This window comes from Herbaspirillum lusitanum, from assembly GCF_026127345.1.
Classification (GTDB): domain Bacteria; phylum Pseudomonadota; class Gammaproteobacteria; order Burkholderiales; family Burkholderiaceae_D; genus Herbaspirillum; species Herbaspirillum lusitanum.
In genome coordinates this window covers 1-56,841 of record NZ_QXFG01000011.1, presented here as the reverse complement: position 1 = coordinate 56,841, position 56,841 = coordinate 1, and the positions used below count along the sequence as shown (strand labels likewise).

Sequence of the window (56,841 nt, the reverse complement as noted above, 5' to 3'; positions counted from 1 at the left end):
ATATAACGCGGACATCGGTCGCACCATCCTGTTCGCGCTGATCGTCGGTATTCCGACGGCCATCATTGCCGGTCCGATCTTCGGCAAGCTGATGTCGAAAGTGGTGATCCCCAATCCGGATAATCCCCTGATCGGCCAGTTTGTCGACCAGGGCGCAAATGGTGGGACCAAGCGCGAACTGCCGGGTTTCGGCATCACGCTGTTCACCATCCTGTTGCCGGTGGCGCTGATGCTGATCGGCAGCTGGGCCGACCTGTTCTTTACGCCCAAGACCTTCGCCAACGATTTCCTGCGCCTGATCGGCAATTCGGTGATCGCGCTGTTGATCGCCACGCTGGTCAGTTTCTACACCTTCGGCAAGCTGCGCGGTTTCAATCGCGAAGCGATCCTCAAATTCACCAATGAATGCCTGGGCCCGATCGCCAGCATTACTCTGGTGGTGGGCGCCGGAGCCGGTTTCGGCCGCATCCTGATGGACGGCGGCGTGTCCAAGGCCATCGTCGGCATCGCGACCGACGCGCATCTGTCGCCGTTGCTGCTGGGCTGGTTCGTGGCGGCGCTGATTCGCGTCGCGACCGGTTCGGCAACGGTGGCGATGACCACCGCTTGCGGTATCGTGGCGCCCATCGTGATGTCGGTCGGCGGCACCCGCCCGGAACTGATGGTGCTGGCCACCGGCGCCGGTTCGCTGATCCTGTCGCACGTCAACGACGGCGGTTTCTGGCTGGTCAAGGAGTACTTCAACATGACCGTGCCGCAAACCTTCAAGACCTGGACCGTCTGCGAAACGCTGATCTCGGTGTTGGCCTTGTTGTTCACCCTGGCCCTGTCGACTGTGATCTGAGTTGTCTGACGCCAAATAAAAAACCGCTTTTTCAAGCGGTTTTTTTATGTCCGGGCTGGAACATGAACGATCAGAAGCGCATGCGGCTGTCGTCATAACGCGGATCGGGACCATTCTCGACTTTGCGGACGATGCCGTTGTCATCGAAGTAGACCGTCATCTGCGAGTTCCAGACGCCGCTTTCCTTGAATCCGTAGTTCCACGCTTCGTACGGGATGCGGGCATATCGCATTACCTCGGTCGGTCGGCCGACGATACGCAATACATCGTTCTTGGTGGCCTGGTCGATTTTGATCGACTGGAATTTCTGGATCGTCCACACTTGCTCGTAGGAAAGCAGACGTCCGTCCGGACCGATGCGCGCCATGTACGCGTACTGTCCGAAAGGACCCGGCGCGTATTCGAGCAGCCGGGTGTTGCCATCCGGATAGACGGCGGTCGGCGGCCCCAGGCGAGTGACGACCTGCTCTTCGGAGTCGCCGGCAGCCACCGGCGGCGCGAGCAGGCTGGCGCAGCCGCTCAGCGACAGGGCTGCAGCCGCCAGCAATGGGGCAAGGAAGGGCAGACGATGCAAGGAAATGAGGCGTCTCATGATCAATTTTGTGAAAAAGCAAACAGGAAAGACTCCGATTCTACGCTGATCCCGTAAGTATTTGAATCTGCTGGTCTTTTGCTATATACTTGCGCCTCTGGTCATTTCGGCCAGTTTTTATTTTGTTCACGGTATGCAGGGTAGCCACTCCGCACACCGCTTGTGAAAGGTATAGCAATGTCGATCGAAAAAACAGCCAAGGCTGCCATTATTACTGATAACGCCCGTGGTCAAAACGACACCGGCTCCCCGGAAGTTCAAGTTGCGCTGCTGACAGCACGCATCAACGACCTGAACGGTCACTTCAAAGAACACAGCAAGGATCACCACTCCCGTCGTGGTCTGATCAAGATGGTTAACCGTCGTAAAAGCCTGTTGTCCTACCTCAAGGGCAAGGATGCCGACCGTTACCGCGCACTGATCGAAAAACTCGGTCTGCGTAAGTAATTTTGTTCCCTCGTACCATTCAGGTTCAGGGTTCATAGCCAAAATGCCTGCGTCAGTTTCTGACGCGGGCATTTTGTTTTTTGCGATTCCGCTTTGTATGGTTGTCGATGTTTTCCCGGTTCGCAAAAACTTCTTTGCAGTACTGCGATCCCATCCAATGATCGTGATTCGTAAGATGCATGCCCCGGTTGCTGTTTCTCCGGTGGCGGGCATCCGTGGTGAGGTGAACGACAGCGCCTGAAAATCTGTCGGCAAAAAAGAATCTCCGCCAAGCAAGGCAACGCGGGGGTTCAATATAGAAAGGAAATACCGTGTTCAATAAAGTTACTAAAACCTTCCAGTATGGACAACATCAGGTCACTCTGGAAACCGGCGAAATCGCTCGCCAGGCTTCCGGTGCAGTCGTCGTTTCGATTGAAGACACTGTTGTGCTGGCAACGGTTGTGGCCCGCAAGGATGCCAAGCCAGGTCAGGACTTTTTCCCATTAACCGTCGATTACATCGAGAAGACTTACGCTGCGGGTCGCATCCCCGGCGGCTTCTTCAAACGTGAAGGCAAGCCTTCCGAAAAGGAAACACTGACATCGCGCCTGATCGATCGCCCGATTCGTCCGCTGTTCCCAGAAGGCTACCTGAACGAAGTGCAGGTCATCATCCACGTTCTGTCCGTGAACCCTGAAATCGATCCGGACATCGCTGCGATGATCGGTGCGTCGGCTGCTCTGTCGATCGCCGGCATTCCATTCAACGGCCCGGTCGGCGCCGCACGCGTCGGTTACATCGACGGTCAGTACGTCCTGAACCCAACCGCAACGCAACTGAAGACTTCGCAACTGGATCTGGTTGTCGCCGGCACCGAAACAGCCGTGCTGATGGTCGAATCGGAAGCCAAGCAATTGTCCGAAGAAATCATGCTGGGCGCGGTCGTGTTCGGTCACGATCAATCGAAGGCTGTCATCAACGCGATCCACGAACTGGTGCGCGACGGCGGCAAGCCTGAAGTGCAATGGACTGCGCCGGCCAAGAATGAGCCGCTGATCGCACGCGTCACCGCACTGGCCGACGACAAGCTGCGCGCTGCGTACCAAACCAAGGACAAGCAAGCCCGTACCGAAAAGCTGAAGACCGTCACTTCCGAAGTCAACGCAGCGCTGGCGGCAGATGCTGCAGCGGCCGGTACTTCGGCAGCTGACTCTGCAGAAGTCGGCGGCATCCTGTTCGATCTGGAAGCCAAGATCGTCCGTTCGCAGATCCTCGATGGCGAGCCACGCATCGACGGCCGCGACACCCGCACCGTGCGTCCGATCAGCATCCGCACCGGCGTGCTGCCACGCACCCACGGTTCGGCATTGTTCACCCGCGGTGAAACGCAGGCGCTGGTCATCGCGACCTTGGGCACTGCACGCGACGAACAAAAGATCGACGCGCTGATGGGCGAGTACACCGACCGCTTCATGCTTCACTACAACATGCCTCCGTTCGCTACCGGCGAAACCGGCCGCGTTGGTACGCCAAAGCGCCGCGAAATCGGTCACGGCCGTCTGGCCAAGCGCGCGCTGATCGCTGCACTGCCGCCAGCTGAAGAGTTCAGCTACTCGGTGCGCCTGGTATCGGAAATCACTGAGTCCAACGGCTCCTCGTCGATGGCTTCGGTCTGCGGCGGCTGCCTGGCATTGATGGACGCCGGCGTGCCGATGCAAGCGCACGTGGCGGGTATCGCCATGGGCCTGATCAAGGAAGGCAGCAAGTTCGCCGTCCTGACCGACATCCTGGGCGACGAAGATCACCTCGGCGACATGGACTTCAAGGTGGCGGGTACTGCCAACGGCATCACCGCACTGCAAATGGACATCAAAATCCAGGGCATCACCAAGGAAATCATGCAGGTCGCGCTGGAACAAGCCAAGGAAGGCCGCGTGCACATCCTCGGCAAGATGCAGGAAGCCGTTCCGGCCGGCGCCGGCGAACTGTCCGACTTCGCTCCACGCCTGATCACCATCAAGATCAATCCGGAAAAAATCCGTGACGTGATCGGCAAGGGCGGCGCAGTCATCCGCGCGCTGACCGAAGAAACCGGCACCCAGATCGACATCAGCGACGAAGGCGTGGTCACCATCGCTTCCGTTGACGCCGGTGCAGGCCAGGAAGCCAAGCGCCGTATCGAAGAACTGACCGCTTCCGTCGAAGTCGGCAAGGTCTACGAAGGCACCGTCCTGAAGCTGCTGGACTTCGGCGCGATCGTTCAGGTTCTGCCAGGCAAAGACGGCTTGCTGCACATCAGCCAGATCGCCAACGAGCGCGTCAACGCCGTTGCCGATTACCTGAAGGAAGGCCAGCAAGTCCGCGTCAAGGTTCTGGAAACCGACGACCGCGGCCGTCTGAAACTGTCGATGAAGGCAGCGCAAGAAGGCACGGAAGCGCCTGCTTCGCAAGACGCGCAGTAATCGCCTTATCGCCGTATTGGCATGGCGGATGCAGGCATTGCCTCATTCGCCAACTGCAGTCAGGTAGTATCGAATCCCTCAGGGCGAAAGTCCTGGGGGATTTTTGTTTTTGGCCTGTCTTGCCTGCCCGGTTTGTCGGAAAGCGCCGCATGCAGTTGTCGGACGTGCGCCGATTCGCGTCTGTACAGCTTGCCCATGCCGGCAACTGGCATTACCCTCTGAGTGGTCGTTTGAGACAATGCAGGCGCAAACTATTCAGGACAATTGGGGAGCATCATTTCATTTGAATCTGAAAGGAGTTCCATGCCTCACGTGATCATCGTCGGTTGCGGTTTCGGCGGTCTTGCCGCGGCACGCGCACTGGCCGACGCCAAGGTCGACATCACCATCATCGACCGCAGCAATCATCACCTGTTCCAGCCGCTGCTGTACCAGGTCGCCACCGCCGGCTTGTCGGCGCCCGCCATCAGCGCGCCGATCCGCAGCATCCTCGCGGAGCAGCGCAATATCACCAGTCTCATGGCCGCCGTCGGCGACATCGATGTGACGCGCAAGACGGTCGCGCTGGAGGACGGCAGTGAAATCGCCTATGACTATCTGATCGTCGCGGCGGGTTCCACGCACAGCTATTTCGGCCGCGACGAATGGGCTACCCTGGCGCCCGGACTGAAGACGCTGGAAGACGCCTTCGATATCCGCCGCCGCATCCTGATGGCGTTCGAATACGCCGAACGCGAAGACGACCCCGTGCGCCGCGCCGAATGGCTGACCTTCACCGTGATCGGCGCCGGCGCCACCGGCGTCGAGATGGCCGGCACCCTGATCGAAATCGCCCGCCATACCCTGAGCGGCGAATTCCGCCGCATTGATCCACGTCAGGCCAAGGTGGTGCTGCTGGAAGGCTCCGACCGCGTGCTGGCGGCGTATCCTCCGGACCTGTCGGAAAAGGCGCGCACGCAGCTGGTCAAGCTCGGCGTCGACGTGCGCACCGGTAGCCGCGTCACCGACATCGACGAAGAATGCGTGCGCTACACCGGCAAGGACGGCGAGCAGCGATTGGCGTCGCGCACCGTGATCTGGTCGGCCGGCGTGGCGGCATCGTCGCTGGGAAAGGCGCTCAACGTGCCGTTGGATCGCGCCGGCAGGGTGCCGGTGGGCGGCGAGCTGTCGATTCCCGGGCATCCGGAAGTATTTGTCATCGGCGATCTTGCCGCTGCGACTTCGGACGGTAAACCGGTGCCTGGCGTATCGCCGGCGGCGAAGCAGATGGGACGCGTTGCTGCGCGCAATGTACTGGCCCACATGGCAGGCAAGGCGCCGGAAAATTTTGTCTACAAGGATTATGGATCGCTGGCCACGATCGGTCGCAAGGCCGCCGTGGCGATGGTCGGCAAGCTGAAGTTTTCAGGCTATCCGGCATGGCTGTTCTGGTTGTTCGTCCACGTCTATTTCCTGATCGGTTTCCGCAATCGCCTGATGGTGATGACGGATTGGGCGTGGGCTTACCTGACCTTCAAGCGCAGCGCACGTGTGATTTCGAGTGCGATCAACACGCCGCGGGCCAAGCCGCGCGATGAAGCGCCGACGCAGTAATGCAGTAGAGCGATTCGCCAATTGAGAAGGCCGGCATATTGATGCCGGCCTTTTCCGTTTGCAGTTCGTCCCGCCGCGTCAGTCTTCCAACGCCAGCAGTGCAAAGCTGGCAAGCCAGTGGCCGCCGCTGTAATGGCTGCCGACGACGTGGTCGACGCTGGCTTTGAGGTGGCGTTCGATTGCGCCCGACAATGCAGGTTGCGCCGCATGAGCGGCTGGCAGATGCCGCGCGATGTGTTTCATGCACCAGGCGCGGCTCAGGTTGAGGCCATCGAGGTGGGCGATCTTGGGATCGGTGCGATCGCTGACTTGCGCCGGCTGCATCAATCGTTCGATCTTGTCGATCTGCGGCAGGAAGGTATCGAACCATGCCGGGAATGCCCTTGCATCCAGTACCTTGCTCATCAGCAGCGCTTCCGTCAGTGCTGCAGAGATATATTCATCGCCGCCCGGTTCGTAATGCGCCGGATAGTCGGCGTCCTTGCCGTAGTAGCCCTGCGAAGCCTGGACGATGGCGCTTTCAAGCGCGCCATCGTTTGCTGCGCGCGCATAGTCAAGCGCCAATGCCAGTGCGAATGCGGTGTTGTAATGTGTGCCGACGCGAATCGGGTAAGTCAGCTTGCCCAGGTATTCAAGCAGGCGCTTGCGGATTTCCAGTGTCAGGGGTTGCATCGCAGCGTGCCAGGCGGCTGCGCGCGAATGCGAAGATGCAGCAAGCTCCTGCGCCAGTCCGAGGATCCAGCCGAAACCATAAGGACGCTCGAAGGAAGCACGGCCGCCGACCTGGAAGTAGGCGGTTTCCTGCGCCATCAATGCCGGCGTGAAGTGCTCGTCGAAGATCGCGGTAATCTTGTCTTGCGTCGGCAGCGCCGGATACAGCTTCGCGCAGCGCAACAGCAACCAATAGCCATGGACGGCCGAGTGCCAGTCGTAGCAGCCGTAGAACACCGGATGCATGGCGCGCGGCGACAACACGTCGTCGGCGCTGTGGAGCACGTGCATGATGTGATTGGGATACTCCTGGCGGAGATAGGTCAGCGGCATCTCGGTGTATGCGGCGGCCAGTTCGATAGTGAGTTGCATGAGAATTTTCCGATTTTCAGATCAGCGTTGTTGCCCGTTGTTTCAGCGTGCTTGCGGCCGGTGCAGAAGCAACGGCCGCAGCATGCATCAGTGGAACAATCAACGGAACACGATGAAATACATCAGCAGGATATTGGCTGCCAGCAGCGCGATGCCCGTAGGGATTTGCACCTTGATGACCTGGTACTTGTCCTTGAGCTCCAACAGCGCCGCCGGCACGATGTTGTAGTTGGCGGCCATCGGCGTCATCAGCGTGCCGCAATAACCGGCCAGCATGCCGATGGTGACCAGCGGCGCCGGATCGGCGTGCTGTCCGACGATGATGAAGGGCAAGGCGATACCGGCGGTCATGACGGGGAAGGCCGCGAAGGCGTTACCCATGATCATGGTGAAGAGCGCCATGCCGACGCAGTAGATCACGATCAGCATGAAGCGGTTTTCAGGATTGACGAACAGGCCGACAACCTGCTGCACCGATTTGCCGGTTTGCGCTGCGACGAAAACGCCGCCCAGCATCGCCAGCATCTGCGGCAACACCGCAGCCCAGCCGATGGCGTCGAGCAGCCGGCGCGATTCACGCACGGCATGCAGCGGCGTGCCGCCGGTCAGTTTCCAGCCCGCCAGGATGGCGCAGATACAGCCGACGCACAATGCCGCCAGGGTCAGTTGCTTCTGGTCGAGGATATACACGCCGCCAATGGCCACGCCCTTGAGCAGGATGGTGCACAACACGGTCACCACCGGAATCAGGATGGCCGGAACGAAGATCCAGTTGCCGTACTGATTGGCCGACGCCTGGCGTTGCTCGGCGCTGCGTTGCTTGTAAGTGCCGAGCGACAGCAGGCCGAAACCGGCAATCAGTGAAATCAGGATGACTACGACGCCGATGATGCGGTACGCCAGCGGTTTGCCCAGCGAGGACACCAGCAAGTCGCTGAACAGGAACACCGCGCCGAACAGGAACCAGAACAGCGCGGTAGTCAGGCGTTTGGGATTGCCTTTGTCGCGCAATGTCATGCCGACCAGCAGCATGACGATGACGCCGATGAGATAGTAGATTTCGTTGATCGTGATGAGGGTATTCATGCTGCCACCTCTTTTCCTTCGGATTTTTTCCAGGCGTTGACGTCGCGCTGAATCCCGGCATCGAGACGCACCAGACGGAACATGTGAATGGCCAATGCCGCAATCGCGGTTGGAATGGCCCACAAGCCGAGATGCAGGGGCTCGACGTTGGTGATGCCGTTTTCCTTGAGGAAGGCGTCGATCAACAACACCGCGCCGAAGGCGAGGAAAATGTCTTCGCCGAAAAACACGGCGATATTGTCACAGGCTGCGGAGTGCGCGCGCAGTTTGTCGCGGATGTGTTGCGGCAAGTCGCCATGGCGCGCCGTCGCAGCGCCCTCGACCATGGGGGCCAGCAAGGGGCGCACGGTTTGCGCCTGACCGCCGATATAGGTCAGGCCGAGCGCGCCAAACACCTGGCGCAGGACGAAGTACAACATCAGAATGCGTGCGGACGTCGCGCTGGCCATGCTCGAAATCCAGTCTTGCGCGCGTTCCTTGAGACCATAGCTTTCCAGCAGACCGATGATCGGCAGGATCAGTACATACACGGCCAGCGAACGGCTGTTGATGAACTTCTCGCCGAAGGTTTCCAGCAGCATGCCGAAATCCATGCCGACGGCGAGGCCGGTGGCAAGGCCGGCGACGGTAACGACCAACAGCGGATTGAAGCGGAATGCAAAGCCTGCAACGACGATCGGAATCCCGATCAACGGTAGCAAAATCGAGCTATCCATGGACTATCTCCCAAGTAGGAATGGTTATTGTGAATTGACTGCTGACGACGAAAAATCAAAAAGAACGGGGACGACAAAATAAACTCAGGACGGCGCACGAACCCCGATGTGCTCGTTGCTCAGGCGCGTGCGGATCTGGCGCGCAAATTCCAATGCATGCGCGCCGTCGCCATGCAGGCAGACGGTCTGCGCGTTGACCTTGACGACGCTGCCGTCAATGGCGGTGACCTGCTTGTCCTTGACGAATGAAATCGTCTGCGCGATGGCTTGCGCTTCATCCTCGATCATCGCGCCGGGCAGCGTGCGGCTGACCAGGCTGCCATCGGCGTTATAGGCGCGATCGGCGAAGACTTCCTCGACTGCAGTCAGGCCCGCCTGTTTTGCCGCACCGATCAGCTCGCTGCCTGCCAGGCCGAACAGCGCCAGTTCCGGATTGAAGGTGCGGATTGCCGAGCAAATGGCGTGCGCCAGTACGGCGTCCTTGGCGGCCTGGTTATACAGCGCGCCGTGCGGCTTGACGTGCACCATGCGGCCGCCTTCGGCGCGCACGATGGCGTCGAGTGCACCCAATTGATACAGCATGCCGCTGATGATTTCTTCAGGTGGTAAATTCATGGCGCTGCGGCCGAAATTTTCACGGTCGGGAAAACTCGGATGCGCACCGATGGCGACATGGTTCCGGATTGCCCAGCGCACGCTCTGGCGCATGGTGTTGGCGTCGCCGGCATGCCAGCCGCAGGCGATATTGGCCGAGCTGACCAGCGTCAACAGCTGTTCGTCGTTATCGCAGCCTTCGCCGAGATCGGCATTGAGATCGATGTGCATGAGCAGTCCTTATTTCCGGTATTGCGTGGCGCGCGACCAGCCGAGGGCGGCGATGGTCTGTTCGACATGGGCGAGATAGCGCTGCTGTTCTTCCCATGCATGCAAGGCTTGTTCCAGATCGCAGAGTTGCAGTTGCAGCAAGCCGTTGAGCGGCGCCTGCGCCAGCTTCCACATGTCCGCCGCGATGACCACCCCGATCTTGGGATAACCGCCGGTGGTCTGCGCATCGCCCATCAGGATGATCGGCTGGCCGGAGGGCGGCACCTGGATCACGCCCGGCACCACGCCGTGCGACAGCAGGTCGCGGCTCTGCTTGCGCTTGAGTTCGGAGCCTTCCAGGCGGTAGCCCATGCGATTGCTGTTGGGCGTGATGCGCCACTTGTCCTGCCACAGCGTATTGCGGGCGGCGACCGTGAATTGTTCGAATTCGGGGCCGGGCAGCACGCGCAGCGTGGTCAGTTTGCTACTGTCGTTGGCTTGTGCGCTGAGGCCGCTCCATTGCGGCGAACGCACCCCGAAGGCCGGTCCGGTCGCCTTGACGCCAGCGTCGCCCAGCGGCAGACGGTCGCCTTTGCGCAGGGCACGGCCTTGATGGCCGCCGAAGCCGGCTTTGAGGTCGGTGCTGCGTGAGCCGAGGATGATTGGCACATCAATGCCGCCTGCGATGGCAAGACAGGTGCGCATGCCTTGCGCACCGCCACGGCCGACGTGTGCCAGACGCAATGTCTGGCCGGCGCGTACCGGCGTACTCCAGTAAGGCGCCAGGAATTTGTCGTCGAGCCTTGCGTCGAAATCGTCGCCGCCGAGCGCGATGCGCGTGTCGGTGGTGAAGCGCAGTTCGCAGGCGCCCATGGTGATTTCAAGGCCGGCTGCGCTGACGTCGTTGCCGACCAGCAGGTTGGCGGTGCTGAGCGCCAGTGGATTGAGCGCACCGCCGGGATTGATGCCGAGCCGGCGATGGCCGGGGCGGCCGAGGTCCTGCACTGAAGTCAGCAGTCCGGGTTGGATAATGTCGATCATTTGACGATACGCTCCACGGTAAAGCGGACGCGGTCGCCCGGGCGCAGCAGGGTGGGCGGATTTTGCGTCGGATCGAACAGCGGCAGCGCAGTGCGGCCAAGCAGTTGCCAGCCGCCCGGCGAGGCCAGCGGATAGATGCCGGTCTGTTCGCCGCCGATGCCGACCGAGCCTGCGGGAATCGACAGGCGCGGCTCATCCTGGCGCGGTGTCGCGAGTTGCGGATCGAGGCCGCCCATGTAGGCGAAGCCGGGCATGAAGCCGATGAAGTAGACCACGTATTCGCCTTCGCTGTGACGGCGGATGACTTCCGCTGTCGAGAGGCCGGTATGGCGCGCAATGGCGTCGAGGTCAGGGCCGCCGGCGCCGCCGTACACGACCGGGATATCGATGTCGCGGCCGCTAAGCTGGCCGATGTCGAGATGTTTCCAGCTGCCGAGGATGCGCTTCGAGACGGCGTCCATGTCGGCGACGGGGCAGCGCAGGATCAGGGTCAGGTTGTTCATGCCGGGAACGACTTCGGCGACTTCGGGCCAGTCTGCGGCGGCGTCGGCCAGGCTCCAGATGCGCTGCTGATGCGACAGGGTTGCCGGTGGCGGCAGATTGCACAACAGTGCGCCGTCGCCGAGGAAGTGGAGTTGAGGTTGAATCATTGTCATCCGGATCTGGCTGGAAGGCTTGCGCCCGTTAATCCCGAGGGATCATACATTTCGGACAAGGTATAGACAATATATAGATAAATTATTTATTTAAGATTGCTATATAGTGTCGTAGTTGTACGAACATTTTCACGATAGAAAAAGCTTATGAGCGACAAATCCTTGCAAAACACGCCGGAACAGGCCGTGACACAAAAATCTCCGACCAAAATCGTCTCCTCCAATCATCTCGTTTCCGAGCGCAGCGCCGAGCTGTCGGAGCTGGAATATGCCCTGATCATGGCAGGCAATGCATTCAATCGTTGGATGATGCGTTGCATGATGGCCGCGGGCGCCAAGGATATGACGGCAATCGAGGTCTCTTTGTTGCATCACGTGAACCACCGCGAACGAAAAAAGAAACTCGCGGACATTTGCTTTGTCCTGAACATTGAGGATACGCACGTTGTGACATACGCGCTCAAGAAACTGGTCAAGGCGGGTTACGTGAAGAGCGAGAAGGCCGGGAAGGAATTGCTGTTCTCCACCACCGACGAAGGCCAGCAATTGTGCATGCGCTACAAGGAAGTGCGTGAGCGCTGCCTGATTGAAGTGCAGGTCGACAGCGGCATCCAGAACCAGGCCATCGGCGAGGCCGCGCAATTGTTGCGCAGCGCCTCCGGTTTGTACGATACCGCCGCGCGCGCGGCCGCATCGCTGTAAGCAACCGGTCGGCCATCGACCGCGCCTCCCTCTTGAGGCGCAGAGGAAAAGTCATGCGAGCAATTGAAATTACCGAATTCGGCGGACCCGACGTGCTGCAGTTGCGCGAACGGCCGCTGCCGCAGCTGAAAAGCGGCGAGATCCTGATCAAGGTCCATGCTGCCGGCGTTAACCGTCCGGACGTATTCCAGCGTCAGGGCAATTATCCGGTGCCACCGGGCGCCTCGGATCTGCCGGGGCTGGAAGTGGCCGGCGAAATCGTTGATGGCGACCTCGGCGGTAGCGCCTTCAAGAAGGGCGATCTGGTATGCGCGCTGGTGCAGGGCGGCGGTTACGCTGAATACTGTGCAGCGCCGCTGGCGCAGTGCCTGCCCGTGCCGCAAGGCCTGAATGCGCTGCAGGCTGCGGCGCTGCCCGAGAATTTCTTCACCGTCTGGAGCAACGTGTTCGAGCGGGCGCGTCTTGTGCCCGGCGAAACCCTGCTGGTGCAGGGCGGTTCGTCGGGCATCGGCGTGACTGCGATCCAGATTGCGGCGGCGCTGGGGCATCGCGTCTTTGCGACAGCCGGTTCGGACGACAAATGCCGCGCCTGCGAAGAGCTGGGCGCGGAGCTGGCCATCAATTACCGTACTGAAGATTTCGAAGAAGTTCTCAAGACCGCCACCGAAGGCCGCGGCGTCGACGTCATCCTCGATATGGTCGGCGGCGACTACCTGCCGCGCGAAATCAAGACCTTGGCCGATGATGGCCGGCTGGTCATCATCGCCTTGCTCGGCGGCGCCAAGGGGCAACTGGACATGAGTCAGATCCTGCGTCGTCGCCTGACGGTGACGGGGTCGACTTTGCGCCCGCGTCCGGTGGAGTTCAAGGCTTTCATCGCCCGGCAGTTGCAGGAGCGCGTCTGGCCGCTGCTGGCCAGCGGCAAGGTCAAGCCGGTGATTTACCAGACTTTCCCGCTGGCGCAGGCGGCACAGGCGCATGCACTCATGGAATCGAGTGCGCATGTCGGCAAGATCATGCTGACGCTTGATTGAATAAAGTGAAGCAAGCTCCAGATACCGGGGGTTTGGTTTGACCGGGTTTGCCGCGGCGCGATAGAATGCGGGGTTATTCAGAATTCTCTCCCTTAATTCGCCCTTTGGCTCTCCCTTTTATGCGTCGTAAATTAGTTGCCGGTAACTGGAAAATGAATGGCGGCCTCGCCGCCAACGCCGCTCTGGTCGCCGATGTCAAAGCCGGTCTGGCTGCCGTCGGCGCCAATGCCGATGTTGCTGTTTGCGTACCGGCGCCTTACCTGGCGCAGGTGCAGGCCGCGGTGGCCGGCTCCGCACTGGCGTTGGGTTCGCAGGACGTTTCCGCGCATGCCAGCGGCGCCTATACCGGCGAAGTGTCGGCCGTCATGCTGGCTGAGTTCGGCTGTAAATACGCCATCGTCGGCCATTCCGAGCGTCGCGCCTATCACGGCGAAAACGACGCGGCGGTTGCTGCAAAGACAGCGGCGGCGCTGAAGGCCGGGCTGACGCCTATCGTCTGCGTCGGCGAAACATTGGCAGAGCGCGAAGCAGGGCGCACCAATGCCGTTGTCGGCGGTCAGCTCGATGTGGTGCTGGCGGCGCTGGATGCTTCCGACGTGCAAAAGATTGTGGTGGCGTACGAGCCGGTCTGGGCCATCGGCACAGGCAAGACGGCGACGCCCGACATGGCGCAGGATGTACACGCGATGTTGCGCGCGCGCCTGGCTGCAAAAAATGCTGACGCCGCCGTCAGGGTGCAAATCCTCTACGGTGGTAGCATGAAACCCGATAACGCCAAGGAACTGCTGGCCATGTCGGATATCGATGGTGGTCTGATTGGTGGCGCGGCTCTGAAAGCGGCGGATTTCCTGGCGATTGTCCAGGCTGCCCAGGGCAACTGACTGTTTGTTGTTTTAATTTAAGATGGCTATATGAATACTTTATTTACTGTTATTGTTGTGGTTCAGGTGCTCGCGGCGCTGACCATCATCGGTCTGGTTCTGCTGCAGCACGGCAAAGGGGCGGATATGGGGGCTGCGTTCGGTTCGGGCGCGTCGGGCAGCTTGTTCGGCGCCACGGGTTCTTCCAACTTCTTGTCGAAGTCGACCGGCATCGCCGCCGCGATCTTTTTTGCGGCCACTCTTGCGCTGGCATTCGTCGGCAATCATCATGTTTCGCAATCCGGCGGCGTCATGGATAATCTGCCTGCTCCGGCAACTGCAATTCCGGCAACTCCCGCCGCATCGGGCGCTCCCGCAGCTGCTCCTGCGAATCCTGCAGATCAATCGAATCAGATTCCGAAATAGTCTTTTGCGCAGAGTGTAATAATGCGCAAAACTTAAAGCAGTTTATGAAGTTTTAGTGTGATTGTGCATTGAACAAGAGCATCAAAACGGGTTACAATTGCAGTCTCAAGCCGACGTGGTGAAATTGGTAGACACGCTATCTTGAGGGGGTAGTGGCGAAAGCTGTACGAGTTCGAGTCTCGTCGTCGGCACCATGAAATACCGAGAAAAGCCAGCAAAGGACTAAGTCCCGAGCTGGCTTTTTGTCGAGGAAAAAGCTGTTTGATATTGAGAATCATTCCGCTAATTATCAACAAACCTACGCCAAATCGTGAACCTCGAAAATTACTTTCCAGTTCTGTTGTTTATCCTAGTTGGCATCGGTGTCGGTGTCGCTCCTCAGTTACTCGGTCGTTTGCTCGGGCCTCACCGTCCTGATGCGCAAAAGACCTCTCCTTACGAATGCGGCTTCGAAGCTTTTGAAGATGCCCGCATGAAGTTCGATGTGCGGTATTACCTCGTCGCCATCCTGTTCATTCTGTTCGATCTCGAAACTGCATTTTTCTTCCCGTGGGGCGTCTCCATGCGCGACCTGGGCTGGTCTGGCTACATCACGATGATGGTGTTCATCGCTGAATTTGTTGTCGGTTTTTGGTACATCTGGAAAAAGGGTGCCCTGGATTGGGAGTGAGCCATGTCAATTGAAGGCGTATTAAACGAAGGGTTTGTTACCACCTCGCTGGATAAGGTAATCAACTGGACCCGTACCGGCTCCATGTGGCCGATGACCTTTGGTCTGGCGTGCTGTGCGGTTGAAATGATGCACGTCGGCGCCTCGCGTTACGACCTGGATCGCTTCGGCATCATGTTCCGTCCATCGCCGCGTCAGTCCGATGTCATGATCGTTGCCGGCACGCTGTGCAACAAGATGGCGCCGGCGCTGCGCAAGGTGTACGACCAGATGGCCGAGCCGCGCTGGGTGATCTCGATGGGATCCTGTGCCAACGGCGGCGGCTACTATCACTATTCGTATTCCGTCGTGCGCGGTTGCGACCGCATCGTGCCGGTCGACGTGTATGTTCCAGGCTGCCCGCCGACAGCCGAAGCGCTGCTGTATGGCGTGATCCAGCTGCAAAATAAGATCAAGCGCACCAATACCATTGCGCGCTAAGAGAGTGGAAGGGTCAGTATGACGACAAAATTGGAAACTCTCGAAGCTGCCTTGCGCAATGCGCTTGGAGGGTATCTTCAGAATTTGACAGTATCTTTGGGCGAGATCACTGTAGTGGTCAAGTCCGCCGATTATCTCTCGGCGATGCGCGTTCTGCGCGATCACGCCGATACCCGTTTCGAAGAATTGATGGACCTGTGCGGCGTCGACTACTCGACGTACGGCGACGGCGTCTGGGATGGCCCGCGTTTCGCGGTGGTCTCGCATCTGCTGTCGCTGACGCATAACTGGCGCGTTCGCGTGCGCGTTTTTGCTCCCGACGACGAGCTGCCGCTGGTGGCTTCGGTCATGAACATCTGGTCCGCCGCCAACTGGTACGAGCGCGAGACTTTCGACTTCTACGGCATCCTGTTCGACGGCCATGACGACTTGCGCCGCATCCTCACCGACTACGGCTTCATCGGTCACCCGTTCCGCAAGGACTTCCCGGTGTCCGGCTATGTCGAAATGCGTTACGACGCCGAACAGAAACGTGTGATTTATCAACCCGTAACGATTGAGCCGCGTGAAATCACGCCGCGTGTCATTCGTGAAGAAAACTACGGGATTAAATAATGGCTGAAATCAAGAATTACACGCTGAACTTTGGTCCACAGCATCCGGCCGCGCACGGTGTGCTGCGCCTGGTGCTGGAGTTGGACGGCGAAGTCATTCAGCGCGCCGACCCGCATATCGGCCTGCTGCATCGCGGCACCGAAAAGCTGGCCGAGCAAAAAACCTATCTGCAGTCGGTTCCGTACATGGACCGCCTCGATTACGTGTCGATGATGTGCAACGAGCACGCCTACGTCATGGCCATCGAGAAGCTGCTCGGCATCGAAGTGCCGCTGCGCGCCCAGTACATCCGCGTCATGTTCGACGAGATCACCCGTCTGCTGAACCACCTGATGTGGATCGGCGCGCACGGTCTGGACGTCGGCGCCATGGGCGTGCTGCTGTATGCGTTCCGCGAACGCGAAGACCTGATGGATTGCTACGAAGCCGTTTCCGGCGCGCGCATGCATGCTGCCTATTATCGTCCGGGCGGCGTCTATCGCGACCTGCCGGAAACAATGCCGCAGTACAAGGCATCGATCATCCGCAACGACAAGGCCATCAAGCAACTCAATGAAAACCGCCAGGGCTCGATGCTGGACTTCATTGAAGACTTCACCAACCGTTTCCCGAAATACGTCGACGAGTACGAAACACTGCTGACCGACAACCGCATCTGGAAGCAGCGTCTGGTCGGGGTTGGCGTGGTTTCGCCGGAACGCGCGATGGCAATGGGCTTTTCCGGGCCGATGCTGCGCGGTTCGGGCATCGAATGGGATCTGCGCAAGAAGCAACCGTACGAAGTCTACGACCTGCTCGATTTCGACATCCCGGTCGGCAAGAACGGCGACTGCTACGACCGCTACCTGGTGCGCGTGGAAGAAATGCGCCAGTCGAACCGCATCATCAGGCAATGCGTCGAGTGGCTGCGCAACAACCCGGGTCCGGTCATCATCGACAATCACAAGATTGCACCGCCGCCACGGGTGGACATGAAGTCCAACATGGAAGACCTGATTCACCACTTCAAACTGTTCACCGAAGGCTTCCACGTGCCGCCGGGCGAGACATATGCAGCGGTTGAACATCCGAAGGGCGAGTTCGGCATCTACCTTGTGTCGGACGGCGCCAACAAGCCTTACCGTATGAAGATCCGCGCGCCGGGCTATGCGCATTTGCAGAGTCTCAATGAGATGGCCAAGGGCCACATGATTGCCGATGCCGTAACCATCATCGGTACGCAAGACATTGTGTTTGGTGAAATCGACCGGTAACCCGGTCACTGGATGTTTTTGAAAACCCATTAGGTTCTGGGGAATATCCGATAAACCCGCGCGGGTTCTCAAAGAACCATGCGCACGGATGGCCAACGATATGCTGTTAAGTCAAGACGCTCTAAAGAAAATCGATCGCGAACTCGCGAAATACCCGGCGGATCAACGCCAGTCGGCAGTCATGTCCGCGCTGCGCATTGCGCAGGTCGAACACGGCTGGCTGCCTGCCGAGCTGCAACAGGAAATTGCCGACTACATCGGCATGCCTGCGGTGGCCGTGCAGGAAGTCGCCACGTTCTACAACATGTTCAATACCAGCCAGCAGGGCAAGCACAAGATCACCGTCTGTACGAATCTGCCATGCCTGCTGTCGGGCGGCGACCGTGCGGCGCATCACCTGAAGCACACGCTCGGTGTCGGCTACAAGGAAACCACCGCTGACGGTCAGTTCACGATCGTCGAAGGCGAATGCATGGGCGCTTGCGGCGACGCACCTGTCATGCTGGTCAATAACCACCGCATGTGCAGCTGGATGTCGAACGACAAGATCGACGCGCTGCTGGAGGAACTGAAGAAATGACTTGTCTGCACGATCGTCATATCAAGCCGCTGATTCTGGCGGATCTGGATGGCCAGAACTGGCACCTGGCGGATTACGTCAAGCGTGGCGGCTATGAGTCGCTCAAGCGCATCCTGACTGAAAACATCACTCCTGAACAAGTCATCGCAGAACTCAAGTCCTCGGGCTTGCGCGGTCGCGGCGGCGCGGGTTTCCCGACCGGCCTGAAGTGGAGCTTCATGCCGCGCCAGTTCCCAGGGCAAAAGTACCTGGTCTGCAACAGCGACGAAGGCGAACCGGGCACATTCAAGGATCGCGACATCATTCGCTACAACCCGCACTCGCTGATCGAAGGCATGATCATCGGCGGCTACGCAATGGGCATCACGGTCGGCTACAACTACATCCACGGCGAAATCTTCGACGCGTATCTGCGTTTTGAAGAAGCGCTGGAAGAAGCACGCGCTGCGGGCTTTTTGGGCGACAACATTCTCGGTACCGGTTTCAACTTCCAGTTGCATGGCCACCATGGTTACGGCGCCTATATCTGCGGCGAAGAAACTGCGCTGCTGGAGTCGCTCGAAGGCAAGAAGGGCCAGCCGCGCTTCAAGCCGCCGTTCCCGGCCAGCTTCGGCCTGTACGGCAAGCCGACCACGATCAACAACACCGAAACTTTCGCTGCTGTTCCGTTCATCTTCAAGATCGGCGCACAAGCGTACGCCGACATCGGCAAGCCGAACAACGGCGGCACCAAGATCTTCTCGATCTCGGGCGACGTCGAACGTCCGGGCAACTACGAAATCCCTCTCGGCACACCGTTCTCGACTTTGCTGGAACTGGCCGGCGGCATGCGCGGCGGCAAGAAGCTCAAGGCGGTCATCCCAGGCGGCTCGTCCGCTCCGGTGATTCGCGGCGACGTCATGATGGAAACCACCATGGATTACGACGCCATTGCCAAGGCCGGCTCGATGCTGGGTTCAGGCGCGGTCATCGTGATGGACGAAACACGCTGCATGGTCAAATCTCTGTTGCGCCTGGCATATTTCTACTACGAAGAATCCTGCGGTCAATGTACGCCGTGCCGCGAAGGCACCGGTTGGATGTACCGCATGGTGGAGCGTATCGAAAACGGCCACGGCAAGCTGGAAGACCTCGATGTGCTCAATTCGGTTGCCGACAACATCCAGGGCCGCACCATCTGCGCGCTGGGCGATGCGGCGGCAATGCCGGTGCGTGCTTTCATCAAGAACTTCCGCGAAGAATTTGAGTACCACATCGAGCACAAGCATTGCTCGGTGCCAGCTTATATTTAACGCATAGCGTAACGAATAGCGTTAGGCAGCACGGCAAGACATGCAATCGGCGACAAGGCCGAGCGCATGTCTTCAAGGTCAAAAGAATACTTAGCTTGGGCAAAAAGCCATGGTTGAAATCGAAATAGACGGCAAAAAAGTTGAAGTGCAAGAAGGCAGCATGGTTATGGATGCTGCCAACAAGGTCGGCACTTACATTCCTCATTTTTGCTATCACAAAAAATTATCCATTGCGGCCAACTGCCGCATGTGTCTGGTCGACGTTGAAAAAGCGCCGAAGCCTCTGCCTGCCTGTGCGACTCCGGTCACGGCCGGCATGATCGTGCGCACCGCCAGCGACAAGGCGGTCAAGGCGCAAAAAGGCGTCATGGAATTCCTGCTGATCAATCATCCGCTGGATTGCCCGATCTGCGATCAGGGCGGCGAATGTCAGCTGCAGGATCTGGCCGTCGGTTACGGTAGCTCTTCTTCGCGCTACGAAGAAGAAAAGCGTGTCGTGCCGCCGAAGGATGTCGGCCCGCTGATCTCCATGAAGGAAATGAATCGTTGCATCCACTGCACACGTTGCGTGCGTTTCGGCCAGGAAGTCGCCGGCGTCATGGAACTGGGCATGCTGGGTCGCGGCGAGCACTCCGAAATCACCACATTCGTCGGCAATACCGTCAACTCCGAACTGTCCGGCAACATGATCGATCTGTGCCCGGTCGGCGCGCTGACGTCGAAGCCGTTCCGCTATGCCGCGCGTACCTGGGAATTGTCGCGCCGCAAATCGGTCAGCCCGCACGACAGCCTCGGCGCCAACCTGATCGTTCAGGTCAAGGGCGGCAAGGTCATGCGCGTGCTGCCGCTGGAAAACGAAGACATCAACGAATGCTGGATTTCCGACAAGGACCGTTTCGCCTACGAAGCACTGGACAGCGAAGAGCGTCTGACCAAGCCGATGCTGAAGCAGGACGGCAAGTGGCAGGAAGTCGAATGGCAAGTTGCGCTGGAATACGTCGCACACGGCCTGCGCAACATCCGTCACGAACACGGCGCCAGCGCCATCGCTGCATTGGGTACACCGTACTCGACGCTGGAAGAACTGACATTGCTGCAAAAAGTCGTGCGCGGCCTGGGTTCCGAAAACATCGATTTCCGCCTGCGTCAATCCGACTTCGCGCTGGACCACCAGGTCAATCCATGGCTGGGCATGTCCATCGTTGAGTTCTCCGAACTGAACCGCGCCCTGATCATCGGCTCGTTCCTGCGCAAGGATCATCCGCTGCTGACCGCGCGTCTGCGCCAGGCAGTCAAGAGCGGCGCCAAGATCAGCGTCCTGCACGCTGCCGACGACGACCTGCTGATGCCGGTCGCCAACAAGATCATCGCAGCACCGTCCGCATGGCTGGCGGCGCTGAGCGGCATCGTTGCCGCCGTGGCGCAAGCCAAGGGCGTCGCAGCACCGGCCGGTTTCGAAAACATCGAAATCTCGCCGGAAGCCAAGCAGACCGCAGCCAGCCTGTTGTCGGGTGCATCCAAGGCGGTCTTGCTGGGCAACGCCGCTGCGCAACATCCGCAAGCATCGCAACTGCACGCCGCCGCACAATGGATCGCCGAACAGACCGGCGCCAAGCTGGGTTACCTGACTGAAGGCGGCAACGCCGTCGGCGGTTACCTCGCCAACGCGATTCCCGGCAAGGACGGCGCCAACGCGCTGCAAGCTTTCGCACAACCGCGCAAGGCTTACCTGCTGCTGAACGCCGAACCGGAACTCGACAGCCACGACTCGCAGGCTGCCACCGCGGCGCTGAAACAAGCTGAAATGGTCGTCGTGATGTCGGCATTCAAACACGGCGCCGATTACGCCGACGTGTTGCTGCCGATCGCGCCATTCACTGAAACAGCCGGTACCTTCGTCAATGCCGAAGGCCGCGCACAAAGCTTCAACGGCACCGTCAAGCCGCTGGGCGACGCTCGTCCGGCATGGAAGGTGTTGCGCGTCCTGGGCAATCTGCTCGGTCTGCCAAATTTCGACTACGAAACCTCGGAATCGATTCGCACCGAAATCATCGGCGCTGAAACCGATCTGTCCGCTCGCCTGAACAACATCGCCAAGCTGGCGCCGCAAGTCGGTAACATTTCCGCCAACGGCGCGCTGGAACGCCTGGCCGACGTGCCTATCCATTTTGCCGATGCCATCGCACGCCGTTCGCCGGCGCTGCTGCAAACGCAAGACGGCCAGGCGCCGAAGGCATGGCTGTCGGCAGCCTTGTCGCAGAAACTCGGCATCGCCGCAGGCGATCGCGTAAGCGTCAAGCAAGGGCAGGGCAGCGCGTTGCTGACTGCAGGCATCGACAAGAACTTGCCGGAAAATGTCGTACGTGTGGCGGCCGCCCATGCAAGCACCGCTGATCTGGGCAGCATGTTCGGCGCAATCGTTGTGGAGAAAGCGTAATGGATCAACTGATTGCCAACATCAACGCAGTCGGCCCCACGTATCTGGGTACGGCATGGCCGTATGTCTGGACCTTTGTCTGGAGCCTGCTGAAGATTCTGGTCGTGATGGTGCCGTTGCTGGGCTGCGTCGCTTACCTGACGCTGTGGGAACGCAAGCTGATCGGCTGGATGCACGTTCGTCTCGGCCCTAATCGTGTCGGTCCGCTGGGTCTGCTGCAACCGATCGCCGATGCGCTGAAACTGATCTTCAAGGAAGTGACCACGCCGGCGCGCGCCAGCAAGGTGCTGTTCTTCATCGCACCGATCATGACCATCATGCCGGCGCTGGCCGCCTGGGCGGTGATCCCGTTCGGACCTGAAGCGGTCATTGCCAACGTCAATGCCGGCCTGCTGTTCGTCATGGCGATTACCTCGATGGAAGTCTACGGCGTGATCATCGCCGGTTGGGCGTCCAACTCGAAGTACGCGTTCCTTGGCGCCATGCGCGCTTCGGCGCAGATGGTGTCGTACGAAATCTCGATGGGCTTCTGCCTGGTCATCGTGCTGATGGTGTCCGGCAGCCTGAACCTGATCGACATCGTCACCAGCCAGGGCAAGGGTTACTTCGCCGACCACGGCGTCGGTTTCCTGTCGTGGAACTGGCTGTCGCTGCTGCCGATTTTCGTGATCTACATCGTCTCGGGCATCGCTGAAACCAACCGCCATCCGTTCGACGTGGTCGAAGGCGAATCCGAAATCGTGGCCGGTCACATGATCGAATACTCGGGCATGTCCTTCGCGATGTTCTTCCTGGCCGAATACGCCAACATGTGGCTGATTTCGATCCTGACCGCGCTGCTGTTCCTGGGCGGCTGGGCATCGCCGCTGAGCGTGCTGGACTTCATTCCGGGCTGGATCTGGCTGGGCATCAAGACCTTCTTCGTTGTGTCGCTGTTTATCTGGGTGCGCGCATCGTTCCCGCGTTACCGCTATGACCAGATCATGCGTCTGGGCTGGAAAGTGTTCATTCCTCTGACATTGGTGTATCTGGTGATCGTTGCGACCTGGATGCAGACCTCGTGGAATATTTGGAAGTAATGTAAAGGCTGAGGTGAGAAGCATGGAAGCTATTAAGGATTTTTTCGGCAGCCTGATGTTGCGGGAGCTGTTCAAGGGCCTGGCCCTGACCGGCCGTTACCTGTTCGCGCGCAAGATCACGATTCAGTTCCCGGAAGAGAAAACGCCGCAGTCGCCGCGTTTCCGCGGCCTGCACGCCTTGCGTCGCTATCCGAACGGTGAAGAGCGTTGCATCGCCTGCAAGCTGTGCGAAGCGGTTTGCCCGGCGATGGCGATCACGATCGAATCGGAACAGCGTGACGACGGCTCGCGCCGCACCACGCGTTACGACATCGATCTGACCAAGTGCATTTTCTGCGGCTTCTGCGAAGAGTCGTGCCCGGTTGACTCGATCGTTGAAACGCACATCTTGGAATACCACGGTGAAAAGCGCGGCGATCTGTACTACACCAAGGAAATGCTGCTGGCCGTTGGTGATCGTTACGAAAATGAAATTGCCGCTGCACGTACCGCAGACGCTGCATATCGTTGATTGAGTTCGGGACGGCATGACGGTTCGCCGTTTGTCGCTTACCGCTGAGATGATCGGATCTGAAGCTTGTTGGGTAGCCCGATCGATGGATCGGGCGATCGAATGATCTGATGCTGGTTTAGCCAACTTTTTGGTTGATTATGGAATTTAAAACTGTCTTGTTCTATGCGTTTTCGGTGGTCCTCGTGCTCGCCGCATTACGCGTCATTACGGCCCGCAACCCGGTGCATGCGGCCCTGTTCCTCGTGCTGGCCTTCTTTTCGGCGGCCGGCATCTGGATGTTGCTGAAGGCGGAATTCCTCGCCATCGTGCTGGTGCTTGTCTATGTCGGGGCGGTGATGGTGCTGTTCCTGTTCGTGGTGATGATGCTGGACATCAATCTCGACAAGATGCGAGAGGGCTTCTGGGGATACTTCCCGCTTGCCGCGACCATCGGCGTGATCATCGTGCTGGAGATGGCTGCGGTCCTGTTGCGCAGCTTCTGGGCGCCGGAAGCGCAAGTGCCTGCAGCATCGAACACCATCGGCACCACCAAGGCGCTGGGCATGCTGATCTACACCGAATACGTCTACGCCTTTGAAGTTGCTGCCGTGATCCTGCTGGTCGCCATCGTGGCCGCCGTGGCACTGACGCTGCGTCGCCGCAAGGACAGCAAGTACTTCTCGCCGGCCGAAGCGGTCAAGGTCAAGAGCACCGATCGCGTTCGCCTGGTCAAGATGAAGTCCGAATCCACCCGTAATAACGGCAACACCGGCGACGATGCTCAGGCATCGGGCGCGGAAAAACAATCATAAGGGGCGCGCAATCATGACTCTTTCGCTCTCGCATTACCTGATTCTCGGCGCGATCCTGTTCGCGATCTCGATCGTGGGCATTTTCCTCAACCGCAAGAACGTCATCGTGTTGCTCATGGCAATCGAACTGATGCTGCTGGCGGTGAACATGAACTTCATTGCCTTCTCGCATTATCTCGGCGATGCGGCAGGACAGATCTTCGTGTTCTTCATCCTGACAGTCGCCGCTGCGGAGTCCGCAATCGGCCTGGCCATTCTGGTGGTGCTGTTCCGCAACCTGGACACCATCAACGTGGAAGACCTGGACACGCTCAAGGGATAAACACGTTTGAGCTGTAGTGCGCATTGAAACGTTCGCAGTGCATGTAGATTGAATTTAAATTTCATTTAAAGATGGGCGTTCTCCGAGAGTCTTCCCGATTCGAGGAGAACCCAAATAGCGATAAGGTTCATCATGGCGGGGCAACTTAACCCACATCTTCTTTTAGCCGTTCCACTGGCGCCGTTGGCCGGTTCTGCGATCGCAGGCCTGCTCGGGACGAAGTTCTTCGGCAATGTAGTCGGCCGCAAGGTTTCGCACACGGCGACCATCCTCGGCGTGTTGATCGCACTGATCATTTCCGTCCAGACCTTGCTGGCGGTAGTCGATGGTGCGACCTACAACGGCACGCTGTACACCTGGATGACCGTGGCCGGCCTGAAGCTGGAAGTCGGCTTCCTGGTCGACAGCCTGACCGCGATGATGATGTGCGTGGTGACTTTCGTGTCCCTGATGGTGCACGTCTACACCATCGGCTACATGAAGGACGATGACGGCTACAACCGCTTCTTCTCGTACATCTCGCTGTTCACGTTCTCGATGCTGATGCTCGTCATGAGCAACAACTTCCTGCAATTGTTCTTCGGCTGGGAAGCAGTGGGCCTGGTTTCCTACCTGCTGATCGGTTTCTGGTACACCCGTCCGACCGCGATCAAGGCCAACATGAAGGCCTTCCTGGTCAACCGCGTCGGCGACTTCGGCTTCATCCTGGGCATCGGCCTGTTGCTGGCCTATGCCGGTTCCATGAACTACGGCGAAGTGTTCGCCAAGCGCGGCGAGCTGGCCCAGCTGACGCTGCCGGGAACCGACTGGATGCTGCTGACCGTGGCATGTATCTGCCTGTTTGTCGGCGCGATGGGTAAATCTGCCCAGTTCCCGCTGCACGTCTGGCTGCCTGATTCGATGGAAGGCCCGACCCCGATTTCCGCACTGATCCACGCGGCGACGATGGTGACCGCCGGCATCTTCATGGTGACCCGCATGTCGCCGCTGTTCGAATTGTCCGACACCGCCTTGTCCGTGATCCTCGTGATCGGCGCGATCACCGCGTTGTTCATGGGCTTCCTCGGCACCATGCAGACCGACATCAAGCGCGTGGTGGCATATTCGACACTGTCGCAGCTCGGTTACATGACGGTCGCGCTGGGCGCCTCGGCCTATTCGGTCGCCGTGTTCCATCTGATGACCCACGCGTTCTTCAAGGCGTTGCTGTTCCTCGGTGCGGGTTCCGTGATCATCGGCATGCACCATGACCAGGACATGCGCAACATGGGCGGCCTGCGCAAGTACATGCCGATCACCTGGATCACATCGCTGCTGGGTTCGCTGGCGCTGATCGGTACACCGTTCTTCTCCGGTTTCTATTCGAAGGACAGCATCATCGAAGCAGCCGCCGAATCGCATCTGGCGGGTTCCGGTTTTGCCTACTTCGCCGTGCTGGCCAGCGTGTTCGTGACCGCGTTCTATTCGTTCCGCATGTACTTCATGGTGTTTCATGGCGAAGAGCGTTTCGGCAAGGCCGATGCACATGGCCACGATGACCATCACGCTCCTGCAGCTGCAGCTGTTGCACACGGTGCGCATGACGACCATGCTCATGGTGCACACGATGCCCACGACGATCACGAGCATCACGGCCTGGCCCCGGGGCAGAAACCGCACGAGTCGCCGCTGGTGGTGACGCTGCCGCTGATCTTGCTGGCGATTCCATCGGTCATCATCGGTTTCTTCGCGATCTCGCCCCTGGTCTTCGGCGATTTCTTCAAGAACGTGATCTTTGTCGGTGAAAACCACAAGGCGCTCGAAGAGCTGGCGCATGAGTTCCACGGTCCGATCGCGATGGCGGTGCATTCGCTGACGTCGGCGCCGCTGTGGCTGGCGATTGCCGGGGTGGCGACTGCGTACTACTTCTACATGGTCAATCCGCGCGTCCCGGCCTGGTTCAAGGACAAGTTCAGCGCGATCTACACCTTGCTCGACAACAAGTACTACATGGACAAGTTCAATGATGTCGTGTTTGCCGGCGGTGCGCGCATGCTGGGCACCGGCCTGTGGACAGTGGGCGACAAGGGCCTGATCGACGGCCTGGTCGTCAACGGCAGCGCCAAGGTCGTCAACTGGTTCTCGAAAGTCACGCGCCTGTGGCAATCCGGTTACATCTACCATTACGCGTTCGTGATGATTATCGGGGTGCTGGGTTTCCTGGTTTGGTTCATGCCGTTTCCGTTTGGCAAATAAGCTGTAAGAAGATAACAACCATGATGCAGTCAACTTTTCCTCTCCTTAGCCTTGCGATCTGGTGTCCGGTCGCGTTTGGCATACTCGTCCTGGCCGTGGGTCGCGACGACAATCCATCCGTCGCGCGCTGGCTGGCGCTGCTCGGCGCCGTCGTCAGCCTGCTGGTAACCATCCCGCTGGTACTGCATTTCGATGCCGCCGCGCACGGTTACCAGTTTGTCGAGAAGACGCCCTGGATCGATCGTTTCAACATCAGCTATTTCCTCGGCATTGACGGCCTGTCGCTGTGGTTCATCCCGCTGACGGCCTTCATCACCGTGATCGTGGTGCTGGCCGGCTGGGAAGTCATCCAGAAGCGCGTCGGCCAATACATGGGCGCGTTCCTGATCCTGTCGGGCCTGATGATCGGCGTGTTCTCCGCACTCGACGGCATGCTGTTCTACGTGTTCTTCGAAGCGACCCTGATCCCGATGTTCATCATCGTGGGTGTGTGGGGCGGCGCCAACCGCGTGTACGCAGCGTTCAAGTTCTTCCTGTACACCTTGCTCGGCTCGCTGCTGATGCTGATCGCGCTGATCTACCTGTACATCGTGTCCGGCGGCAGCTTCGAAATCCCGACATGGCATCAGCTGCCGCTGTCGATGATCGAGCAAAAACTGCTGTTCTTCGCATTCCTGATGGCGTTCGCGGTCAAGGTGCCGATGTGGCCGGTGCATACCTGGCTGCCTGACGCCCACGTGGAAGCGCCTACCGGCGGCTCCATCGTGCTGGCTGCGATCATGCTCAAGCTCGGTGCTTACGGTTTCCTGCGTTTCTCGCTGCCGATCGCTCCTGACGCCAGCCACGCGCTGTCCGGTTTCATGATCACGCTGTCGCTGGTTGCCGTGATCTACATCGGCCTGGTCGCACTGGTGCAGCAGGACATGAAGAAACTGGTGGCGTACTCGTCGATCGCCCACATGGGCTTCGTCACGCTGGGCTTCTTCATGTTCAACGACATGGCGGTGCAGGGCGGTATCGCACAGATGATTTCCCACGGCTTCGTGTCGGGCGCGATGTTCATGTGTATCGGCGTGCTGTACGACCGCATGCATACCCGTGAAATCGCCCAGTACGGCGGTGTGGTCAACAAGATGCCGCGCTTCGCCGCTTTCTTCATCCTGTTCTCGCTGGCCAACTGCGGTCTGCCTGCGACCTCCGGTTTCGTCGGTGAATTCATGGTGATCCTGGGCGCGGTCAAGTTCAACTTCTGGATCGGCCTGCTGTCGGCAACTGCCTTGATCCTGGGGGCGGCTTACTCGCTGTGGCTGACCAAGCGCGTGATCTTCGGCGCGGTAACCAATCACCACGTGGAAGAACTGACCGACGTCAACAAACGCGAATTCTTCATCCTCGGCCTGCTGGCGATCGCGGTGCTGGTGATGGGTCTGTACCCGGCGCCGGTGACGGACACGATGCAGACTTCGGTCAGCGATCTGTTGAAACACGTGTCGGTCTCCAAGATCGGCAATTGATCAGTAACTAAAGTAACAAGGCATCGGTGCTGCTGCAGTGTGCAGCGCCGACGCCGGCAAGCAATTCGATACGACGTTTCGAAACAGGCAGGGCAGGCGAAGTGCGGGCCCGGCTGAAAACGGCGGCAACGGTAAGCGGACAAAATACGCGGACGAAACTAAGCGGTAACTAAATGAACAACATGAATCTGATCCCTGTCTATCCGGAAATATTTCTGCTGATTGCGACCTCCGTAATCCTGCTGATCGATATGTTTTTGCCGGATGCAAAGCGCGTCATTACTTACGTGCTGTCCTTGCTGGCGCTGGTAGTCTGCGCAGTGCTGACCTTCACCAACTATGCAAGCGGCGAAACGGTCTACACCTTCAGCAACATGTTCGTCTCGGATCCGCTCTCGAGCCTGCTGAAACTGTTCTCCTACCTGGCTATCGGCCTGACGCTGATTTACGGTCGTCAATACAACTCCGATCGCGGCATCGTCGGCGGCGGCCACCTCGGCGGCGAGTTCTACGCGCTGGCGCTGTTTGCGCTGCTGGGCCAGATGGTCATGATCTCGGGCAACAGCTTCCTGTCCATCTACCTCGGCCTGGAACTGATGTCGCTGTCGCTGTACGCGCTGGTCGCCCTGCGCCGCGACAACGTCGGTTCGACCGAAGCGGCGATGAAGTACTTCATCCTCGGCGCGCTGGCTTCCGGCTTCCTGCTGTACGGCATCTCGATGCTCTACGGCGCCACCGGATCGCTGGAACTGAACGACGTCTTCCGCGCCATTGTCTCGGGCACCGTCGACCGCAACGTGCTGGTATTCGGCATCGTGTTCGTGGTGGCAGGCCTGGCGTTCAAGCTGGGAGCCGTGCCGTTCCACATGTGGGTGCCTGACGTCTACCATGGCGCACCGACGCCGATGACGCTGCTGATCGGCGGCGCGCCGAAGCTGGCTGCGTTCGCCATGGTGTTCCGCATTCTGGTCGAAGGCCTGTTGCCGCTGGCGATCGACTGGCAACAAATGCTGATGGTGCTGGCCGTGCTGTCGATCATCGTCGGTAACGTGACGGCGATTGCGCAGACCAACATCAAGCGCATGCTGGCGTACTCGACCATCTCGCACATGGGCTTCATGTTGCTGGGCATGATGTCGGGCGTAGTCGACGGCAACCTGTTCCAGGCCGTCAACGCCTACAGCTCGTCGCTGTTCTATGCGATTACTTATGTGCTGACCACGCTGGGCACCTTCGGCGTGATCCTGCTGATGGCGCGCTCCGGTTTCGAAGCCGACACGCTCGACGATTTCAAGGGGCTGAATCAACGCAGCCCATGGTTCGCCGGCATCATGCTGGTGCTGATGTTCTCGCTGGCGGGTATTCCGCCGATGGTCGGCTTCTACGCCAAGCTGTCGGTGCTGCAAGCGGTGCTGGGTACCGGCCAGATCTGGCTGGCAGTGCTGGCAGTGGTGTTCTCGCTGGTTGGCGCGTTCTACTACCTGCGCGTGATCAAGAACATGTACTTCGATGATCCTGCCGACAGCGGCAAGATCACCGCCAGCTTCGACGTGCGCATTGCATTGAGCCTGAACGGTATCGCAGCGCTGGGCCTCGGTCTGTGGCCCGGCCACCTGATGGATGCCTGCACCAACGCCATCGTCACCACGCTGGCGACATTCCTCAGCAAAGTCATCGCAACATAAAGCGAAGCCGCCGGTGAACGTCTCCCTACTGAGCTGGTGTGTCATCGTGTTGGCGGTCCTGGCCGCCAACCTGCCTTTCTTCAATCAGCAGCTGTTCGCGCTGATCCCCCTGAGCAAGTCGCCCGATTACCGCAAGCCGGTATGGGTGCGCTTGCTTGAATTGGTGGCCCTGTATTTCATCGTCGGCGCGATCGCGCATTTGTTCGAAGCCAATATCGGCAACGCCTTTGCCCAGCGCTGGGAATTTTATGCCGTCACCGGCTGTCTGTTCCTGGTGTTGGCGTATCCGGGCTACGTCGTGCGCTACCTGCGCAAGAGCCACGCCTGAGCTGCGCGATCCTGTGGCATGCATGCATGCGGCGGCCACAAGCTTTTCTTCTTCCATCCACGCTTATTGATTGCCTGATCTCCCATGGACAAACATCCAGACGCACATCTCAATGAAATCAAGGTAGACGGTGAACTGGTCTACGAAGGACACTTCCTCAAGGTTCAGCGCGATACGATTCGCCTGCCGGACGGCAAGCAGTCGGTACGTGAACACATTCGTCATCCCGGCGCCGTGGTGATCCTGCCCTTGTTCGACGACGGCTCGGTGCTGCTGGAGCGTCAGTTCCGCTATCCGCTCGACCAGGTCTTCATCGAATTCCCGGCCGGGAAGATCGACGCCGGCGAAGATCATCTGGCCTGCGCCAAGCGCGAGCTGCAGGAAGAAACCGGCTACACCGCCACCGACTGGCAATTCGTCTGCACCATCCACAATGCGATTGCCTACTCCGACGAGCACCTGGACATCTATCTGGCGCGCGGCTTGACGGCAGGTGAGCGCAAGCTCGACGACGGCGAATTCCTCGACATCTACAAGGCGCCGCTGTCGGAGTTGCTGGAGCAAGTCCGACTGGGCAAGGTAACCGACGTCAAGACGGTCATCGGCGCCTTCTGGCTGGAAAAAATCATCAACGGACAATGGACCTTGCCAAGCGCCTGATCTTTTGTTCGCGCATGTCGCAAAAACAAAAGGCTTCGATATCGATCGAAGCCTTTTTTGCATTTGGAATGCAGCGGGACTTAGCGTGACGGCAGCGCTTTCAGAAAGTCGCCGACTTGCCGTGCATAGAATTTTGAAAAACTGGTCGTTCCATGCCCCCGCGTTTCCGCACTCGCCGGAATCAGATACAGCTCCGCGTTCTTCAGTTGCTTCAGCGCCGCCGTCATCGTGCCGGTTTCGGGCGGATTGCGCTCGTCGTCAGCTGCATTGATCGCCAGCAGAGGCGCCTGGATGCGCGTCAAATTCGGCATGGCATTGAAGTCAGCCGACGATCCCCATTGATAGATGAAATCGTTGGCATCGGCCGTCACGGGGGCAGCGAGCCGGTCATCCACGATCTTGTCGGCCTGCGCGCGCGTCGGCGCCAGCGCCTGATAGGCAAGGGTGCCGCCGGCAGTGGCGATGCCGAACATGGTGTTGGCCAGGCGTAGCGACGGCGGCTGCGTAGTGTAGTTGCCGCCGTTCCAGGCCGGATCCTGTTTGATCGATTCGACCAGCATGCGTCGCATCATCCAGTTGCGGCTCGCCATCTCGATCGGTTGCGATGCCATCGGCACCAGCCCATCCATCATCGCCGGATAGGTTTCTCCCCACATCCAGGTCTGCATGCCGCCCATGGAATTGCCCATCACCAGGCGCAGATGCTTGACGCCGAGGCCCTCGGTCACCAGCCGGTATTGCGCCAGCACCATGTCGGCATAATTGTATTGCGGGAATTTCGTGCGGAGTCCGTCTGACGGCTTGGCCGATTTTCCGACGCCGATCGCGTCCGGCATGATGACGTAGTACTTGCTCGCATCGAGCGGCTGTCCCGGACCCAGCATCTCGCCGGCAAAATCCTTGGCGACCATGTCGGCTCCGCTGCGGTAAGTGCCGTGCAACAGCAGCACCGCCGGATGGGCCGGATCGCCGACGGTGATGTAGTGCAGTTTGAAATTGTTCAGCGTCTCGCCGGTATGAAAAGTGAAGGAAGGTGCAATCCAGTCGGCTTCGCGTTGTTGCGGATAGCCGGCGGCGTGCGCCGCGGCGGGCAGCAGGGAAGATGAAAGCAGCAGGGGAGCGATGATGCCCAGGGCAAGTCTCCGAATCATTTTTATGGTCCTCGTAAGCGAAGGTGGTCTTATGGGAACGGTCATACTAAATGAAATCCGGCTGCCTCGCTGTGGCGGTCACGCTAAAGCAAAAACGGCGCTTCGTTTGATCGAAGCGCCGTTTTTATTTGCGGTAAAAAAGCCGATTACATGTTCGAATAATTCGGCCCGCCGCCGCCCTCCGGCGTCACCCACACGATGTTCTGCGTCGGGTCCTTGATGTCGCAGGTCTTGCAGTGCACGCAGTTCTGCGCGTTGATCTGCAAGCGGTCCGTATTGTCATCGTTCTTCACGAACTCATACACGCCGGCAGGGCAGTAACGCGCTTCCGGACCGGCATACTTCGCCAGGTTGATGCCGACCGGCACCGACGGGTCTTTCAGCGTCAGGTGGACCGGCTGGTCCTCCGCATGGTTGGTGTTGGAGATGAACACCGACGACAGGCGATCGAAGGTCAGCTTGCCGTCCGGCTTCGGATACGCGATCGGCGTGAAGTCGGCCGCCGGCTTCAGGCATTCATGGTCGGCGTGCGTGTGATGCAGCGTCCACGGCGCCTTGCCGCCGAACAGCACCTGATCGATGCCCACCAGCAGCGTGCCGGTATATAAGCCCTTGCTCATTGACGGCTTGAAGTTGCGCGCCTTGTGCAATTCTTCGTGCAGCCAGGACTTTTCAAACGCAGCGCTATACGCCGTCAGTTCGTCGAACTGGCGATCATTGCCCAAAGCCTCAAAGACAGCTTCTGCGGCCAGCATGCCGGTTTTGATCGCCGCATGGCTGCCCTTGATGCGTGATGCGTTCAGGAAGCCCGCATCGCAGCCGATCAGCGCGCCGCCCGGGAAGGTCAGCTTCGGCAACGATTGCAAGCCGCCGGCGGTAATCGCACGCGCGCCGTAGGCAAGACGCTTGCCGCCTTCGAAGAACTTGCGGATTTCCGGATGCGTCTTGTAACGCTGGAATTCTTCGTACGGCGACAGATAGGGATTCTCGTACGCCAGGCCGACCACATAGCCGACCGCGACCTGGTTGTTCTCCAGGTGATACAGGAAGGAGCCGCCGTAGGTGCCGCTGTCGAGCGGCCAGCCGGCGGTGTGCACCACCAGGCCCGGCTTGTGCAGCTTGGGATCGATTTCCCAGATTTCCTTGATGCCGATGGCGTAGGTCTGCGGATCACGGCCGGCGTCGAGCTTGTACTTGGCGATCAGTTGCTTGCCCAGATGGCCGCGCGCGCCTTCGGCAAAGAAGGTGTACTTCGCGTGCAGCTCCATGCCCAGCTGGAAGGCGCCGGTCGGCTCGCCGTGGCGGTCCACGCCCATGTTGCCGGTGGCGACACCCTTGACCGAGCCGTCGTCGTTGTAGAGCACTTCGGCAGCGGCGAAGCCGGGGAAGATTTCCACGCCCAGCGCTTCAGCCTGCTGGCCCAGCCAGCGGGTCACGTTGGCCAGCGAGATGACGTAGTTGCCGTGGTTCTGGAAACAGGCTGGCAGCATCCAGGACGGGGTCTTGTATGCCTTGCTGGCGGAGAGGAAAAGGAAGCGGTCTTCGGTGACTTCGGTGTTCAGCGGCGCGCCGAGTTCTTTCCAGTTGGGGAACAGTTCGGTGATCGCCTGCGGATCCATGACCGCGCCGGACAAGATGTGGGCGCCGACTTCGCTGCCTTTTTCCAGCACGCAGACCGAGACTTCCTTGCCGGCTTCCGCCGCCAGCTGCCTGATGCGGATGGCCGCCGACAAGCCGGCCGGGCCGCCGCCGACAACGACGACGTCGTATTCCATTGCTTCGCGCGGGCCGTATTGCGCCAGCAAGTCTTGAGGTTGAGTCATGGAGTGTCCCGTATGGTTTTTTGGTTGGAATATTTTTGCGAACGATCGTGCTATTGTTCAATATTTTGCGAGAGAATGCTAGTCTGCAACGCAAATATGTTCGCGATGCCAAGTATTTTATGTGATTTCCCTTTTATAAGTATGGAAATGGACTCACTACCTCATGAGCCGAAATTGCAAGGAATGGATGGGGGGAGGGATTCTACGCCCCCAAGAAAGATGAAATAAATTCAACAATGGATGAATCGCTTTAGCGCCCAACGAAAGGCACGCCACCGAATGACCGACAAGATATTGATTCATACCTCGCGCATGGATGTGCGCTGGGGCGACATGGACGCCTTCAATCACGTCAACAACACCGTCTATTTCCGCTACATGGAGCAGACCCGCATCGAGTGGCTGGAAACCATCGGCGTCGGCTTGGCCGCCGACGGGCTGGGCCCGGTGATCGTCAATGCGCATTGCAGCTTCCTGCGCCAGCTCAAGTATCCCGCCGACATCGAAATCCGCATGTACGCACAGCCTCCCGGCCGCTCCAGTGTGGAAACTACCTATGAAATCCGGCGTGTCGATCAGCCGGAAATCATTTATGCTGAGGGCGGCGCAAAGATCGTGTGGGTTAATTTCAAGCAAGAAAAATCGGTTCCACTACCCGAAAGCATCCGACAGACCCTGACAGGTTTGTAAGTTTCGAGAAAGGTAAATGCGACAGAATCAGCCCCGATACCGATGCTGCGGAGAACCCGCAACAGAGGAGAGTTAGTCCACAACAAGATGGTCTGGCCACATAATTAAACCCAGGAGGAAGACAAATGACTTACAAGACCCAAGCTCTGGTTGCAGCAGCATTGCTGAGCCTTTCCCTTTCCAGCCAAGCTGCCGACCCGATCAAGATTGGCGTGTCCGGCCCGTTCACCGGTGGTTCCGCTCCGATGGGCGTCTCCATGCGCGACGGCGTCAAGCTGGCCGTGGCTGAAATCAACGCCGCCGGCGGTCTGTTGGGCCGCCAGGTCCAACTGGTCGAGCGCGACGATGAAGCCAAGAATGAGCGCGGCGTGCAGATTGCACAAGAGATGATCAACAAGGAAAAAGTCGTCGCCACCGTGGGTTACGCCAATACCGGCGTGGCGCTGGCTTCGCAGCGCTTCTACCAGGAAGCCAAGATCCCCGTGATCACTAACGTCGCTACCGGCTCCGTGGTCACCAAGCAGTTCGAGAAGGACAAGGACAATTACATCTTCCGCACTTCGGCCAACGACGCGATCCAGGCCAAGATGCTGGCTGATGAAGCCATCGACAAGCAAAAGTACACCAAGGTCGCGATTCTGGCCGACTCGACCAACTACGGTCAGTTGGGACGTGAAGATCTGGAAAAGGCCCTGGCCGCCAAGAAGATCACGCCTGTCGCCATCGAAAAATACAACCTCAAAGACGTCGACATGACGGCCCAGTTGCTGAAGTCGAAGCAAGGCGGCGCGCAAGTCGTGCTGACTTACGGTATCGGTCCTGAACTGGCGCAAATCGCCAACGGCATGGAAAAGCTGAACTGGCACGTGCCTATCATCGGCAGCTGGCCGCTGTCGATGGGCAACTTCATCGACAATTCCGGCAAGAACGGCAACGGCGCACGCATGCCGCAAACCTTCATCCAGGATGGCGACACGCCAAAGCGCAAGTCCTTCATCGAAGCCTACCAAAAGGCTTACAAGGTTGACCGCATGCCGTCGGCTGTGTCCGCTGCCCAAGGCTACGATTCGATCCTGTTGCTGGCCGCAGCGATCAAGCAAGCCGGCTCCACCGATGGCGAAAAAGTCCGCGGCGCGCTGGAAAGCCTGAACACCAAGATTGAAGGCGTTGTCACCACGTACAACAAGCCATTCACGCGTGACGATCACGAAGCCATCAAGGCCAACATGGTCGTGATGGGTGAAGTCAAAAACGGCCGCGTCGTACTCGGCAAATAAGTCTGACGGCGACGTAATTTGTCGTTAAAGCATAAAGGCCAGTCCTTGCGATCCGGGGACTGGCCTTTTTCGCAGAGTCTGTTGACGATCTTTTAACTTGTATCGGAAGTGACGGAAATGTCGCAGCGACGTCGAAACCACATCGGCTGAACGGGCCGTGTGTTCAACGTCGGGCAACGCGAAAGCGAAGCCGGGCAGGGCGTAGCGAGCATATGCGTACTTGTACGCATATGCATAAGCAGGCCCGGGTTGCATAATTCCTCACCGCCATACGACGCAAAAGATCCCGGCGCACTCAACCCGCCATTCAATGGCAGCCGCTTCTTGGGTAGAAATAATGGATATTCTGTTACAGCTGGTTTTCAGCGGCATCGCGCTAGGCATGATCTACGCGGTGATCGCCTTCGGTTATCAATTGACCTTCGCCACCTCCGGCACACTGAACTTCGGCCAGGGCGAGGCATTGATGCTCGGTTCGCTGGTCGGCCTGTCCGTGGTCGGCAACATACACGGCGGTCCCTATCTCAACTACTGGCTGATGATCCCGATCGTGCTGGTCTTCGGCGCGCTGCAAGGCGTCTTCGTCGAATGGATCGGCGTGCGTCCGGCCATCAAGATCAAGTCCGAATTCGGCTGGATCATGTCGACCATTGCGCTGGCGATCATCTTCAAGAACGTCGCGGAAAACATCTGGGGCAAGGACGACTTGCCGTTCCCGAGCCCGCTGTCGGGTTCTCCGTTCCAGATCTTCGGCGCCAACGTGCAACCGATGCAGGTGCTGGTGGTGGTCGGCGCGCTGGCCATCATGCTCGCCGTCGAGCTGTTCAACCGCAAGTCGATCTACGGCAAGGCCGTGGTCGCCACCTCCAACGACCGTGACGCCGCCGGCCTGATGGGCATCAACACCAGCGTGGTGATCACCTTCTCCTACGCCTTGTCTTCGGCAACCGCCGCCTTCGCCGGCGTGCTGGTGGCGCCGCTGACACTGACCGGTGCAACCATGGGTGCAGCGCTTGGCCTCAAGGCATTCGCCGTGGCCATCATCGGCGGCCTGACCTCGGGCATGGGAGCCATTGTCGGCGGCCTGATCCTCGGCATCGCTGAAACCGTCACGGGGTTCTACATCTCGACCGGCTACAAGGAAGTCCCCGGACTGCTCCTGCTGTTGCTCGTGCTGGCTGTAAAACCTGCAGGCCTGTTTGGCAAAACCGCGATCAAAAAGGTCTGATGAACATGAACAAGAAAATCCTTCTTCTTTCGATCCTGGGCATCGCCGCGCTCGCGGTGCTGCCTCTCTTCGTGCGCAATCCCTACTATCTGCATCTGGTGGAAACCATCCTGATCTACGCCATCCTGTTGTTCGGGCTGGATATCGTGGTCGGCTACACCGGCCAGGTTTCGCTGGGTCACGCCGGCCTGTTCGGCATCGGTTCGTATACCGCGGGCGTGCTGTACTTCAAGCTCGGTTTGCCGTTCCTGCTGATCCTGCCGGCCAGCATCGGCGTCACTGCGGTCTTCGGCGCAGTGCTGGCCTTGCCGGCCTTGCGCGTGACGGGTCCTTACCTGGCGATGGTCACGCTGGCCTTCGGCACCATCATCCAGATTCTCATCAATGAAATGACTTTCCTCACCGAAGGTCCGATGGGCATCAAGGTGCCGAAGCCGAGTTTCGGCGGAACCAAGCTCGACGAAGTCGAATTCTTCTACGTCGTCGCCGTGCTCATGGTGCTGTCGCTGATCGTGGTCCATCGCATTCTGCGCTCCAACCTCGGCCGCGCCTTCCAGGCGCTGCGCGACAGCCCGATCGCCTCGGACTGCATGGGCGTGTCGGTGTACCGCTACAAGGTCTACGCCTTCGTCATCAGCGCCGCGCTGGCCGGTTTGTCGGGTTGCCTGTACGCGTATTCGGAAGAGTACATCTCGCCCAATACCTACAACTTCGAACTGACCATCCTGTTCCTGCTGGCGGTCATCATGGGCGGCCGCAAGTCGCGCATCGGTTCGCTCATCGGCGCGCTGATCGTGGTCATGCTGCCCAGCCTGCTGTCGGACATCGAACTGTTCCGCCAGATCGCCACCGTGGCTGCCGTGATCGTCGTCCTCGGCGCCATCGGCTCGGTCGTCAAGAAGATCAAGACGCCACGCGAAATCGCCGTGCCGGTGGTCGCCACCGTGCTCATGGCCGGCTTCTCCTACAAGCTGGAAAACATCACCGACTGGCGCCTCACCATCTTCGGCCTGATGACGCTGTTCGTGGTCTATTACCTGCAAGACGGCATCGTCGGTTTCTGCCGTGCCATGTTCGGCCGCATGCTCAGCAAGCGTGTTCCGCTGGCGCAGCAAATCGCCGGCGACAAGACTGCCGCCGTCATCACCAACGATGCGGTCAAGGAAGTCGGCGCAACCCTGCTCAAGGTCAACCAGGTGCTGATGCAGTTCGGCGGCCTGAAAGCCCTCAACAAGGTCGACCTCGACGTCCGCAAAGGTACCGTGCACGGCCTGATCGGCCCCAACGGTTCCGGCAAGAGCACCATGATGAACGTGCTCACCGGCATCTACCGTCCGACTGACGGCGCGGTGGAATACGACGGCCGCACCATCACCGGCCAGCCGCCGTCGCTGATCGCCCTAGGCGGCGTGGCGCGCACTTTCCAGAACGTCCAGCTGTTCGGCGAAATGTCCGCCACTGAAAACGTCCTGGTCGGCCTGCACCACACCTTCCGCAGCAACGTCGCCGACGTCATGGTGCACAGCCCGCGCTACCTGCGCGAAGAGCGCGCCGCACGCGAACGCGCCGCCGCGATTCTCGAGTTCGTCGGCCTCGCCGATCTTGCCAACGAAGAAGCGCGCAACCTGCCGTACGGCAAACAGCGCCTGCTCGAAATCGGTCGCGCACTGGGCCTCAATCCGAGCCTGTTGCTGCTCGACGAACCGGCCGCCGGCCTCACCGCGCCCGACATCAAGGAGCTGGTCGCCATCATTCGCAAGATCCGCGATGTCGGCATCACCATCATCCTGATCGAGCATCACATGGACGTCGTCATGTCGATCTGCGACACCGTCACCGTGCTCGACTTCGGCCAGAAGATCGCCGAAGGCAAGCCGGCCGCAGTGCAGGCTGATCCCAAGGTGATCGAAGCCTATCTCGGCGGCAGCGCCGGCGACGCCACACCTACCACCGCGGGAGCTTGAGATGTTGACGATTTCGAATTTGCAGGCCGCTTACGGCAAGGTTGAAGTGCTGCACGGTATTTCGATGGAAGTGCCGAAAGGCAAAGTGGTCACCCTGATCGGCTCCAACGGCGCCGGCAAAACCACCACCATGCGCGCCATCTCCGGCATGATCAAGCCCAAGGGAGGCACCGTCACCCTGGGCGGCAAGGACGTCACCGGCCAGGACTCGCACAAGATCGCGCGCGCCGGTCTCGCCCATTCGCCCGAAGGCCGCCGCGTCTTCGCCACCATGAGCGTCACCGACAACCTGTTGCTGGGCGCGTTCCCGCGCTTCACCCGGGCGCGTCCCAAGGGCGATATCGCTCACGACCTGGAACGTGCATTGGAGTTGTTCCCGCGTCTCAAGGAACGTCAGACGCAACTGGCCGGCACGCTGTCCGGCGGCGAGCAGCAGATGCTCGCCATGGCGCGCGCCGTGATGCTCAACCCGGAAGTGATCCTGCTCGACGAACCATCGATGGGACTCGCGCCCATCCTGGTCGAAGAGGTGTTTCGCATCATCTTGCGTTTGAAGGAACAGGGGATCACGATGCTGCTGGTGGAACAATTCGCCGCTGCGGCATTGAACGTCGCCGACTACGGCTACGTACTGGAAAACGGCAAGATTTCCGTACACGGCCCGGCCGACAAACTGCAGAACGACCCCGCGGTGCAAGCAGCATATCTCGGCGGTGGTGCTGCACATTAGTTTTTGGAATGAGTTCTCGTGTTCCGGCACCCGCTGCATCGGTGCCGGAGCATGACTACCGAAAAGCCGATGGCCGACCGAAACTACGGCTTCATCGCAGTGGATAACGGCTAAGGATGCCAGCTGATCAGGCCGGTTGCTCAGTATGTTTTTGAGTTTCCGCGCGTTGAATTGCCTTGCGCTGCATTACGTGTTTTCTCTATTGCTTCTTTCCGTGCTGCTTCCGAGTCCAGCTCTTCGCGCAGGACGGTCTTTGAAGCCGAACCGCTCGATGCAGGTTGGGTAGGATTTCTGTCACGCGATACGGCCGGTTTCGGTGTCGGCGGACCTGTTGCTGTTCTTTTCATAGACGCCTCATCAATCTGAGCCGAGGTTTTTGGAAATGCTGCGGCGTGGCGAAGAAAGGAACCGCCGGGTCAGCCCGGCAGCTCCTGATAGATTAGCGTCCGGTGCCGCCTGCGCCGCTCGAACCTGCGCCACCGGAGCCGCCGGAACCACTGGAGCCACCGCTCGAACCGCCGGAACCGGAACCGGTGCCTGTACCGCCGGACCCGCTCGTACCCATGCCCGAGTTGGAACCGCTGGAACCGGCACCGGAACTTCCGCCATTCATCGAGCCGCTGCCCGAACTGCTATCGGATCCGGAGGATTGACCGCCTGTCGTCGAGGTGCTGTTGCGGCGCTGCTTGCCGTTTTTCGATTGGCTGCTGCCACTGGCGCCGCCACTGGTCGTGCTGCTGGCTCCAGTTCCGCCGCTACCTGTAGCCGTCGATAAACCCGTCTGTGCGTATGCAGTCGTGGCAAAGGCGCTGACGATAAGCAGAGTGATAAGTTTGTGTTTCATTATTGTCTCCTTAAGTAATGAGCCCTTACGTGGCCCGATAAAAAACGAAAAATGGATTGGTTCAGCGACATCAGCGTGAGAGGCAACGCCACTGCCGGAACCTGGTAAAGAACTTACGGCAATCCCCGATACGGACATGTACGGGCATGCCGCATTGACGGTAGGGACAGGTCAAACTTTTGCCGTGACATCCGGAATCTCCGAGCGCGCCAAAAATTGCTTGGTGACCGACGGTAAATGCGCCAACAGCCATTCGGCCATGGCGCGTTCTTCCTGGATGATCTGCTCGCAGGCGCGCTGAGTTTCTGCATCGCCCGCTTGCTCCGCCGCCGCGATCAGCACGGTGTAGGTCGCAATCTCGACGTTCTCAAAGACATACCCGGCGATGGCGCCTTTGACCACTTCATCGGTCATGGCCATTCCTCCCATCGCTTGGCCGAAAGCCATCAGTTTTCCACCGATATCTTTCAGCATGGAAGGTGAGCCGCCCAGACGCTTGATGCAGTTGTCGAGCAAGGCCTGCTGCCCCAGCGTCTCTTCGATGTGCTGCTCAATCCGGGCTTTCAGTTCGGGATAATGTTCGATACGCTCGGCTTGCGCCTTGAGCATATGCTCTGCCTGCTGCTCCATCGCATGGGCATCGCGGAGCCAGTCGAGGAGATTCTCGTTGGGGGACGTAGTCATTGGTTGCCTCGTAGTCAGATTGAACGGAAGTTTGAAAAGAAGGACTTGTCGAGCGTTGATGCATTCATGGCTTATGCGCCGTTTTCCGCCATCTCCTGTTCGGCGATGTCGGTTAGCTTCTTGTCGGTCGCTTTCTCTTCCTCAAGCGTTTCCAAGAGCAATTTGAGCGCCTCGTCATAGCCCAGCTTTTTCGCCAGCGCGGCGAGCGTGCCATAGGTGGCGATCTCGTAGTGCTCTACCTTTTGAGCGGCGCCGATAAGAGCCGCGTCAAGTACTGGCCCCTTTTCGATCTCGTCGATCTGCTCCTGACCTTCTTCCACCAATCCTTCCATCGCGACGCATTTGATACGTTTGAGCCGCAACTCCGAGGCCTGTACGACGCGATCGATGCGTTCGATCTGGCCATTGGTCTCTTCCAGATGCGTCTCGAAGGCTTGCTTCAATTGCGGGGACGTCGACGCGCGTGCCAATTTCGGCAATGCTTTGGTCAACTGTTTTTCTGCGCTATAGACATCCGACAGACTGTGAATAAAAAGATCTTTCAGGGTTTTTGCAGTCATCTCATTCTCCATTGATGGGAAGCAGTGTCCAGCTTGAGCTTGATATCGGTCGGTGGACCAGAAATCGCGTGATCAGCCGCTTCGAAAATTGCTAAAGTTCAAGCGGATGGGGGCGGCTCCTTTGCCGCTGCGACCTTTTCCGCATCGGTGCCTCCCGGTCCCATTCCCAGTTCGGCGCCTGTAAGGGGATCGCCGGTTTGCGCGGAGGCGGTACGCACTGCCATTTGCGCCACAACGGCGCTTTCCTCGCTACCGAGTTCCACCGTGGCGTCACCGCCTTTGCCGTCGACATTGAGCTGCTCGTCAGGGTCAGAGACGAAGTCCCATTTTTCCCCTTGGTTCCACGGGCCTCGCTCTTCACCGGGGCCGCGCGAGAGGTTGTAATACACGCTTGCAAACCGAGGATCTCCGGCCGCTTTCCCTGGTGGGAAATTGGGAGAAATAGCGTAGAGGGCCTTTTCAAATGATTTTTGATGCGCGATTTCACGCGTCATCAAAAAACCGAGTGCTTCTTTGACACCAGGATCCGAAGTTAAATTGATCAGGCGCTCATAAACGATTTTGGCGCGCGCCTCGGCGGCGATATTGGAACGGAGGTCGGCAGTCGGTTCGCCGATCGTGTCGATGTAGGCTGCGCTCCAGGGCACTCCTGCCGAATTGACCAAAGGGGCACCGCCGCCGTACAAGACTTGCGTTAAGTGGCTGTCATTTCCCGCACCAGTAATAGAGCGGTAAATTTCAGCTTCTTCTTCCACGCCCTCGGCAAGACGGCCCTTGGCGCCCTTGTTGAGCATCACAACGATGTTGCCGATGACTTCCAGATGGCTGAGCTCCTCGGTGGCGATATCAAACAACATGTCCTTGCGACCGGGGTCGTCTTCCGATAGCGCTTGGGTGAAGTATCGGCATGCAGCGGCAAGCTCACCTTGAGGGCCGCCGAATTGTTCTAGCATCAGGTTGGCAAGGCCGGGATTGGTTTCGCTGACACGCACGGTGTACTGCAGTCTTTTATTGTGGGCGAACATAACTTCTCCTTTACATGGGAGCGCGTGGAGGGGACGGCTGAGCAGTACCGGACGTAGAGTTCGGTTCGTGAATTGGGCCGCATGCCGGAAACCTGGGCATGCGGCCTGTCAGCCTGCGGCTAAGGATTAGCGGGACTGATTGTTGCCACCGCCGCCATGGCTGTTTTGGCCACCCTTGCGGCCAGCTTCACGTGCTTCCTCGGAACTGAATTCATGTCCGGTTCCTTTTTCGTGGGAAGCCTTGCCGCCTTCACTTGCGATTTCACGTTGCTTCTCGGGATCCATCGAAGCGAAGCCGCGGTTACTGGTGCTACCTTGGTTTTGTTGATCAGCCATTGTGTTTCTCCTTAAGGGGGTTAAGTGAAAAACCAGGACGTTCTGCAAACCTGGTGAGACAGATCGTAAATAGTTTTGCCGAGTATCGGCATCGGAGCATTTCCACTCTTCAGGTCGGCGCACACTGGCGAGGATGACAGCGTCGCTGAAGACGAGCTTGCGCTCTCGGTCGAAAAAGAACGCGAGAATGCGGGGCATGGGACATGGGGCATGGGGACATGGGACGGCGCCAAATTACAGAGCGGTATCGAGCAGCATCATCAAGATGAAACCGCCAACAATGCTGCAGCTACAGGCAAGATGATGACCATCGCGATGCGCTTCAGGGATCACGTCATGCGCGATGACAAACAGCATGGCGCCGGCCGCGCCTGCCAAACCCCAAGGCAACCAGAGTTCCGAGGTGCTGACAACGGCCGCAGCAAGCACTGCTGCAAGCGGTTCAACCACGCCGGAAAGAACGCCCATACTGATCGCCATGCCTTTGCGATAGCCGACGCTGCGCAGGGCTGTCGCAACCACCAGACCTTCCGGAATATCCTGGATGGCTATGCCCGCTGCGAGCGTATTGGCTTGTGAATGGGCGATGCCGGCGTAGCCGACGCCAATGGCCATGCCTTCCGGTATATTGTGCAAGGCCACGGCAAGCACAAACAACCATGCCTTGCGTGTAACTGAGGTGTCCGTGTCGCTGTGTAAGCCGGGGATGGCGATCGATCCCCAGCGGTCCAGCACGAGAACGAATCCTGCTCCCAAGAGTACGCCCAGCGCAACCTGAGCGCTGGATTCCCAGCGTGGCACGCCATGCGACTGCATGGCCTCAAGTGCCGGAATGATCAGGGAGAAAGTGGATGCCGCCAACATGACGCCGGCCCCAAAGCCAAGAAAGCTGGCGGAGGCGCATCGCGAAAAACCTTTTGACAGTGCGACAGGAATTGTCCCGGAGGCCGTGGCCAATGCCGCGGCTGCACCGCCGAGCAGTGCTCCGCGTAAAGGCGGTGTGCCTTGAAGCCAAACCGCCACCCCTCCCAGCAGGCAAAGAAAAAGAATGCCGACGGTAATATGCTCTACGGTCGGCATTTCAGACGACGCATCGGAAGTCGTCGCCGATGGTTGTAGAAGTGGCGGTTGCGGCTTGTGGATTTTTGGCATCGAAGTCCCTTCGGCTGGCTTTTGCATCAGCCAGAGGCGACTTTCTGCGAACGCCGTTTTAAGTTAAGTTTGCGGTTGCTCTTGCTACGTTGTTGCCTGGGGAATGCGAACGGCGGCGAAACGACAGACTGTCGTTGTCGTTAATCTTCGTCGTACCTTATCGCTTACTACCGTTCGGCGCGCTCGTATTTACACCGCTGCCGCCAGAGCCGGCGTTGCCAGTGTGGTTCGTTTGGTTCTGAGCCGATGGTCCGGAACCGGTATTGCCTCCGTTACCGCCCGACGAGGAACCGCCGACGCTGGACGACCCGCTGGCCGAGCCGCCGCTGCCGCCACCGTTCATGCCGCCCGTGCCGTTGGCGCCGAAGGATGTGCCTGTACCGCTTGCACCGGAACCTCGTTCGCCGCCGCTTAGGGCGCCGCGATTGACGGCGCCGTCATCTTGTTTTTTTGGCGCTGGACGCCCAGTGATACTTGAACCGGGACCTTTGCCTGATCCGGACGACTGAGCGCCGGCGCTTGTCAGGTATCCGATGCTGAGCATCAGCACAAGCAGACGTAAGCATGTTTTCATATCGATTTTCGTTCGGTGGCGGCGGTTTGTAAAAAAGGGCCTGTCCATATTTTTACTCCCTGGGTCTATGGTGTGTCTGGTGTCCGGTACAAATAGTGAGCGCGCACTTTGGAAATGAATATCAGCGGAGGGCTCAATTGAAAGTAGGACCCGGCTGACGGAGGAGCTGCGTCGCTCATGCGCTGCGACCCTTGAAGTTATTTCTTCAGCGAGCGCAGATATGCCGCCATGTCCTCGGCATCTTGCTGCGTCACCTCGAGATCAGGCATGGCGCTGTCCGGTTTAATTGCTTTGGGAGCGCGTATCCAGCGCACCAGATTTTCGTTCGTATTCGGTAAATAGCCGGCGATATAGCTGTGTCCATTGAGTCCCTGTAACGCGGGACCGACCTGAACTTGCGAGCCGCTGACCCCGGGAATGACGTGGCATGACCGGCAGCCATATTGGGCAAGTGCATTACGGCCACGCTCGAGGTTTTTCGAGGGGGCGGCATTTTCGGAGCGTAGCAGGGGTTCTGAGTTTTCTGGCGTAGCGGGGACGGCCTTGGCCGGCGAGGTTTCAGGAAGATATTGCAGATAGGCCACCAGCGCCCAGGTCTCGGCATCGCTCAGATGAAATTCCCACGCCGGCATACCGCTCATCTTGATGCCGTTACGGATAATCCAGTGCAGTTCATTGGGCTTCCAGCGACGTCGGGCCGCAGTCAAAGGACCGGGTACCGGTTGCATGCTGCGTCCCATCCTGTCGGGCGCGAGGCCGGGGGCGCCATGGCAGGCCAGGCAATAACTTCGGTATAAACCGGCACCCTGGCTGCGGAGCTCCTGCGTAAGCGGCGGCACCCTAGTCCCCGCGGCGTGATTCTGCACCGAGCGCCGCATGGAGAATTCCAGCAAGGTGTAGACCGGCTGCCAGTGTTGAACGGCGGCGCCGACGTTGTACCAGCCGCTCCAGATGACTACGCCCGCCCCGAGCATGAGCAGCAGGGCGCACGCCAGCATGGTCGTCACAACCAGCCGAAGCGACGTCAGCGGTCTCATCGTTGGTTTCCTTTCGGGGACAATGTGGTTGCTATTGTGCATAGAGATAGGCCGCCATATCTCGTGCATCCTTCTCGGTCACGCCAAGCTCAGGCATTGCCGTTCCGGGACTGAGGCTGCGCGGATGCACCAGCCAGCGCACCATGTTTTGTTGAGTATTCGGAAGGATCCCGGCCAGATAACTGTAGTCGGCGACGGAACGCAGATCAGGCCCAACCTGGTTTTGACCAGGTGCGACGTCCTTGATGCGATGACACGCGGCGCAACCGTAAGTCGCCAGAAGATACTGTCCCCGGACTTGGTCGCCGGCTACACTTCCAGCCTCCACTGCCGGTGCATTTTGCTTGCAGCCCGTCGCCAGCAGACAGCACAGCAGGCATGCAAGAGAAAAAAATTCTTTCATCGCGCGTGCTCCGATAATGCCGGTGGTGATCGCAACCACTGTGCACACAGCATCAGTCCTGCAATGACATAGGCCAGTCCACCTGGAACCCACATGATCAAACCTCCAAGTTGCTGGTCTTCCAATGTGCTTAGCCCCAGCGAACTGAATTGCTGACGGTATGGCGCATACCAGACGGTCGTGGACATGGCAAACAAGGCGCCCAGCGCCCCGGTGTGCATCATGGTGGTAAACAAGTAGAGAATTGCAGCGCCGCGTTGATTGTCGCGATGCAATTCGCCAAGTACACCCCACCAGAATAAAAGCGCAGAGAAGAGAAAGCTCGCATGTTGCAGGGCATGGATGCCGTCGTTACGCAGGGCGGCATCGAATAGCGGCGGAGCATGCCATAGCCACAGCGCGGCAAAGTGCAAGACCCAGGCATGCAAAGGGGCGGTGAGTGCTCGCCAGCACCGTGCGACAACCGGACGATTGCCGGCCCTGCCCAATACATGACGCGCAGGCCGATTCCACGCCCACATCCACGTTCCGAACGGATAGCTCAGTACCAGCAGGGGGGCGGCGACGATCATCAACAATTCATGTTGAATCATATGCATTGCAAACGACGTGGTGCCCATCGTATCTACCGGCGACAATAAAGCAGCAGCCAGCGCCAGCCACCCCAGCAAGAAAAAAGTGCCGCGTCGCACAAGGGCGCTGCGCCCTTTGTTCGAGCGTCGCCACAGCCGGGCGGCGCCGATGACATACAGTAACAAGGATGCCGCCAGGCAGCCGTCGACCAGCAGCTCCAGCGCCAACGAGCTTGCTGTTGAGGGCACGCGGGCAATCGGATGCGCCATGGCGACGGCGCCGGTCATCAACACCGTCCCCGCCAGGAATCGCAAAATGAAGGCACGTAAAATCATGCTCGTCGGTCTCCTCGTTTCCTTGTCTCCTGGGCGCTATTGGCTAAAGTCGTGCGCCGCCATAAATCACTGCATAGATGGCAACCCAGCTGATGACGACAAAATACCAATAAGCCGCGTTTTCACTGACGTCGACAAAGCGCTTGGCTTCCACGGGACCGGTGAAAAAAAGAACCGTCAGCACCAGCGTGCTGTAGGTGTCGGTAATCAGATGGGTAGTGTGCAGCCCCAGTAACATCCATGTCACTGAGCCGTAAGCGTTGTCGCTCCACTTGACGTTGAGCGAGGCGAACTCGCCGACGCGGCCGCCCAGGAAAAGCAGCGAGAAAACCATGCAAATGCAAAGTCCGATCCGGACTTTTCGAAGGTCGAATTGCTTGGCGGCCTCGTTAGTCCACCAATTGGGCACGCAACTGAGCAGCATGAGCAAGGTATTCAGCGTCCCCCACATCAGGTCGGGCGGAATGCCGCCGTCCGGCCACTGATCCGATTGACTGCGCAGATAGAAATAGCTCATGACGCCAAGCGCGAAGACCGTGCCTTCTACCAGTACCATGCCCATGGTGCCCCACCAGGTAGTGCTGCGAGGACCGAACGCAAAGGTGGGAAGAGCACTGATATCAAGTGCGGCGCCTTGTTGCACCGCCTGTTTTGCAGGCTTGGCTGAGTGATGTGTATCGCCGCTCATGATCATGGTCGCACTTCGGTGGAGGTACGTGCGGCGGTACGGGCTTTCCTCGGCCAGAACCACAAGGTCGTCGTGATCGCCACCGGGATCGCTCCCCATACCACCGCCCAGGGTGTGAATATCGATCCGATAAACAAGACCGTTAATGCAACGGCTGAGAGAAACGGCCACGGCGACGGCGGCGGCAACCAGAAGCGGTGGTCCGGCTGTGCTTCTACTGCCGAAGTGATCAATACTTCCCGATCGGTGTTTGACAGGCCGGTGACATAAGACGGTTGTGCAGGCGGCGACCAGAGGGGTTCGTTGGCATGCACGACGGGAACCGCAACGAAATTGCCTGCAGGCGGCGGCGACGGCACGCTCCATTCCAGCGTTCCCGCACCCCAGGGATCAGGGCCGGCCGATTCGCCGCGACGCAGGCTGCGCCATACGTTGAACAAAAACATCAGCACGCTCGCCGCAATCATCATTGCACCGATGGTCGACAAAAAATTCAGCGCTCCCCAACCCATTTGTACCGGATAGGTGTAGACCCGGCGAGGCATTCCTTGCAGGCCGAGCATGTGCATCGGGAAAAAACTGACATTGAACCCGATAAAAAATAACCAGAATTGCCAGCGGCCCAGCCGTTCGCCCAGCAAGCGCCCGGTAAATTTCGGGAACCAGTAATAGATGGCGCCAAATAGCGGAAAGACGGCGCCGCCGAGCAAGACATAATGCAAATGCGCGACCACAAAAAACGTGTCGTGTAACTGGAGATCGAGAGGTACAAGCGCCAGCATGATCCCTGTCAATCCGCCCAACAGCAGGATCACAAAAAACGCCAATACAAAAAGCAAAGGCGTGCGCAGAGAGAGCCGACCACTCCATAAAGTGGCGAGCCAGCAAAATATTTGCGACGCTGTCGGCAGCGCAATCAACAAACTTGCGGCGGTAAAGAAGGCTTTTCCGATTTCAGGAAGATTGGTGGCGAACATGTGATGCACCCACAAGCCAAATGCGAGAAAGCCGGTGGCAATCAACGCCAGCACCATCAATGGATAGCCGACAATGGGGCGGCGTGAAAATGTGGCAATGATCTGAGACAAAAAGCCCAGTGGAGGGATAAAGATCAGGTAGACCTCGGGGTGGCCGAAGAACCAGAAAAGATGTTGCCACAGCAAAGCATCACCGCCGTCCCCCGTGCTGTAGAACTGGGTACCGACGAGGCGATCAGTGATGAGCGCAGTACTGCCGAACATCACCGCAGGCATGGCAAACAGCACCATGAATGACGTGACCAGCATCGCCCAGACGAACAAGGGCATGCGCCGCAACGACATGCCGGGAGCACGCATTTTCAGGATGGTGGTGATAATGACGATGGCCTCGATCAGGCCCGACAACTCTGTGAATGTGATCATCTGTGCCCAGAAGTCGACTCCCTTGCCGCTGGAATAGGAAGTCAGCGACAACGGCACATAAGCGAACCAGCCCACGTCGGGACCGCTGCCCACGATAAACGCGGCATACAACATCATCCCGCCGAATACGAAAATCCAATACGCAAACGCATTGAGTAGCGGAAAGGCGACGCTGCGCGCGCCGATCATCAGAGGAATCAAATAGATGGCAATTGCCTGCATGACCGGCACGGCAAAGAGGAACATCATGGTCGTGCCGTGCATGGTGAACAACTGGTTGTACAGCGAGGGGCCGATAACGGTGTTGGCCGGTTGCGCCAGTTGCAGCCGTATCATCAACGCCAGCACACCGCCCAGCAGGAAAAAGACGAACGTCGCGATCATGAAGCGCCGGCTGATCGTTTTGTGATTGACCGCGCATATCCAGCCCCGCCAGCCTGGCGGATCGCGCCAAGTCGCTTCCAGTGCATCAGCTTGCGAGGCCTCAACTGTGACGGCCACGCTGTCTGGGGAAGACGATGCAGACATCATCGCAATGTCTCCATGAAATCGAGCAGGGAGTGCAAATCGTTTGGTGTGAGTGTCGAAGGCGGCATCGCGACACCCGGTTTGATCGCGCGGGCATTGGCGATCCAGCCTGCCAGATGTCCGCGCTGGTTGGGTAGCATCCCGGCCGCGAGTGTTTCGCGCGCGGCCAGATGCGTCAGGTCGGGGCCGAGCGTGCCGGCAGCGGCGGTGCCGCGGATGGTATGGCAAGAGGCGCAGCCATTGGACAAAAATACCCGAAGCCCATGTTTGGCTGACTCGGTTTGTGGCGGCGCGGCAGGACGACGTTGCGACACTGCCCATGCTTCATACTGCTCGGCAGGTTTTGCTATTGCCAGCAATGCCATCAAGGCATGCTGCTCGCCGCAAAATTCAGCACACTGGCCGCGGTAACTGCCAGGAGCATCGGCGCGCAGGCGCAGTGTGGCCGTACGCCCGGGAATCAGGTCGAGCTTGCCATGCAGCGCCGGAATCCATAATGAATGGATAACATCGTCGCTACGCAGATTGATGAGAACCGTGCGGCCGACCGGCAATTGCAATTCGTTAGCGACGATGAAGTCGGGCGCGCCGGCGCTATTGAGGTACGTCGCTTGCCACCACCATTGGTGGCCGGTCAGATCGATGCGCAAGGCATCGTCGGGAAGCAATTGCGACAACTGACGAGCGGTCAGCATATCGACCGCGAATAAGCTACCCAGCCCTGCTGCAGACAAGCCCAGAGCCCACGCGATGGCGATATGGTGAACGCGTTTGGAATGCTGGTTGTGAACGTCGGCTTTGGTGGTTGCGGTACTGCGTGGCGCGCGCCACAGAACGTATAAAAAGACCGTCACGATCAGGAAAAACACGGCTCCGCATAGAACCAGCGTGAGATTCCACAAATTCCAGATCCGCTCCGCCTGGATGCCTTGCGGGTGCAGTACGCTCTGTAGAAATGCACCGGCTGACGTAGTGAATGGAGGTGCCATGGACTGGTCGGGAACGATGAATAATCGGCTGATTTGCAGATAACTGCGATAAAGGGGATCGGAGAACCGATGAATTGGGGATCTGAAAATAGTGACGGCTTACAGCTGCCCCACGCACCAGCATGATGAAAAAAATTATGCGCATAGCTAACTGATCCTGCTGTCGGCGTCACCCGCTTCATTCTGTAAGACAAGCAGACTTGTTGTATCTCTTGCTTCAATTTTTCCTACAACCAATAAAGAGCAAGGCCGACTGGCAGGCGTGGGAGGCAGGTCTATGCTCAGAATGAAACAAGCCACAAGCGCAGCCGCAGACACGGAGTCACAGATGACCGAGCAAATAGACAAGCAAGCAAACCGAGCGTCTGGTGACGCTTCAAGCACTGCAGAGCGGATGGAAGGGGGGCAGGCCTCCAAGGCGCCGTCGAGGATTATTCTCGGGCTCATTGCCTTTCTTCTGGTTGGACTGGCGCTGGTGCTTAAATTATTTGGCGTGATCTGACTATTTAAACTTTCCCCCGGCAATGCGCGTGCACACTATCACAGGATTATTTCTATGTTGTTGCTGACATGGGAAGCCGAATAGTTTTACGGAATGCAGCATGCTTTTAGTTAAGGCAGAAGATGGCTGATTCACTCAAACGTTATCGGGAGAAGCGTGACTTTTCGATCACGCCGGAGCCGGTGGCTCGGGGTGAAAAAATCAAAGGCAGGTTGGCGTTCGTGATCCAGAAGCACTGGGCGCGCCGACTGCACTATGACTTTCGCATTGAACTCAACGGCACAATGAAAAGCTGGGCCGTTCCGAAAGGGCCAAGCTTCGATCCGCACATCAAGCGCATGGCAATGCATGTCGAGGACCACCCGATCTCCTACAACAGCTTTGAAGGCGATATACCTGCCCGGCAGTATGGCGCGGGAAAAGTGATGATCTGGGACAAAGGTACATGGGAACCGATCGGCAATGCGGCTAAAGGCTATGCAGCAGGTCATTTGAAATTCCATCTCTACGGTCACAAATTGGCGGGGACATGGGCGCTGGTGCGCATGAACAAGCGTGAGGGGCGCCAGGATCCGTGGCTTCTGATCAAAGAAAAAGATGAATATGCGCAAGCCGATTCGGCATTCAGCGTGGTGGATGAGCGCCCTGATAGCGTCGCGGCTCTCGATCCGCCGCCCGTGCCGGAACAAACTGCGGTTGCAAGCGGGGAGGCAACACGGCAAGTGGCAAAAAAATCGGCCTTGCCGGAAAAATTCAGCCCGCAGCTGGCAACGCTGGTTGAACACCCACCGACAGAGGCCGGCGAGTGGCTGTATGAACTCAAGTTCGACGGCTACCGGATCCTGACTCGCGTAGAGGGACGCTCGGTGCAACTATGGACGCGCAACGGCAATTGCTGGACCGCGCAGCTTCCTGTACTGGAAAAATCCTTGCAAGACATGAAGTTGCCTGATGGATGGTACGACGGCGAGATCGTCGTGCTCGGTGCGGATGGTTTGCCGGACTTCCAATTACTTCAGCAAGCCTTTGATGGCCGGCATACCAACGATATCGTCTACTACCTTTTCGATGTGGCGTATTGCGGCGGTTACGACATCCGCGACGCACCACTCATTGAGCGTCGCAAGTTGCTGAAAAGTTTGTTCGACGGCGCCGGAGACAAATTGTCCGGCAACATTCGCTTTAGCGACAGCTTTGATGTCGACCCCCACGACATCTTGGCCTCTGCTTGCCGGCTTGGCCTGGAGGGCATGATCGGCAAACGCATCGACTCATCCTATATCCAGCGGCGCAGCCCCGACTGGGTCAAACTGAAATGCGGACAGCGGCAGGAATTCGTGATCGTCGGCCATACAGATCCCCAAGGTTCGCGAGCGGGATTCGGCTCGTTATTGCTTGCAGTGCATGACAAAGACGGCAGGTTACGCTATGCAGGCAATGTCGGCAGCGGCTTCGACGATTCCGGATTGGGGGCTCTCTCCAAGAAGCTACATGCTTTGCACATCAAGGAGGCTCCACTGGAAGGGCCGACCGGCAAGCATCGCAAGGTACATTGGGTCAAGCCGACGCTGGTCGCGGAAATCTCGTTCTCGAACTGGACCGCTGGTGGTCACGTACGCCACGCCGTGTTCCGCGGACTGCGCACTGACAAAAAGCCGGAGGAAATCGTTCGCGAAAAACCGACGTTATTGACCGAGGACGAGCCGCACGAGAAGCTGCACGAAGGACATTCGGGACATGACAGCCTGGTGTCGGAAGGAGAGGACGGTGGTGCGCGTACCGCGTCGCCATCGCCGCTATCGCCGCAATCAACCCTATCCTCGTTTCGAATCACGCATCCTGATCGCATTGTCGACAAAGAACGCGGCACGTCGAAAATCGAGGTGCTGCGCTACTACGCCCTGGTTGCACCGCTGATGATGGAACACTTGAAGGGCCGTCCTGTATCGCTCGTGCGGGCGCCAACGGGCGTGGGTGGCGAACTTTTTTTTCAGAAGCATCTTGAGCAACGCGCGATGGAGGGAATTCGAGCGCTCCCTCAGGCGATAGACCCGGATCATCCTCCTTATCTGGAAGTTGCAGAACCCTTGGGCTTGCTCAGTGCAGCACAGATGAACGTTCTTGAGTTCCATACCTGGAACGGCACGCGGACGTCGCCCACCAAGCCGGATCGTTTCATTTTTGATCTTGATCCCGGTAGCAATGTCAGTTGGGCGGCAGTGCAGGAAGCCGCGACTCTGGTGCGCGGGTTTCTTCAGGAACTCGGCCTTCAAAGCCTGTTGAAGACCAGTGGCGGAAAAGGTCTTCACATTCTTGTCCCACTACGGCGGCAGCACGGGTGGGATACCGTCAAGGATTTCTCGCATGCCATCGCCACGCATCTGGCGCAGACCTTGCCCGAGCGGTTCAGCGCCAAGAGCGGGAGCCGCAATCGTGTCGGCAGGATCTTCCTGGATTACATCCGCAACGGTTTCGGCGCGACGACTGCCTGTGCGTGGTCGCTGCGCGCGCGTCCTGGAATGGGCGTGTCGGTGCCGGTGTCCTGGGATGAACTGGAGAGGCTGCAGAGCGGTTCGCAATGGAACATCTCCAACATTCATACGCGCCTCGACCGGGGCAATGCGCCGTGGAGCAATAACAGTTTTATCAATCAGTCCCTGACGTCTGCGATGCGGGCGCTGGGATTCCGGCCTCAGGAAAGCTAGCCATGCAAAAGGAAGACGATCCACGTAAAGCCCACTTTAAAAAATACAAGAACGCCGCCGGCGGATGGGGATCTGTCCGTGCCCTCAGCTCGATTCTGGGCCGAGAGAGAGTATTGGTAAAAGGCACAAAGGTATTGCTTCAACAAAATAAACCGGATGGGTTTGCCTGTGTGAGTTGTTCGTGGGCGAAACCGGCCGACCCACATGCCTTTGAGTTTTGCGAAAATGGTGCGAAGGCGACTGCGTGGGAGATTACCTCGAAGCGTGCGGATGCCTCCTTATTTGAACGGCATACCGTGCGTGAGCTTGAAGGTTGGAGCGACATGGAACTGGAAGCCGCGGGTCGACTGACAACCCCGCTTCGCTACGAGGCCAGTTCAGACAAATATGTACCGGTTGCATGGGATGACGCCTTTGACGCTATCGCCGCAGATCTTCGGGCAATGGAGCCCGATGGAGTTGTGTTCTACTCGTCAGGAAGGGCTTCACTGGAAGCCTCCTATCTTTACCAGCTGATGGCCAGGATGTATGGCAATAATCATCTGCCGGACAGTTCCAACATGTGCCACGAGTCCACATCGGTAGCGCTTCCAAAAAGTATCGGCGTGCCGGTGGGGACGCTGACATTGGAGGATTTTCAACATACCGATTGCATCCTGTTTTTCGGTCACAATACTGGCACCAATGCGCCACGCATGCTGCATCAGCTTGAGGAGGTGCGCAAACGCGGTGTGCCCATCGTCACCTTTAATCCCATACGGGAGCGCGGTCTGGAAAAATTCGTCAATCCGCAGTCGCCGCTGCAAATGGCGACTCCTGCCCATACCGATGTCAGTACTCAGTATGTGCGCGTCAAGGTCGGCGGCGACATTGCCGCGTTGACCGGCATGATGAAGTGGATTCTCGAAACAGACGACGAGAAACGTATGAACGGAGGCGAACGGATTGTCGACGTCAACTTCATTGCAGAACACACGCAAGGCTTTGACGAATTGGCCGCCGCGATTCGTAAAGTTAACTGGACAGATATCGAAAAAGCCTCCGGTGTCAGTCGTGAAGAGCTGATCCAGGCGGCGAGAACCTACGTTAACGCCAAGGCTGTGATGTTGATGTACGGAATGGGGGTAACCCAGCACCGGGAAGGCGTACAAACGATTCACATGTTAACCAACCTGTTGCTGTTGAGAGGCAACATCGGCAAGCCCGGCGCGGGCATTTGCCCCATACGCGGGCATTCAAATGTTCAGGGCCAACGGACTGTCGGAATCACCGAAAAGCCTGAGCTTGTTCCAATGGATAAACTGAAGGAGCAATACGGATTTGAGCCGCCGTCGAAGAAAGGCTGGAACACGGTGGAAGCTTGTGAAGCAGTGTTGGCAAAGAACGTATCTGCATTTTTCATGTTGGGAGGAAACTTCGTACGCGCTGTCCCGGACCACCGGCGCATAGAGCCGGCGTGGCGAGAAATTCCTCTGACAGTGCAGGTACTTACCAAACTCAATCGCAGCGCGCTGATTCACGGCGAGAAATCTTACTTGCTACCCTGTCTGGGGCGTATCGAAATCGACCGTCAGGCGAGTGGTCCGCAAGCCGTTTCAATGGAAGATAGCACCGGATGCATGCATGGGTCGCGCGGGCAAGTCGAGCCTGCTTCTCCCCAGCTGTTATCTGAAGTGGCGATCATCGGACAGCTGGCAAAACGTCTTCTACCTTTCAACCCCAAAGTGACGTGGCAGACTTGGATGGACGATTATTCGACTATTCGCGACGCCATCGAAATTACTTATCCGAAGATATTCAAAGATTTCAATCGCCGCATGTGGAATCCGGGAGGTTTCGCCAGGCCGATGGGCGCGCGTACACGGCAATGGGAAACACCGAACGGGAAGGCTAATTTTTTTCCGCCAACCTGCCTGGACGCAGATCCCGATATGCTTCCGCCCGGCGGCGACGTTTTGCGGTTAATGACAACACGAGGCGACAGCCAATTTAATACCACCGTATATGGCTTATCCGACCGATTTCGCGGCGTCCACGGAACACGGAAGGTGCTGCTGATGCATCGCGCAGACATTCAGCAGTTGCAGCTTTCAGAGGGGGACATCGTGAAGGCTATATCCGTAGTCCCTCCGGGGGAGGACCATATTGACCGCAGTGTCGGGGGCTTGCGCATCCAGGCTTTCGATATTCCCCGAGGTTGCGTACTGGGCTATTACCCGGAACTCAATCCTTTGATCCCGCTTTCTCACTATGCCAAAGAAAGCAAAGTGCCCGCGGTAAAGTCGGTTCCCATCCGGCTGTTGCGTGACGATCGTTGATTTGTTGGCTTCGATGTTGATTTGCATCGAAAATTGACCCACTTATGGAGTGAACCCCTCGGGCTGGACCAAGGTTGACCGAGAAACTAAGCCGCTTGCCGAGCGAGTTGTGCTTCGAATTGGTTCGGTGATTGATAGCCCAGCGCTGAGTGCATACGCCGTTCGTTGTAAATCTCTTCGATGAAGTATGGCAGCCTGCCGGCCACATCGTCGAATTTCTCATAACCAGCCAGATAGACCTCTTCCACCTTGAGCGTCTTCATGAAGCTCTCCGCCTGCGCGTTGTGATATGGGTTGGCTGGTGCGCTCATCGAACCAATCAGGCCGAATTCTTCCAGCGCCTCTCGGTACAAAGCACTTCCATATTGGCACCCGCGGTCGGTGTGGTGAATGCATGTGTTGGGCGCCGGCTTGCGACTTCTATAAGCCGCCGTCAGCGCGGCCAGGGCCAAGGGCGTGTCGATACGCTTGGATAAGGCGTAGCCAATCACCTTACGACTGCAAGCATCCAGGACAACGGCCAGGTAGATAAAGCCGGA

55 protein-coding genes and 1 tRNA gene (1 of these 56 only partly in view) are annotated in these 56,841 nt (G+C 58.6%); 34 read left to right on the top strand and 22 right to left on the bottom strand.

Features of this window, described 5'->3' with window-relative positions; genetic code table 11:
* Window positions 1-844, top strand: the 3' portion of a protein-coding gene (locus DXT88_RS17505; RefSeq protein ID WP_029363007.1) for a GntP family permease. The gene continues 518 nt to the left of window position 1, outside the view; the window shows 844 of its 1,362 coding nt (coding positions 519-1,362); its start codon lies off the left edge, out of view; its stop codon occupies window positions 842-844.
* A gap of 70 nt (window positions 845-914) precedes the next feature.
* On the opposite strand, the gene DXT88_RS17500 is transcribed toward DXT88_RS17505, so the two are convergent.
* Window positions 915-1,436, bottom strand: a complete 522-nt coding sequence (locus DXT88_RS17500) for an outer membrane protein assembly factor BamE (protein ID WP_265215342.1) — start codon at window positions 1,434-1,436, stop codon at window positions 915-917.
* A gap of 177 nt (window positions 1,437-1,613) precedes the next feature.
* Here DXT88_RS17500 and rpsO point away from each other — a divergent pair, with 177 nt between their 5' ends.
* The 4 genes from rpsO (at window position 1,614) to DXT88_RS17480 (ending at window position 5,920) form a co-directional block, all read left to right on the top strand.
* A complete protein-coding gene (rpsO, locus tag DXT88_RS17495) occupies window positions 1,614-1,883 on the top strand; it encodes a 30S ribosomal protein S15 (protein WP_016832358.1) in 270 nt (89 codons plus the stop codon).
* A 43-nt stretch (window positions 1,884-1,926) separates the two neighbouring features.
* Window positions 1,927-2,124: a hypothetical protein gene (locus DXT88_RS17490; RefSeq protein ID WP_157137719.1), complete on the top strand. Its 198-nt coding sequence runs from the start codon at window positions 1,927-1,929 to the stop codon at window positions 2,122-2,124.
* 70 nt (window positions 2,125-2,194) lie between these two features.
* Window positions 2,195-4,327, top strand: a complete 2,133-nt coding sequence (pnp, locus tag DXT88_RS17485; RefSeq protein WP_016832359.1) for a polyribonucleotide nucleotidyltransferase — start codon at window positions 2,195-2,197, stop codon at window positions 4,325-4,327.
* A gap of 303 nt (window positions 4,328-4,630) precedes the next feature.
* Window positions 4,631-5,920, top strand: a complete 1,290-nt coding sequence (locus DXT88_RS17480) for an NAD(P)/FAD-dependent oxidoreductase (RefSeq protein WP_265215337.1) — start codon at window positions 4,631-4,633, stop codon at window positions 5,918-5,920.
* A 78-nt stretch (window positions 5,921-5,998) separates the two neighbouring features.
* On the opposite strand, the gene DXT88_RS17475 is transcribed toward DXT88_RS17480, so the two are convergent.
* From DXT88_RS17475 to pxpB, 6 genes are all read right to left on the bottom strand, one after another.
* The gene (locus tag DXT88_RS17475) at window positions 5,999-7,003 is read right to left on the bottom strand and encodes a DUF2891 domain-containing protein (RefSeq protein WP_265215335.1); all 1,005 of its coding nucleotides are present in this window, start codon (window positions 7,001-7,003) and stop codon (window positions 5,999-6,001) included.
* Between the two features lie 99 nt (window positions 7,004-7,102).
* Window positions 7,103-8,089 carry a DUF979 domain-containing protein gene (locus DXT88_RS17470; protein WP_265215333.1) on the bottom strand — a complete coding sequence of 329 codons (987 nt, stop codon included), beginning with the start codon at window positions 8,087-8,089 and terminating at the stop codon, window positions 7,103-7,105.
* Window positions 8,086-8,805, bottom strand: a complete 720-nt coding sequence (locus tag DXT88_RS17465; RefSeq protein WP_265215331.1) for a DUF969 domain-containing protein — start codon at window positions 8,803-8,805, stop codon at window positions 8,086-8,088. Before DXT88_RS17465 ends, DXT88_RS17470 begins: the two co-directional genes overlap by 4 nt.
* An 84-nt stretch (window positions 8,806-8,889) precedes the next feature.
* Window positions 8,890-9,630 carry a 5-oxoprolinase subunit PxpA gene (gene pxpA / locus DXT88_RS17460; RefSeq protein WP_265215329.1) on the bottom strand — a complete coding sequence of 247 codons (741 nt, stop codon included), beginning with the start codon at window positions 9,628-9,630 and terminating at the stop codon, window positions 8,890-8,892.
* Window positions 9,631-9,639: 9 nt separating this feature from the next.
* Window positions 9,640-10,650 carry a 5-oxoprolinase subunit C family protein gene (locus DXT88_RS17455; RefSeq protein WP_016832364.1) on the bottom strand — a complete coding sequence of 337 codons (1,011 nt, stop codon included), beginning with the start codon at window positions 10,648-10,650 and terminating at the stop codon, window positions 9,640-9,642.
* A complete protein-coding gene (gene pxpB / locus DXT88_RS17450; protein ID WP_265215326.1) occupies window positions 10,647-11,300 on the bottom strand; it encodes a 5-oxoprolinase subunit PxpB in 654 nt (217 codons plus the stop codon). Before pxpB ends, DXT88_RS17455 begins: the two co-directional genes overlap by 4 nt.
* A 153-nt stretch (window positions 11,301-11,453) precedes the next feature.
* Here pxpB and DXT88_RS17445 point away from each other — a divergent pair, with 153 nt between their 5' ends.
* From DXT88_RS17445 to DXT88_RS17345, 21 genes are all read left to right on the top strand, one after another.
* Window positions 11,454-12,008, top strand: coding sequence for a winged helix DNA-binding protein (locus DXT88_RS17445; protein WP_116433145.1), 555 nt, complete (start codon window positions 11,454-11,456; stop codon window positions 12,006-12,008).
* A 53-nt stretch (window positions 12,009-12,061) separates the two neighbouring features.
* The gene (locus DXT88_RS17440; protein WP_265215322.1) at window positions 12,062-13,042 is read left to right on the top strand and encodes an NAD(P)H-quinone oxidoreductase; all 981 of its coding nucleotides are present in this window, start codon (window positions 12,062-12,064) and stop codon (window positions 13,040-13,042) included.
* Between the two features lie 119 nt (window positions 13,043-13,161).
* Entirely contained in the window at window positions 13,162-13,923 is a 762-nt protein-coding gene (tpiA, locus tag DXT88_RS17435; protein ID WP_029363011.1) for a triose-phosphate isomerase, read from the top strand.
* Window positions 13,924-13,953: 30 nt separating this feature from the next.
* A complete protein-coding gene (gene secG / locus DXT88_RS17430) occupies window positions 13,954-14,328 on the top strand; it encodes a preprotein translocase subunit SecG (protein WP_265215319.1) in 375 nt (124 codons plus the stop codon).
* A gap of 109 nt (window positions 14,329-14,437) precedes the next feature.
* Window positions 14,438-14,522 (top strand) — tRNA-Leu (locus DXT88_RS17425).
* Between the two features lie 116 nt (window positions 14,523-14,638).
* Complete coding sequence (locus DXT88_RS17420; RefSeq protein WP_029363013.1) at window positions 14,639-14,998, top strand: NADH-quinone oxidoreductase subunit A; 360 nt, start codon at window positions 14,639-14,641, stop codon at window positions 14,996-14,998.
* 3 nt (window positions 14,999-15,001) lie between these two features.
* On the top strand, window positions 15,002-15,478 hold the full coding sequence (locus tag DXT88_RS17415) for a NuoB/complex I 20 kDa subunit family protein (RefSeq protein ID WP_029363014.1): 477 nt from the start codon (window positions 15,002-15,004) through the stop codon (window positions 15,476-15,478).
* Between the two features lie 18 nt (window positions 15,479-15,496).
* Complete coding sequence (locus DXT88_RS17410; RefSeq protein ID WP_029363015.1) at window positions 15,497-16,093, top strand: NADH-quinone oxidoreductase subunit C; 597 nt, start codon at window positions 15,497-15,499, stop codon at window positions 16,091-16,093.
* Entirely contained in the window at window positions 16,093-17,346 is a 1,254-nt protein-coding gene (locus DXT88_RS17405) for an NADH-quinone oxidoreductase subunit D (RefSeq protein WP_016832373.1), read from the top strand. The genes DXT88_RS17410 and DXT88_RS17405 overlap by 1 nt, the downstream gene beginning before the upstream one ends.
* An 88-nt stretch (window positions 17,347-17,434) precedes the next feature.
* Window positions 17,435-17,926 carry an NADH-quinone oxidoreductase subunit NuoE gene (nuoE, locus tag DXT88_RS17400; RefSeq protein ID WP_016832374.1) on the top strand — a complete coding sequence of 164 codons (492 nt, stop codon included), beginning with the start codon at window positions 17,435-17,437 and terminating at the stop codon, window positions 17,924-17,926.
* A complete protein-coding gene (gene nuoF, locus DXT88_RS17395) occupies window positions 17,923-19,218 on the top strand; it encodes an NADH-quinone oxidoreductase subunit NuoF (RefSeq protein ID WP_016832375.1) in 1,296 nt (431 codons plus the stop codon). Before nuoE ends, nuoF begins: the two co-directional genes overlap by 4 nt.
* Window positions 19,219-19,327: 109 nt before the next feature.
* Complete coding sequence (gene nuoG / locus DXT88_RS17390; RefSeq protein ID WP_265215311.1) at window positions 19,328-21,655, top strand: NADH-quinone oxidoreductase subunit NuoG; 2,328 nt, start codon at window positions 19,328-19,330, stop codon at window positions 21,653-21,655.
* On the top strand, window positions 21,655-22,734 hold the full coding sequence (nuoH, locus tag DXT88_RS17385) for an NADH-quinone oxidoreductase subunit NuoH (RefSeq protein ID WP_016832377.1): 1,080 nt from the start codon (window positions 21,655-21,657) through the stop codon (window positions 22,732-22,734). Before nuoG ends, nuoH begins: the two co-directional genes overlap by 1 nt.
* Window positions 22,735-22,756: 22 nt before the next feature.
* Entirely contained in the window at window positions 22,757-23,245 is a 489-nt protein-coding gene (gene nuoI / locus DXT88_RS17380) for an NADH-quinone oxidoreductase subunit NuoI (RefSeq protein WP_016832378.1), read from the top strand.
* Window positions 23,246-23,385: 140 nt separating this feature from the next.
* Window positions 23,386-24,039 carry an NADH-quinone oxidoreductase subunit J gene (locus DXT88_RS17375; protein WP_029363016.1) on the top strand — a complete coding sequence of 218 codons (654 nt, stop codon included), beginning with the start codon at window positions 23,386-23,388 and terminating at the stop codon, window positions 24,037-24,039.
* Window positions 24,040-24,052: 13 nt separating this feature from the next.
* Window positions 24,053-24,361, top strand: a complete 309-nt coding sequence (gene nuoK, locus DXT88_RS17370; RefSeq protein WP_016832380.1) for an NADH-quinone oxidoreductase subunit NuoK — start codon at window positions 24,053-24,055, stop codon at window positions 24,359-24,361.
* A gap of 132 nt (window positions 24,362-24,493) precedes the next feature.
* Window positions 24,494-26,596, top strand: a complete 2,103-nt coding sequence (gene nuoL / locus DXT88_RS17365) for an NADH-quinone oxidoreductase subunit L (protein WP_265215306.1) — start codon at window positions 24,494-24,496, stop codon at window positions 26,594-26,596.
* Window positions 26,597-26,616: 20 nt separating this feature from the next.
* Window positions 26,617-28,110 carry an NADH-quinone oxidoreductase subunit M gene (locus DXT88_RS17360; protein WP_029363018.1) on the top strand — a complete coding sequence of 498 codons (1,494 nt, stop codon included), beginning with the start codon at window positions 26,617-26,619 and terminating at the stop codon, window positions 28,108-28,110.
* A gap of 173 nt (window positions 28,111-28,283) precedes the next feature.
* The gene (gene nuoN / locus DXT88_RS17355; RefSeq protein WP_265215303.1) at window positions 28,284-29,795 is read left to right on the top strand and encodes an NADH-quinone oxidoreductase subunit NuoN; all 1,512 of its coding nucleotides are present in this window, start codon (window positions 28,284-28,286) and stop codon (window positions 29,793-29,795) included.
* 13 nt (window positions 29,796-29,808) lie between these two features.
* Window positions 29,809-30,123, top strand: a complete 315-nt coding sequence (locus DXT88_RS17350) for a DUF2818 family protein (protein WP_265215301.1) — start codon at window positions 29,809-29,811, stop codon at window positions 30,121-30,123.
* Between the two features lie 84 nt (window positions 30,124-30,207).
* The gene (locus DXT88_RS17345) at window positions 30,208-30,783 is read left to right on the top strand and encodes an NUDIX domain-containing protein (RefSeq protein ID WP_265215299.1); all 576 of its coding nucleotides are present in this window, start codon (window positions 30,208-30,210) and stop codon (window positions 30,781-30,783) included.
* An 80-nt stretch (window positions 30,784-30,863) separates the two neighbouring features.
* On the opposite strand, the gene DXT88_RS17340 is transcribed toward DXT88_RS17345, so the two are convergent.
* Both DXT88_RS17340 and DXT88_RS17335 read right to left on the bottom strand, forming a co-directional pair.
* The gene (locus tag DXT88_RS17340; RefSeq protein WP_265215297.1) at window positions 30,864-31,934 is read right to left on the bottom strand and encodes an alpha/beta fold hydrolase; all 1,071 of its coding nucleotides are present in this window, start codon (window positions 31,932-31,934) and stop codon (window positions 30,864-30,866) included.
* 146 nt (window positions 31,935-32,080) lie between these two features.
* Complete coding sequence (locus DXT88_RS17335; protein ID WP_265215295.1) at window positions 32,081-33,757, bottom strand: electron transfer flavoprotein-ubiquinone oxidoreductase; 1,677 nt, start codon at window positions 33,755-33,757, stop codon at window positions 32,081-32,083.
* A 279-nt stretch (window positions 33,758-34,036) separates the two neighbouring features.
* Between DXT88_RS17335 and DXT88_RS17330 the strand changes: the two genes are divergently transcribed.
* From DXT88_RS17330 to DXT88_RS17310, 5 genes are all read left to right on the top strand, one after another.
* Window positions 34,037-34,447: an acyl-CoA thioesterase gene (locus tag DXT88_RS17330; RefSeq protein WP_016834070.1), complete on the top strand. Its 411-nt coding sequence runs from the start codon at window positions 34,037-34,039 to the stop codon at window positions 34,445-34,447.
* Window positions 34,448-34,572: 125 nt separating this feature from the next.
* A complete protein-coding gene (locus DXT88_RS17325; RefSeq protein ID WP_016834071.1) occupies window positions 34,573-35,724 on the top strand; it encodes an ABC transporter substrate-binding protein in 1,152 nt (383 codons plus the stop codon).
* A gap of 337 nt (window positions 35,725-36,061) precedes the next feature.
* Window positions 36,062-36,952 carry a branched-chain amino acid ABC transporter permease gene (locus DXT88_RS17320; RefSeq protein ID WP_265215292.1) on the top strand — a complete coding sequence of 297 codons (891 nt, stop codon included), beginning with the start codon at window positions 36,062-36,064 and terminating at the stop codon, window positions 36,950-36,952.
* A gap of 5 nt (window positions 36,953-36,957) precedes the next feature.
* Window positions 36,958-38,916 (top strand): branched-chain amino acid ABC transporter ATP-binding protein/permease, encoded by a 1,959-nt coding sequence (locus DXT88_RS17315; protein ID WP_029363403.1) that lies wholly within the window; start codon window positions 36,958-36,960, stop codon window positions 38,914-38,916.
* Between the two features lies 1 nt (window position 38,917).
* Window positions 38,918-39,646 (top strand): ABC transporter ATP-binding protein, encoded by a 729-nt coding sequence (locus tag DXT88_RS17310; RefSeq protein ID WP_265215289.1) that lies wholly within the window; start codon window positions 38,918-38,920, stop codon window positions 39,644-39,646.
* A gap of 439 nt (window positions 39,647-40,085) precedes the next feature.
* On the opposite strand, the gene DXT88_RS17305 is transcribed toward DXT88_RS17310, so the two are convergent.
* The 12 genes from DXT88_RS17305 to coxB all read right to left on the bottom strand — a co-directional run bounded on the left by DXT88_RS17305 (window position 40,086) and on the right by coxB (window position 50,777).
* The gene (locus DXT88_RS17305) at window positions 40,086-40,490 is read right to left on the bottom strand and encodes a hypothetical protein (protein ID WP_265215287.1); all 405 of its coding nucleotides are present in this window, start codon (window positions 40,488-40,490) and stop codon (window positions 40,086-40,088) included.
* A 171-nt stretch (window positions 40,491-40,661) separates the two neighbouring features.
* Window positions 40,662-41,174: a ferritin-like domain-containing protein gene (locus DXT88_RS17300; protein WP_265215285.1), complete on the bottom strand. Its 513-nt coding sequence runs from the start codon at window positions 41,172-41,174 to the stop codon at window positions 40,662-40,664.
* A gap of 71 nt (window positions 41,175-41,245) precedes the next feature.
* Window positions 41,246-41,734, bottom strand: coding sequence for a YciE/YciF ferroxidase family protein (locus tag DXT88_RS17295; protein ID WP_029363405.1), 489 nt, complete (start codon window positions 41,732-41,734; stop codon window positions 41,246-41,248).
* Window positions 41,735-41,832: 98 nt separating this feature from the next.
* On the bottom strand, window positions 41,833-42,759 hold the full coding sequence (locus tag DXT88_RS17290; protein ID WP_016834077.1) for a manganese catalase family protein: 927 nt from the start codon (window positions 42,757-42,759) through the stop codon (window positions 41,833-41,835).
* A gap of 126 nt (window positions 42,760-42,885) precedes the next feature.
* Complete coding sequence (locus DXT88_RS17285; protein WP_016833239.1) at window positions 42,886-43,095, bottom strand: KGG domain-containing protein; 210 nt, start codon at window positions 43,093-43,095, stop codon at window positions 42,886-42,888.
* 234 nt (window positions 43,096-43,329) lie between these two features.
* A complete protein-coding gene (locus DXT88_RS17280; protein ID WP_265215282.1) occupies window positions 43,330-44,247 on the bottom strand; it encodes a ZIP family metal transporter in 918 nt (305 codons plus the stop codon).
* A 771-nt stretch (window positions 44,248-45,018) separates the two neighbouring features.
* Complete coding sequence (locus tag DXT88_RS17275; protein ID WP_265215280.1) at window positions 45,019-45,858, bottom strand: c-type cytochrome; 840 nt, start codon at window positions 45,856-45,858, stop codon at window positions 45,019-45,021.
* Window positions 45,859-45,889: 31 nt separating this feature from the next.
* Window positions 45,890-46,261 (bottom strand): c-type cytochrome, encoded by a 372-nt coding sequence (locus DXT88_RS17270; RefSeq protein ID WP_265215278.1) that lies wholly within the window; start codon window positions 46,259-46,261, stop codon window positions 45,890-45,892.
* The gene (locus DXT88_RS17265) at window positions 46,258-47,169 is read right to left on the bottom strand and encodes a cytochrome c oxidase assembly protein (RefSeq protein WP_265215276.1); all 912 of its coding nucleotides are present in this window, start codon (window positions 47,167-47,169) and stop codon (window positions 46,258-46,260) included. The genes DXT88_RS17270 and DXT88_RS17265 overlap by 4 nt, the downstream gene beginning before the upstream one ends.
* 43 nt (window positions 47,170-47,212) lie before the next feature.
* On the bottom strand, window positions 47,213-47,731 hold the full coding sequence (locus tag DXT88_RS17260; protein ID WP_265215366.1) for a cytochrome c oxidase subunit 3: 519 nt from the start codon (window positions 47,729-47,731) through the stop codon (window positions 47,213-47,215).
* 128 nt (window positions 47,732-47,859) lie between these two features.
* Window positions 47,860-49,791, bottom strand: a complete 1,932-nt coding sequence (ctaD, locus tag DXT88_RS17255) for a cytochrome c oxidase subunit I (protein WP_265215275.1) — start codon at window positions 49,789-49,791, stop codon at window positions 47,860-47,862.
* Window positions 49,788-50,777 carry a cytochrome c oxidase subunit II gene (gene coxB / locus DXT88_RS17250; protein WP_265215273.1) on the bottom strand — a complete coding sequence of 330 codons (990 nt, stop codon included), beginning with the start codon at window positions 50,775-50,777 and terminating at the stop codon, window positions 49,788-49,790. Before coxB ends, ctaD begins: the two co-directional genes overlap by 4 nt.
* Before the next feature lie 328 nt (window positions 50,778-51,105).
* Here coxB and DXT88_RS17245 point away from each other — a divergent pair, with 328 nt between their 5' ends.
* From DXT88_RS17245 to DXT88_RS17235, 3 genes are all read left to right on the top strand, one after another.
* Window positions 51,106-51,279 (top strand): hypothetical protein, encoded by a 174-nt coding sequence (locus DXT88_RS17245; RefSeq protein ID WP_157137823.1) that lies wholly within the window; start codon window positions 51,106-51,108, stop codon window positions 51,277-51,279.
* A 122-nt stretch (window positions 51,280-51,401) separates the two neighbouring features.
* A complete protein-coding gene (gene ligD, locus DXT88_RS17240; RefSeq protein WP_265215271.1) occupies window positions 51,402-53,984 on the top strand; it encodes a DNA ligase D in 2,583 nt (860 codons plus the stop codon).
* A gap of 2 nt (window positions 53,985-53,986) precedes the next feature.
* Window positions 53,987-56,302 carry an FdhF/YdeP family oxidoreductase gene (locus tag DXT88_RS17235; protein WP_265215269.1) on the top strand — a complete coding sequence of 772 codons (2,316 nt, stop codon included), beginning with the start codon at window positions 53,987-53,989 and terminating at the stop codon, window positions 56,300-56,302.
* A gap of 86 nt (window positions 56,303-56,388) precedes the next feature.
* Here the strand turns inward: DXT88_RS17235 and DXT88_RS17230 are convergent.
* Window positions 56,389-56,841, bottom strand: a 453-nt coding sequence (locus tag DXT88_RS17230; protein WP_265215267.1) for a DDE-type integrase/transposase/recombinase, incomplete at its 5' end; no start/stop codon positions are given.

Bases quoted from the DNA above. Each gene is read 5' to 3' on its own strand.
- DXT88_RS17500 (WP_265215342.1), bottom strand. From the start codon at position 1,436: ATGAGACGCCTCATTTCCTTGCATCGTCTGCCCTTCCTTGCCCCATTG.
- rpsO (WP_016832358.1), top strand. From the start codon at position 1,614: ATGTCGATCGAAAAAACAGCCAAGGCTGCCATTATTACTGATAACGCC.
- DXT88_RS17490 (WP_157137719.1), top strand. From the start codon at position 1,927: ATGCCTGCGTCAGTTTCTGACGCGGGCATTTTGTTTTTTGCGATTCCG.
- DXT88_RS17480 (WP_265215337.1), top strand. From the start codon at position 4,631: ATGCCTCACGTGATCATCGTCGGTTGCGGTTTCGGCGGTCTTGCCGCG.
- DXT88_RS17475 (WP_265215335.1), bottom strand. From the start codon at position 7,003: ATGCAACTCACTATCGAACTGGCCGCCGCATACACCGAGATGCCGCTG.
- DXT88_RS17470 (WP_265215333.1), bottom strand. From the start codon at position 8,089: ATGAATACCCTCATCACGATCAACGAAATCTACTATCTCATCGGCGTC.
- DXT88_RS17465 (WP_265215331.1), bottom strand. From the start codon at position 8,805: ATGGATAGCTCGATTTTGCTACCGTTGATCGGGATTCCGATCGTCGTT.
- pxpA (WP_265215329.1), bottom strand. From the start codon at position 9,630: ATGCACATCGATCTCAATGCCGATCTCGGCGAAGGCTGCGATAACGAC.
- DXT88_RS17455 (WP_016832364.1), bottom strand. From the start codon at position 10,650: ATGATCGACATTATCCAACCCGGACTGCTGACTTCAGTGCAGGACCTC.
- pxpB (WP_265215326.1), bottom strand. From the start codon at position 11,300: ATGATTCAACCTCAACTCCACTTCCTCGGCGACGGCGCACTGTTGTGC.
- DXT88_RS17445 (WP_116433145.1), top strand. From the start codon at position 11,454: ATGAGCGACAAATCCTTGCAAAACACGCCGGAACAGGCCGTGACACAA.
- DXT88_RS17440 (WP_265215322.1), top strand. From the start codon at position 12,062: ATGCGAGCAATTGAAATTACCGAATTCGGCGGACCCGACGTGCTGCAG.
- tpiA (WP_029363011.1), top strand. From the start codon at position 13,162: ATGCGTCGTAAATTAGTTGCCGGTAACTGGAAAATGAATGGCGGCCTC.
- secG (WP_265215319.1), top strand. From the start codon at position 13,954: ATGAATACTTTATTTACTGTTATTGTTGTGGTTCAGGTGCTCGCGGCG.
- DXT88_RS17415 (WP_029363014.1), top strand. From the start codon at position 15,002: ATGTCAATTGAAGGCGTATTAAACGAAGGGTTTGTTACCACCTCGCTG.
- DXT88_RS17410 (WP_029363015.1), top strand. From the start codon at position 15,497: ATGACGACAAAATTGGAAACTCTCGAAGCTGCCTTGCGCAATGCGCTT.
- DXT88_RS17405 (WP_016832373.1), top strand. From the start codon at position 16,093: ATGGCTGAAATCAAGAATTACACGCTGAACTTTGGTCCACAGCATCCG.
- nuoE (WP_016832374.1), top strand. From the start codon at position 17,435: ATGGCCAACGATATGCTGTTAAGTCAAGACGCTCTAAAGAAAATCGAT.
- nuoF (WP_016832375.1), top strand. From the start codon at position 17,923: ATGACTTGTCTGCACGATCGTCATATCAAGCCGCTGATTCTGGCGGAT.
- nuoG (WP_265215311.1), top strand. From the start codon at position 19,328: ATGGTTGAAATCGAAATAGACGGCAAAAAAGTTGAAGTGCAAGAAGGC.
- nuoH (WP_016832377.1), top strand. From the start codon at position 21,655: ATGGATCAACTGATTGCCAACATCAACGCAGTCGGCCCCACGTATCTG.
- nuoI (WP_016832378.1), top strand. From the start codon at position 22,757: ATGGAAGCTATTAAGGATTTTTTCGGCAGCCTGATGTTGCGGGAGCTG.
- DXT88_RS17375 (WP_029363016.1), top strand. From the start codon at position 23,386: ATGGAATTTAAAACTGTCTTGTTCTATGCGTTTTCGGTGGTCCTCGTG.
- nuoK (WP_016832380.1), top strand. From the start codon at position 24,053: ATGACTCTTTCGCTCTCGCATTACCTGATTCTCGGCGCGATCCTGTTC.
- nuoL (WP_265215306.1), top strand. From the start codon at position 24,494: ATGGCGGGGCAACTTAACCCACATCTTCTTTTAGCCGTTCCACTGGCG.
- DXT88_RS17360 (WP_029363018.1), top strand. From the start codon at position 26,617: ATGATGCAGTCAACTTTTCCTCTCCTTAGCCTTGCGATCTGGTGTCCG.
- nuoN (WP_265215303.1), top strand. From the start codon at position 28,284: ATGAACAACATGAATCTGATCCCTGTCTATCCGGAAATATTTCTGCTG.
- DXT88_RS17345 (WP_265215299.1), top strand. From the start codon at position 30,208: ATGGACAAACATCCAGACGCACATCTCAATGAAATCAAGGTAGACGGT.
- DXT88_RS17340 (WP_265215297.1), bottom strand. From the start codon at position 31,934: ATGATTCGGAGACTTGCCCTGGGCATCATCGCTCCCCTGCTGCTTTCA.
- DXT88_RS17335 (WP_265215295.1), bottom strand. From the start codon at position 33,757: ATGACTCAACCTCAAGACTTGCTGGCGCAATACGGCCCGCGCGAAGCA.
- DXT88_RS17330 (WP_016834070.1), top strand. From the start codon at position 34,037: ATGACCGACAAGATATTGATTCATACCTCGCGCATGGATGTGCGCTGG.
- DXT88_RS17325 (WP_016834071.1), top strand. From the start codon at position 34,573: ATGACTTACAAGACCCAAGCTCTGGTTGCAGCAGCATTGCTGAGCCTT.
- DXT88_RS17320 (WP_265215292.1), top strand. From the start codon at position 36,062: ATGGATATTCTGTTACAGCTGGTTTTCAGCGGCATCGCGCTAGGCATG.
- DXT88_RS17315 (WP_029363403.1), top strand. From the start codon at position 36,958: ATGAACAAGAAAATCCTTCTTCTTTCGATCCTGGGCATCGCCGCGCTC.
- DXT88_RS17310 (WP_265215289.1), top strand. From the start codon at position 38,918: ATGTTGACGATTTCGAATTTGCAGGCCGCTTACGGCAAGGTTGAAGTG.
- DXT88_RS17305 (WP_265215287.1), bottom strand. From the start codon at position 40,490: ATGAAACACAAACTTATCACTCTGCTTATCGTCAGCGCCTTTGCCACG.
- DXT88_RS17300 (WP_265215285.1), bottom strand. From the start codon at position 41,174: ATGACTACGTCCCCCAACGAGAATCTCCTCGACTGGCTCCGCGATGCC.
- DXT88_RS17295 (WP_029363405.1), bottom strand. From the start codon at position 41,734: ATGACTGCAAAAACCCTGAAAGATCTTTTTATTCACAGTCTGTCGGAT.
- DXT88_RS17290 (WP_016834077.1), bottom strand. From the start codon at position 42,759: ATGTTCGCCCACAATAAAAGACTGCAGTACACCGTGCGTGTCAGCGAA.
- DXT88_RS17285 (WP_016833239.1), bottom strand. From the start codon at position 43,095: ATGGCTGATCAACAAAACCAAGGTAGCACCAGTAACCGCGGCTTCGCT.
- DXT88_RS17280 (WP_265215282.1), bottom strand. From the start codon at position 44,247: ATGCCAAAAATCCACAAGCCGCAACCGCCACTTCTACAACCATCGGCG.
- DXT88_RS17275 (WP_265215280.1), bottom strand. From the start codon at position 45,858: ATGAGACCGCTGACGTCGCTTCGGCTGGTTGTGACGACCATGCTGGCG.
- DXT88_RS17270 (WP_265215278.1), bottom strand. From the start codon at position 46,261: ATGAAAGAATTTTTTTCTCTTGCATGCCTGCTGTGCTGTCTGCTGGCG.
- DXT88_RS17265 (WP_265215276.1), bottom strand. From the start codon at position 47,169: ATGATTTTACGTGCCTTCATTTTGCGATTCCTGGCGGGGACGGTGTTG.
- DXT88_RS17260 (WP_265215366.1), bottom strand. From the start codon at position 47,731: ATGGGCATGGTACTGGTAGAAGGCACGGTCTTCGCGCTTGGCGTCATG.
- ctaD (WP_265215275.1), bottom strand. From the start codon at position 49,791: ATGATGTCTGCATCGTCTTCCCCAGACAGCGTGGCCGTCACAGTTGAG.
- coxB (WP_265215273.1), bottom strand. From the start codon at position 50,777: ATGGCACCTCCATTCACTACGTCAGCCGGTGCATTTCTACAGAGCGTA.
- DXT88_RS17245 (WP_157137823.1), top strand. From the start codon at position 51,106: ATGACCGAGCAAATAGACAAGCAAGCAAACCGAGCGTCTGGTGACGCT.
- ligD (WP_265215271.1), top strand. From the start codon at position 51,402: ATGGCTGATTCACTCAAACGTTATCGGGAGAAGCGTGACTTTTCGATC.
- DXT88_RS17235 (WP_265215269.1), top strand. From the start codon at position 53,987: ATGCAAAAGGAAGACGATCCACGTAAAGCCCACTTTAAAAAATACAAG.